The 57,671-nt window shown below is 66.8% G+C and carries 42 protein-coding genes and 2 pseudogenes (2 of these 44 cut by a window edge); 18 read left to right on the top strand and 26 right to left on the bottom strand.

Annotated features, from left to right (window positions below):
• The 8 genes in view from dpdD to dpdE are tightly spaced (each overlapping or abutting the next) and all read right to left on the bottom strand, a layout consistent with a single transcriptional unit that may run on beyond the window.
• On the bottom strand, nt 1–1,914 hold the 5' portion of the coding sequence (gene dpdD / locus PV734_RS32235; protein WP_319293176.1) for a protein DpdD. Its footprint begins 135 nt before the window's first position; 1,914 of the gene's 2,049 nt are visible here — the first part of the coding sequence; the start codon lies at nt 1,912–1,914; its stop codon lies off the left edge, out of view.
• Nucleotides 1,911–2,432: a phospholipase D-like domain-containing protein DpdK gene (dpdK, locus tag PV734_RS32230; protein ID WP_233443719.1), complete on the bottom strand. Its 522-nt coding sequence runs from the start codon at nt 2,430–2,432 to the stop codon at nt 1,911–1,913. Before dpdK ends, dpdD begins: the two co-directional genes overlap by 4 nt.
• Nucleotides 2,429–6,931 (bottom strand): protein DpdJ, encoded by a 4,503-nt coding sequence (dpdJ, locus tag PV734_RS32225; protein ID WP_319293174.1) that lies wholly within the window; start codon nt 6,929–6,931, stop codon nt 2,429–2,431. Before dpdJ ends, dpdK begins: the two co-directional genes overlap by 4 nt.
• A complete protein-coding gene (locus PV734_RS32220; RefSeq protein WP_319293172.1) occupies nt 6,928–7,614 on the bottom strand; it encodes a hypothetical protein in 687 nt (228 codons plus the stop codon). The genes dpdJ and PV734_RS32220 overlap by 4 nt, the downstream gene beginning before the upstream one ends.
• Complete coding sequence (gene dpdH, locus PV734_RS32215; protein ID WP_319293170.1) at nt 7,611–10,748, bottom strand: protein DpdH; 3,138 nt, start codon at nt 10,746–10,748, stop codon at nt 7,611–7,613. Before dpdH ends, PV734_RS32220 begins: the two co-directional genes overlap by 4 nt.
• Complete coding sequence (gene dpdG / locus PV734_RS32210) at nt 10,741–11,649, bottom strand: protein DpdG (RefSeq protein ID WP_319293168.1); 909 nt, start codon at nt 11,647–11,649, stop codon at nt 10,741–10,743. Before dpdG ends, dpdH begins: the two co-directional genes overlap by 8 nt.
• Nucleotides 11,649–14,288 (bottom strand): protein DpdF, encoded by a 2,640-nt coding sequence (gene dpdF / locus PV734_RS32205; protein ID WP_319293166.1) that lies wholly within the window; start codon nt 14,286–14,288, stop codon nt 11,649–11,651. Before dpdF ends, dpdG begins: the two co-directional genes overlap by 1 nt.
• Entirely contained in the window at nt 14,278–17,589 is a 3,312-nt protein-coding gene (gene dpdE, locus PV734_RS32200; protein WP_319293164.1) for a protein DpdE, read from the bottom strand. Before dpdE ends, dpdF begins: the two co-directional genes overlap by 11 nt.
• A 554-nt stretch (nt 17,590–18,143) precedes the next feature.
• On the opposite strand from dpdE, the gene PV734_RS32195 reads away from it, so the two are divergent.
• From PV734_RS32195 to PV734_RS32185, 3 genes are all read left to right on the top strand, one after another.
• Nucleotides 18,144–18,659 (top strand): VUT family protein, encoded by a 516-nt coding sequence (locus PV734_RS32195; RefSeq protein WP_046914108.1) that lies wholly within the window; start codon nt 18,144–18,146, stop codon nt 18,657–18,659.
• A gap of 562 nt (nt 18,660–19,221) precedes the next feature.
• Nucleotides 19,222–19,800, top strand: a complete 579-nt coding sequence (locus PV734_RS32190) for a sigma-70 family RNA polymerase sigma factor (RefSeq protein WP_319293162.1) — start codon at nt 19,222–19,224, stop codon at nt 19,798–19,800.
• On the top strand, nt 19,793–22,030 hold the full coding sequence (locus tag PV734_RS32185) for a hypothetical protein (protein ID WP_319293160.1): 2,238 nt from the start codon (nt 19,793–19,795) through the stop codon (nt 22,028–22,030). Before PV734_RS32190 ends, PV734_RS32185 begins: the two co-directional genes overlap by 8 nt.
• Nucleotides 22,031–22,776: 746 nt before the next feature.
• Here PV734_RS32185 and PV734_RS32180 read toward each other — a convergent pair.
• Nucleotides 22,777–23,400, bottom strand: coding sequence for a DUF5655 domain-containing protein (locus PV734_RS32180; RefSeq protein ID WP_415924303.1), 624 nt, complete (start codon nt 23,398–23,400; stop codon nt 22,777–22,779).
• 54 nt (nt 23,401–23,454) lie between these two features.
• Nucleotides 23,455–23,916: a hypothetical protein gene (locus tag PV734_RS32175; protein ID WP_319293156.1), complete on the bottom strand. Its 462-nt coding sequence runs from the start codon at nt 23,914–23,916 to the stop codon at nt 23,455–23,457.
• A gap of 125 nt (nt 23,917–24,041) precedes the next feature.
• Between PV734_RS32175 and PV734_RS32170 the strand changes: the two genes are divergently transcribed.
• A complete protein-coding gene (locus tag PV734_RS32170) occupies nt 24,042–24,425 on the top strand; it encodes a hypothetical protein (protein WP_319293155.1) in 384 nt (127 codons plus the stop codon).
• 34 nt (nt 24,426–24,459) lie between these two features.
• On the opposite strand, the gene PV734_RS32165 is transcribed toward PV734_RS32170, so the two are convergent.
• The 10 genes and pseudogenes from PV734_RS32165 to ychF form a co-directional block, all read right to left on the bottom strand.
• Nucleotides 24,460–25,068 carry a hypothetical protein gene (locus tag PV734_RS32165; protein ID WP_319124076.1) on the bottom strand — a complete coding sequence of 203 codons (609 nt, stop codon included), beginning with the start codon at nt 25,066–25,068 and terminating at the stop codon, nt 24,460–24,462.
• Nucleotides 25,065–25,718 (bottom strand): hypothetical protein, encoded by a 654-nt coding sequence (locus PV734_RS32160; RefSeq protein ID WP_319124075.1) that lies wholly within the window; start codon nt 25,716–25,718, stop codon nt 25,065–25,067. The genes PV734_RS32165 and PV734_RS32160 overlap by 4 nt, the downstream gene beginning before the upstream one ends.
• A complete protein-coding gene (locus PV734_RS32155; RefSeq protein ID WP_319124074.1) occupies nt 25,715–28,129 on the bottom strand; it encodes a site-specific integrase in 2,415 nt (804 codons plus the stop codon). The genes PV734_RS32160 and PV734_RS32155 overlap by 4 nt, the downstream gene beginning before the upstream one ends.
• Nucleotides 28,126–28,470 carry a helix-turn-helix transcriptional regulator gene (locus PV734_RS32150; RefSeq protein ID WP_319124073.1) on the bottom strand — a complete coding sequence of 115 codons (345 nt, stop codon included), beginning with the start codon at nt 28,468–28,470 and terminating at the stop codon, nt 28,126–28,128. The genes PV734_RS32155 and PV734_RS32150 overlap by 4 nt, the downstream gene beginning before the upstream one ends.
• A 17-nt stretch (nt 28,471–28,487) precedes the next feature.
• Nucleotides 28,488–29,588 carry a tyrosine-type recombinase/integrase gene (locus PV734_RS32145; RefSeq protein WP_319124072.1) on the bottom strand — a complete coding sequence of 367 codons (1,101 nt, stop codon included), beginning with the start codon at nt 29,586–29,588 and terminating at the stop codon, nt 28,488–28,490.
• Nucleotides 29,589–29,656: 68 nt separating this feature from the next.
• A complete protein-coding gene (locus PV734_RS32140; protein ID WP_319293150.1) occupies nt 29,657–31,777 on the bottom strand; it encodes a site-specific integrase in 2,121 nt (706 codons plus the stop codon).
• Nucleotides 31,774–32,613, bottom strand: coding sequence for a site-specific integrase (locus PV734_RS32135; RefSeq protein WP_319293148.1), 840 nt, complete (start codon nt 32,611–32,613; stop codon nt 31,774–31,776). Before PV734_RS32135 ends, PV734_RS32140 begins: the two co-directional genes overlap by 4 nt.
• A gap of 84 nt (nt 32,614–32,697) precedes the next feature.
• A pseudogene (locus PV734_RS45920) lies at nt 32,698–32,925 on the bottom strand (site-specific integrase); the annotation flags it as partial.
• A 119-nt stretch (nt 32,926–33,044) separates the two neighbouring features.
• Nucleotides 33,045–33,302: pseudogene (locus tag PV734_RS32130) on the bottom strand (transporter); the annotation flags it as partial.
• A 605-nt stretch (nt 33,303–33,907) separates the two neighbouring features.
• Entirely contained in the window at nt 33,908–34,996 is a 1,089-nt protein-coding gene (ychF, locus tag PV734_RS32125; protein WP_319293146.1) for a redox-regulated ATPase YchF, read from the bottom strand.
• Between the two features lie 177 nt (nt 34,997–35,173).
• On the opposite strand from ychF, the gene PV734_RS32120 reads away from it, so the two are divergent.
• The gene (locus tag PV734_RS32120; RefSeq protein WP_319092215.1) at nt 35,174–35,746 is read left to right on the top strand and encodes a DUF6542 domain-containing protein; all 573 of its coding nucleotides are present in this window, start codon (nt 35,174–35,176) and stop codon (nt 35,744–35,746) included.
• A 56-nt stretch (nt 35,747–35,802) separates the two neighbouring features.
• On the opposite strand, the gene ppgK is transcribed toward PV734_RS32120, so the two are convergent.
• Nucleotides 35,803–36,549, bottom strand: coding sequence for a polyphosphate--glucose phosphotransferase (gene ppgK, locus PV734_RS32115; protein ID WP_319092216.1), 747 nt, complete (start codon nt 36,547–36,549; stop codon nt 35,803–35,805).
• Between the two features lie 29 nt (nt 36,550–36,578).
• Nucleotides 36,579–37,613 (bottom strand): 4-hydroxy-3-methylbut-2-enyl diphosphate reductase, encoded by a 1,035-nt coding sequence (locus PV734_RS32110; protein ID WP_319092217.1) that lies wholly within the window; start codon nt 37,611–37,613, stop codon nt 36,579–36,581.
• Nucleotides 37,614–37,788: 175 nt separating this feature from the next.
• Between PV734_RS32110 and xseA the strand changes: the two genes are divergently transcribed.
• The 3 genes from xseA to PV734_RS32095 all read left to right on the top strand — a co-directional run bounded on the left by xseA (nt 37,789) and on the right by PV734_RS32095 (nt 40,030).
• Nucleotides 37,789–39,015: an exodeoxyribonuclease VII large subunit gene (xseA, locus tag PV734_RS32105; RefSeq protein WP_319092218.1), complete on the top strand. Its 1,227-nt coding sequence runs from the start codon at nt 37,789–37,791 to the stop codon at nt 39,013–39,015.
• 9 nt (nt 39,016–39,024) lie between these two features.
• Nucleotides 39,025–39,288 carry an exodeoxyribonuclease VII small subunit gene (locus PV734_RS32100; RefSeq protein WP_319293144.1) on the top strand — a complete coding sequence of 88 codons (264 nt, stop codon included), beginning with the start codon at nt 39,025–39,027 and terminating at the stop codon, nt 39,286–39,288.
• 151 nt (nt 39,289–39,439) lie between these two features.
• Complete coding sequence (locus PV734_RS32095; protein WP_319092220.1) at nt 39,440–40,030, top strand: malonic semialdehyde reductase; 591 nt, start codon at nt 39,440–39,442, stop codon at nt 40,028–40,030.
• A 118-nt stretch (nt 40,031–40,148) separates the two neighbouring features.
• Here PV734_RS32095 and PV734_RS32090 read toward each other — a convergent pair whose 3' ends face one another.
• Nucleotides 40,149–40,679 carry a DUF4245 domain-containing protein gene (locus PV734_RS32090; protein WP_319092221.1) on the bottom strand — a complete coding sequence of 177 codons (531 nt, stop codon included), beginning with the start codon at nt 40,677–40,679 and terminating at the stop codon, nt 40,149–40,151.
• Between the two features lie 128 nt (nt 40,680–40,807).
• Here PV734_RS32090 and glpX point away from each other — a divergent pair, with 128 nt between their 5' ends.
• Nucleotides 40,808–41,842 carry a class II fructose-bisphosphatase gene (gene glpX, locus PV734_RS32085; RefSeq protein ID WP_319092222.1) on the top strand — a complete coding sequence of 345 codons (1,035 nt, stop codon included), beginning with the start codon at nt 40,808–40,810 and terminating at the stop codon, nt 41,840–41,842.
• A 59-nt stretch (nt 41,843–41,901) separates the two neighbouring features.
• Here glpX and PV734_RS32080 read toward each other — a convergent pair whose 3' ends face one another.
• Both PV734_RS32080 and PV734_RS32075 read right to left on the bottom strand, forming a co-directional pair.
• A complete protein-coding gene (locus PV734_RS32080) occupies nt 41,902–42,273 on the bottom strand; it encodes a WhiB family transcriptional regulator (protein ID WP_059072941.1) in 372 nt (123 codons plus the stop codon).
• A gap of 288 nt (nt 42,274–42,561) precedes the next feature.
• Nucleotides 42,562–43,269 (bottom strand): DUF1707 domain-containing protein, encoded by a 708-nt coding sequence (locus PV734_RS32075; protein WP_319293142.1) that lies wholly within the window; start codon nt 43,267–43,269, stop codon nt 42,562–42,564.
• A gap of 203 nt (nt 43,270–43,472) precedes the next feature.
• Here PV734_RS32075 and PV734_RS32070 point away from each other — a divergent pair, with 203 nt between their 5' ends.
• The 4 genes from PV734_RS32070 to PV734_RS32055 all read left to right on the top strand — a co-directional run bounded on the left by PV734_RS32070 (nt 43,473) and on the right by PV734_RS32055 (nt 50,131).
• A complete protein-coding gene (locus PV734_RS32070) occupies nt 43,473–45,140 on the top strand; it encodes a fumarate hydratase (protein ID WP_319092224.1) in 1,668 nt (555 codons plus the stop codon).
• Between the two features lie 186 nt (nt 45,141–45,326).
• Nucleotides 45,327–46,739: a class II fumarate hydratase gene (locus PV734_RS32065; protein WP_319092225.1), complete on the top strand. Its 1,413-nt coding sequence runs from the start codon at nt 45,327–45,329 to the stop codon at nt 46,737–46,739.
• Nucleotides 46,740–46,812: 73 nt separating this feature from the next.
• The gene (locus PV734_RS32060; RefSeq protein ID WP_319092226.1) at nt 46,813–47,505 is read left to right on the top strand and encodes a DUF402 domain-containing protein; all 693 of its coding nucleotides are present in this window, start codon (nt 46,813–46,815) and stop codon (nt 47,503–47,505) included.
• 565 nt (nt 47,506–48,070) lie between these two features.
• A complete protein-coding gene (locus PV734_RS32055) occupies nt 48,071–50,131 on the top strand; it encodes a SpoIIE family protein phosphatase (protein ID WP_415924302.1) in 2,061 nt (686 codons plus the stop codon).
• A gap of 67 nt (nt 50,132–50,198) precedes the next feature.
• Here the strand turns inward: PV734_RS32055 and PV734_RS32050 are convergent, their stop codons facing one another.
• Entirely contained in the window at nt 50,199–52,634 is a 2,436-nt protein-coding gene (locus tag PV734_RS32050; RefSeq protein WP_319092228.1) for a transglycosylase domain-containing protein, read from the bottom strand.
• Between the two features lie 262 nt (nt 52,635–52,896).
• On the opposite strand from PV734_RS32050, the gene PV734_RS32045 reads away from it, so the two are divergent.
• From PV734_RS32045 to PV734_RS32025, 5 genes are all read left to right on the top strand, one after another.
• On the top strand, nt 52,897–53,844 hold the full coding sequence (locus tag PV734_RS32045; RefSeq protein ID WP_319293140.1) for an SPFH domain-containing protein: 948 nt from the start codon (nt 52,897–52,899) through the stop codon (nt 53,842–53,844).
• Complete coding sequence (locus PV734_RS32040) at nt 53,841–54,119, top strand: hypothetical protein (RefSeq protein WP_319092230.1); 279 nt, start codon at nt 53,841–53,843, stop codon at nt 54,117–54,119. Before PV734_RS32045 ends, PV734_RS32040 begins: the two co-directional genes overlap by 4 nt.
• A gap of 194 nt (nt 54,120–54,313) precedes the next feature.
• Nucleotides 54,314–54,841: a PadR family transcriptional regulator gene (locus PV734_RS32035; RefSeq protein WP_006381989.1), complete on the top strand. Its 528-nt coding sequence runs from the start codon at nt 54,314–54,316 to the stop codon at nt 54,839–54,841.
• Entirely contained in the window at nt 54,838–55,539 is a 702-nt protein-coding gene (locus PV734_RS32030; RefSeq protein WP_319092232.1) for an ABC transporter ATP-binding protein, read from the top strand. Before PV734_RS32035 ends, PV734_RS32030 begins: the two co-directional genes overlap by 4 nt.
• Nucleotides 55,536–57,671: the 5' portion of an ABC transporter permease gene (locus PV734_RS32025; RefSeq protein WP_319293138.1), read on the top strand. The gene runs 195 nt beyond the window's last position; the window shows 2,136 of its 2,331 coding nt (coding positions 1–2,136); it begins with the start codon at nt 55,536–55,538; its stop codon lies off the right edge, out of view. The genes PV734_RS32030 and PV734_RS32025 overlap by 4 nt, the downstream gene beginning before the upstream one ends.

Genomic DNA, 57,671 nt, shown 5'->3' with positions numbered 1-57,671 from the left:
GCAGCGCGTGGCCAGAACAATCGCGTCAGCCGTGCGGGCCTTCTGGCGCAGTTGCGGCGTGCCGACACGGTCGGAGGCCGTCGTTACCTTCACGGCCGGCGCGAGTCGCTCAACCTCTTCCCGACAGCGGGCGAGTACTGCTTCATCCAGGGAATACAGCAGCAGTGTCAGGGGCGGGATTTCAGACGGCGAATCGCCCTCACTGCCTTCCCTGGAGGGAGGCTCCCACTCGAAGTCGATGCCGAGTTCTTGCGAAAGGCGCTGGGCAAAAGACAAGTCCGCCTCGTTGAGGCGCTGTTGATGCAGCCAGAGCGGTTCCAGGAGTGCGTACGCCAGGTTACTGCGAGCCTCGTTACTGGGGCACCCGGCAAGGAACAGGCGATCGACGAAGTCGAGCGCGACCGCAGCCCGTTCAGCAGCGACCCACCGGCTCCGCTCCGATCCGATCTCCTCAAGGAGTTCCCTGTACTCCGTCTCCGCCGGGGCTGCCCGGAGGGCAATCTCCGTCAGCGCCTGCAGGACAGCAAGATCGCCTGGACCGAATCGGTCGAAGGTCAGCGCGTTCCGGATGAACGCGTGAGCCGTCTGACCCGCTGGCGCGTCGTATCCCACGGCATCGATGAAGGCTCCGACTGCGCTCCATACCCTGTCCGCCTCGTGATCCTGCAAGCCATCCAGGAACTCGGCAAGCGCCGCATCGTCGGTGGCCGGGCTCTGCCAGACCATCCATGTACGGTCCTCCAACGCCGCCTTGCCGTCAGCGTGGCCTGCGGCAATCGAACTCAGCAGACTGCTCCAGGACGTAACTGGCTCATGGCGCCCCGCCGATGCCACTGCTGTACGTTCAGCCAGGATTTCTTGTGGCTCGGGAACCGGAGCGGCTGTGACTTCTGTCGGCTGGACCGTCGGCAGCAACTCCGTGACGTGATCCCATACGAGAGACGGGATCTCATCCACCCGACCGCTTGCCTCGACTGATGTCGCGAGGCGTTGCAGGGTAGTGAAGTCCTGACGGATTCCAACCGCCAGCAGCAGTACGGTCATTGCCTGCGGCCCGTACGCACTGGCGTCGCTGGGGATCAGATCAGGGACAACCCTCCCTGATTCGACCAGCTTGCTCTTTGCAGCGGTGAGGTCGTTTTCCGTGAGCGGCTGCTCCAGCGCCACTGAATAGACGGCATTGAGGATCGCTTCCCGTACTGGCGCCGGAGGGTTCTGGCGAACGATGTCCAGCAGTCCGGGGAAGGCCAGGACATCCGCGCTCCGCCCCAACCGGTCCAGCCTCTTGATATGCAGGTTAGCCAGGTTGGTTGCCGTGATGCCGCCACCTGCGGCCAACTGCTCAAGCGCATCGAGCGAAGCGGAGTCTCCGCCGGCCGACAGGGAGGCATCGAACTCGGCCAGGAGCCGTCCCATTGGCTTGGCGAGTCGCCACAATCTGGGGGGCCGGCTTGCGACGGTCCGCTGCATGAGTTGCAGCGCCTCAGCGAGGTTCGTGCGGTGCTGGCGTGTCTTGCCGGTGTCGAGTCGAAACGTGACGCGAGGACCGAAGAAGTCCAGGATCGCCTTCTCGACCGGATCATCAGGGGCGAGTGGAGCCGGGCGGAGTCCCCGTAGCGGGTCAAACGCGATGTACGTCGGGCCCGCGAACGAACGGATCAAGTCGGCCGTCTTCGCTGTGTCCGCAGTATCTCTCGCGATGACGTACATCACGAACCAGTCCCGGTCGGGGTAGGTACGAGGCAGCACGATAGGAGCGTCGTCCCCACGGCGGAAGGCTTCCACGAACGGAAGGGTCCGGCCAGCGTGCTGGTAGGCAGGATCGAGGTTCGGCCAGACACGGTTTCCTGTTCCGAAGAATCGTTGCAAGAACTCCTCGGTCTGCTCCCGCGTGCGCTGTTGGCTCTGATTCACGCGCCAACCCCCCACCGCTGCCTGAGGTCCAGCCGCGCCTGGCCCGCGTCCGGGCCGCCGACCTTGTACGTGACTGATTCGTCGTTCACCGCCATGCCGCGGATCGTGTAATTCATCGACCCGGTCAGAATCCAGTCCTCCCCGCAGAGCGTCTTCTCATGGACATCTGGACTCTGCACGATGCGGATGTAGTCCCGTTCCGGGGCCGATTCCAGATGCTGCAGAAAGGCCGCATTATGCGGGGCAGGGCGTGTGACCACGTGTACACGTGCCTCAGGGCTCGCGATACGGGTCAGGGCCTCCGAAAGCCGCCAGCCCAGTGGCGGAACATCTCCGAAGAACGAGTCGTAGGCGCCGTGGCTGTTGTCCAGTACTTGGACGTCGGTAATCCACGGTGAGACCAACCAGAGTTCACTGCTCGGGTTCACCGCCTCAGCGATCAAGGCAGCCGACAGCATCGAATCGACCCGAAGACCAGTGCGCGCTCCGATGCGGACGGTGCGTTCCAGGACGCTCACTGTGCTGCCTCCCGTAGTTCCACTCGCACTTGCAGTTGATCTCTGTGGCGCCCGAACCCGCGAACTTCGCCGAACACCTTCAGGAAGTCCCGGTCGATGGGCAGCGCCGGCACGCGTACGAGGGCCTGCGCCATTGCCGTGCTTTCCCTGGCTGGACATACAAGCTGTACAGCAGCGCCTTCCGACATTGCCGTCTGGTAGGCCAGCGTCCAGGCGGTGCCTGTGACGTCGATCTGCGCGATGTTGTCGTCGTGTGCAGCCTGTACGAGGAGCCGGTCCAGCACAGGGGGCCCGACATAGGGCTGGTAGTGCTGGAGATCTTGGGTTCTGGCCTGTCGCCCGCGCGGCCAGAGCAGACTGAACGCCTGGTCCGCGGTCACTTCCCGCGAGCTGCTCACCGTGAGGCGTCCGGCGCCGGCGGCGTAAGCCAGGACGCGTGCGTCTATTTCGATGCCGAGGCGCTGTTCCAACTCGCTCCATGCATCGACAAGTCCCAGCGCTACCGCGTCTGTGTCGGGGCTGGAACCGGGGCGGAGGAGTCGAGTCGACATGGCTGACACTGCAGTACGCCGAGGAGGGCCATCCAGACGCTCCCAGGCCGCCCGAAGCCCTCGGAGGGCGGTGCCCGCCGCCGTGGAGTCCTCTGCGCTGCGCAGAGCATTCATCATCTGCGCGGCCTCACCGCCGGGCTCCTGAATGAGGTGTCGAAGGAGACGGGTCAGCGTCGCATCGACATACTCGTAGTCGCTGGGGGCAAGTGCACTGGCTACGAGTCCCCAGAACCGGCGCGGGTCTTCGCTGTAGTACTGCACAAGACGCTCGATGACCCCCAATCCTCCGATGGACGTCTCGCTCAACCACACGGTGGCCGGGTCGCCCAGGCCGTCTCCGGGCAGCACGTCGACGATTAGGTCGCCGTCCTGCGCATCGCGACAGGCCCGCTGAGCCGCCGTGGATATCGCAGCGGCCAGGGTGTCGCGATATGCGCGTTGCGCTAGCTCTTCGGTGTGCGCGGCGACGTCGGGCGCGACCAGGAGTTCCGCTGCTCCGTCGAGTGCTGAGATAACGCGGCTGTCGTGGGACAACTCCAGGAGTGCGGCCACCAGGCGGTCCCCGTCTACGGGCTGCTCGGACTCACTGTTGTCCCGGTAGAGAACCTTGAAGATTTCAGCGAGGTTTTGGCTCCACGATCCGTCGGCGAGTGAGGCCCTCACCTGCTCACCGGTGCGCGTGCCGTCCAGGCCGGCCAGGGCGAATGCAGTCAGATACACCTGAGTCAGCCACTCGCGCTGGAACTTGTTGGTGATCTCGGCAAGCGTCGGATCCTCGGCGACGGCGTGGGAGAACGCGAGAGAGCGCCATTGTGGAGAATCCAGATAGTCCCGTACGGCGGGCTCGGTGAGATCCAGCGGCATGAGCCTGACGCGGAAGGCGTCAACCTCAAGCCGGAAGCCGAGGGCAGCCGGTTGACCCTGCACTTCGTATCGGACAGTTCGCTTCTCACTGTCCCCGCGCTTACGAGCGATCTCGCAGTCTGCCCCCATCGTCATGCGCCGAACCTCGATGGGGTTGCCAGCGGCGTGGGTTGCAAAGTTGACCGAGGCGATGCGCTGCGACCACAACGAAGGCTCTGGAACGTCCGCCGAGCTCAGGGACGCATCCTCTGGAACGACGATCTGCGTGCCCCAGCGAGGGATGCCCTGCGACCGGGTGTCGATCTCCTGAGGGGGTTGATCGAGGATGAGCTGCTGCGGGCGGAACACCTGAAATCCTGAAGGGCCGTGCCCGTGGGGAAACCACATTCCTTCAGGATCGCCACTCCGGACGATGTCAGTGAGCGGCAGCACATCCGTGTCGTCGGGAGGCATCGGAAGCCAGGTGCGGTGCTCGTCACGGCGGTGTCCGTAGCGGCGGCTGACTCGCCCCGGTACCGCTTCGCGCAGAGCCCGAGCGATGGGAAGTTGCTCGATGCTGTCCCCCTCAGAGAAGGGCAGCAGCAGGTCCACCTCTGGCAGGTTCAATGGTGCGAACAACGACTGGGTGACGAACTCGGGAAGCATCGCGCCGTCCCGGGCCCCCGAGTCGTCGCGCAGCGGCCGCCACTGGCTGCGCAGCCGGCGGAGGGCTGTCGGCACTACGGCCAGGAGGAGCGAGCGGGGCTGCTCCCAGAGCAATGCTTGAGCCTCGTCGGCGCTGATACGGAGAGCCCGCACCAGATGGTTGGCGAGTTCATCCTGGAGACCGGAATTGTCCAGGAGCGCCTGGAGCAACTCGGCGAGCATCTCGCTTGCCGCCTGATCCTCCTGGCGCACGACGCCGCCGCGGGGCGCCTTGAGCAGCTTGCGCGGGTCCGCCCACTGACGTCTGCTGCGGAGCTTGCGGCCAGTCCAGTCCAGGAGGGCCTGAGTGCCTTGAATTTTCAGCACAAACCGGTTGCCGATGGGCAACGTTCGGGCCGGTACCTCCGGGGCGAACAGCGTCTCGTACGCCTGGTAGGCAAGACGGTCTCGACCATAGTCCGAAAGTGTGACCACGGTGATCGGACGGGTTCCGCGCTGACGCCCGGCGCGACCGCGGCGCTGGATGAAGGCGGCGGCGTCGCGGGGTGCTTTGTGCTGCAGGACCAACCCGACCCGAGGATCGTTGAAGCCGACTTCAAGAGAGGCCGTGGCCACCGTGAGATCCGCGTTGTGGTCGACGCCCACATCCTGTGACGAGGTCCGGCCGATCCGTAGGTGGTGGAGGCGAAGGCCAGGATCGAGATCGTGCCCGATCTTCTCGACCATGTCCCAGGACTGACCATCCCGGTAGCGGGCATCGTGCTCGTCCCGATCTGGGGAGCGAAGGCCAGCCAGCACAGGCTTCCAGCCACTGCGACCGCCGGACCGGTACTGACCTCCCTCCGCATCACGGAGATCGTCGTAGAAACGGTTGGTTACGTCGAGGTCGTCGGTGAACAGAAAACCCGTTGAGCCGTAAAGGAAGCGGTCACTTTCTTGGTCCAGCGTGCGTCCGAAGAGCATCGCGGTCTGGATCGATGTGGACAGCAGGCTGGCGCCGGCGACGGGGTCGCCACGTAGTGCGAGCGCGTATTCGCGGCCTTCGGTCTCCATGGCGTCCTCAGCCGGTTCGATCGGCTCGACGTCGCCCGGATGCAGCCCGATCAGTTGGGCGAAGAAGTGTCTGGCGTCTCGCAGCGTGGCGCTCAGACCGACGAATGTGACGGGCCGGCCAACCGCTTCACGCCAACGACGGAGAAGGAGGGCGACCTGTGCCCCGTGTACGCCGGTGTACGTGTGAACCTCGTCAAGGAGGACAAGGGCGGGGCCAGGGTTGCCTCCGCGCCACCCGAGCAGGCGCTCGAGGTAGCTGTCAGCACTGGCGCGGTTGAGGGTCTCGGTGGTGGTGAAGAGTAGATCTGGCTCGTTGGCCTTGAGCGACTCGCGCGTGAGTGCGAGGCGCCCATCCTTGATGGTGTGGCCGCACTTCACGCAGGTCAACTGCTCGCGCCCCTGGAGCCGATCGCTGTCGGACCACACCAAGTCACCGGTCCCACATTCGGGATTTGGGCACGGGAGGTACGGGCAAATGGCCCCCTCAGAGGTTCGCGCCCACGCTCCGGCCACCCTGCCACCCGGTTCCAATTTCAGGTCCCGCGCGTTCCAAGGGGTGTTGCCATAGAGCGCGCCGATACGCAGAGCACGACGTCCCTGCGCACGCAGGGCTCCCTCGATGCCGTCGGCCCCACGAATTGCTTCCCGGAGTTGATCTCGTAGGAGCTCCAGGCGGGGATAGAGGGCAAGGGTGTGTACCCGGGACGTTGTACCAGGACGGGCGTGCTCCGCCATCGCCGCGAATGCCGGCAGATAGAACGCGAGGGTCTTACCGCTACCCGTACCCGCGCCGACAATGATTCCCGTTGATCGCGGACCACCGAGCGCCTTGAACACGGTGCGCGTGGCGTCCAACTGGAAGCGAGCCAGCTTGTAGTCCCGCACGTGGGCTGCCGCGACGTGCTGCTGCAGGTCACGCCACTGGTCAAGGCGGGCCAGCTCCGCCAGGGCATCCTCTGCGGGGATGTCACGGCGGGGGTAGCGGCGCGGCGCGACGTGGAGTCGGTAGTCGGCGACCAGACGCTTCTGCTGCCGCCACCAGCCCCGGTCGGGTTGGCTGGCCCATCCGCCTCGCGCAAAGAGTTGTCGTAGCCCGGTAGTCAGCCTCAGGGTCTCGGCCAGCCGGGTGCGGTACCGCGGAGGCGAGACAACGGGGACGGGCACTTCGAACAGCAGGGCGCGATCGAGGCACTCCTCTAGCACCTCGTCGGTCGAGGCCCCGGCCGGTGCGTCCTGTCGGGTGACAAGGAGTTCGTCGATGGTCTCCAAAACCTCAGCTTCAGAGAGGGCGCTCTCCGTCACTCCCCAGGAGAGCAGGGGGAGTTCGCGGTCTTCCAGCCGGTTGAGAAGCGCATTGGCGAACCCTTGGTTGATAAGCTGTGTCACGCGCCCTTCCTTGTCAGTGCGACTTGGCCATCCATTGCGAATTCACGCAAGAGGGCAATTTCCTGGTTCGTGATGTCGAATAGAGTTGGAGCCGGGCGACGGTCGAGTCGTTCAAGAAGCGCGAGGAGTTCCGCTGGCGGCTCCTTCGCATCACGCAGTGCTTCTGCGAGTGCTTCGCATTTGGTCACGAATAGGGTGATGTCCCCGGCGGTAACGGCCTTGGCTGACGCGGTACGTTCAAGATCAGTACGTCGCGATCGAGCCAATACTTGCTCCTGCGGAGGCAGCATCGGAATCCGTGCCAGAGGAAGCGAAGCCAACTGGCGACCTGACCACTCGGTCCATGCTGCGAGGTTCTCTTCTCGGATGGCGTCGGCTGCCGCCTGGACCTTCCGCCTGGCCGTGTTGAAAGCCTGATCGCCAGGCCACCCGTTCTGAGCCCTCCGCGCGAACGCCTCAAGCCCGTCGCTGGCCGCCAAGAGGCCGGGGCCCGTTGTTGCGCCCTGGTTCTTCAAGGCGAGCGCCACTGTGACTTCCTTCCGGAGATCCGCCAGGCGTGCACTCAGTTCGTTGATACGCGACGAAACCCGGGCTGCCTCCTTCGCGCCCGCCTCGCCCTCAGCCAACTGCCGGGCTCGATCCTGCAGTTGCAGCGCCATCTCATACACAGGTCTCTGTGTCACTCGGCGTCTCCTTCCAGCGTGGCGGAGGCTTCGGCTGACCTCGATGCATCAGAGGCCAATCGTGCTACCTCATTCCATTCACCGAGCACGGTCTGCATAGCGAGAGAGACGCTGTCGACTGCACTGCTGCCCGTTCGCGCGTCAGCCCTCCTGAGCGCAGCTTCCAGCCACGATTCGCTCTCGGAGAGCAAGAAATGGATGTCCTGGATGGCTGTTCCACGGTCCTGCGCTGCAGCAGCAATGCGAGCGGCCTGTCGAGCTCGGTCAGTCCGGTTTTCATCCGATGCTCGGGCGAGGTCGTCTTCCAGTTCGGACACCGCGGTCCATTCGACCTGCTTGCCCCGCTCAAGGAGCGACTCGAAGCGGAGTGTTTGGTCCGTTCCGAGTGGCATCAGCCCGCCGACCTCCTGGGCCGTGGTGAGGGCGCCCTCGATCGCGGTGAGCGTGTGTGCGCTGTTGGTGCCGCGAGGGTGCCGCTGCCGGATCTCCCCCAACTGGTTCTCAAGCAGGTTCAGTTGCTCGTCCACCAGGACAGACAGTGCGGAGAAGCCGGTGACCGCCTTCTGCACCCACGATGGGACCTGTGTCCTGTCGAGCGTCCATTCCCACTGAGATGTCGTCCGCTTGAGTAGCGGCAACATGCGGGCAGCGTCAATCATCCGCACGGCCCCGTTCACGCCCTGCGCGACACCTACGGCTTCCCTGAGCCGCTCAACGAGAACAGGACGCGCATCCAGGTGACGCTTCAAGATGTCGTTCCACTGCTTTGTCCTCAACGCAACGTCCGCCCGCTCCCATCCCTGACCTTCGTCCAGGACAGCGGTGAGTAGCGCGGCGGCTTCCATCCCCGGGTACGCCTGGCCGGCGAGCATCGCGCCGAGTAGAGAAGCACGTAGGCCAAGTACCAACTGCTCGTCGGAGATCTCCAGGTGACGTTGAACGCGTGACGTGAGGGCTGGCGCGTACTGGTCGGCGTAGGTTGCGAGACGCCGTATGTCCTGGCTTCTGACCTGTCCCTTGCCCGACTCGGCGCACAGCAGGCTTTCGAAGAAGTAGCTGTCCTTGGCTGTGCGTCCGAAGCGGATGGGCGCGTCAGCAGCGCCGGCCAGGCGCTCGTCCGCCCCAGCTACTGAAACCACTGTTGCGTTATTGGGCCAAGCCCCTCCTACTCCTACCATCACTCGCTTGCCTTGCTCGTGCATCAGCGGTGATTCCCAGCGGTATCGCTGCAGCACGGCCGTCGCGATGATAGTGCGGACGTTAAGTGCGGTGGAATTGTCTAGGACTTCTTCGTCGGTAAGCCAAACATTGACCGTTTCCAGCTTCTTCTTGAGAGATCGAGGAATGTTGTCCGTGTCGGAAGCAGGCTCGGTTTCCCTGTCGAGGGATTCGTCGAGAAGCCTCTGCATCGAAGGTGGACGTGCCCCTGTCGGGATCCGCCGCGATTGGCCGTCCAAGGGAGGCAGAGAGAACGCTTCCAGGATCGTGCCATCGATCGCATTGGCGTCCGCGGGAGCGTCTCCCCAAAACAAAAGAAGGGACTTTCGTCGCTCAGGGTCGACGCGATCGTTCTCGTCAATGAAGGCATGCGCCTCTCGGCTCAACACTTTATCGATGTCAGCCCTCGAGAACCGGCGTCGAAATTCAGAGTCTGGGAATTCACCTCGCCGGATAGATTCGGCGTGATCGATCAGCAACGGTCGCACGACACTGCCGAGAACGGTTCGAGGAACGAAAGACCATGGCTTCTTCGGGTCTGCGGTTGAGTGGACGGTTCTGACGAGAGCAGACGAGTTGAAGGGATACAGGCCGTACCCTTCTGGCGTGACACCGAAGGCGTCGTGGCATCGTTCCTGGAGAGGACAACCTTCACACGCGTTGGGTGTTTCGCCGTCGCGAGCGCGCTCCAGCGCGTCCCGGCCTACGCGGGCTGCGTTGAGATAGCGTCCGACGAACGAAGAGATTTCCTGGCTTCCGGTGTCGGTCGCACTGAAGGGGACATCCAGGTTGTAGACGTACCCAGCGGTAGCCCGGATTCGGGTGAGCGCCGTCTCCGGAATCTGTTCCAGGTAGCCCGGCGTGACAGCCATGAGCGTGCGGATGGGGGCGAGCGACGTGCTTCCGTCCCGATTTGCTGCCTCGATCACAGCGTCCAAGAGATCTTGCTGGACTCCCTGAATGAGAGCAAAGTCCTCGATGAGGAGGATGATTTCCTTTCCGCGTCGCTGATACTCCTCGCGGACTTGCATCATCGCGTCCAAGAGACGCCCCGCGCCAAGGTTGGCCGCATTCTTAACAGCAGATTCCAAATGTTTGTTGAGTAGGTCCACGGCGGTGGCCTGGAGGTCGTCTCGCGTGGCGATCTGGTTAAGCAGGCGAGCGACCATATCTGAAGCGGCGTTGTCGTAGTCGACATCCAGAGGCAAGTCTTCAAAAGTGAAGGTCTCAGGACGCTCGTCCTGCCCACTGCGGCGATCCCTGAGAAGCTGAGCCGCAAGCCGCGGAACAAATTTTCCTTCCGACAACATGTGCTGTCGAATGAACGGGTCGTGCAGCATCGCTGCCAGCCTCCCTGGGCCGGCAAGTACCCGTCCTGGTCCCGGGATATCCTTCGGCACTGTCGCGGATAGAAGCTCACTCAATTCATTGAGGATGCGACGGCCGAGCGACTCTTGATCGATGTCGGCAGTGAACCTGTCGACATCTTCCTTGAGTTGCGCTAGTTCACTGCTGTCCGCCTTGGCGATGAGAGCCTTGACCACGGCCTTGAGGCTGGTCATGGAGCGTTCGAGGTAGATGACCTCGTGGGTGTCCGAATCTGGAACAAACGTTGGAATATTCTCGCGCGCCCATCGGATTAGATGGGACTTACCGGATCCTGAGTCTCCCAGGACCAGCATGAGGAGGGCGCCTGAGTCGGACTTCTTGGTGAGGAAGTCGTTGACTACAGACCGTTCATTGATCAGATCGCCGATCGGCTGCACCTGCTTGTCCTCTGAGACCAAGGCACGCTTGATGCGCAAAGGTGCATGCGTGGCAAGGAAGACGGACCGGTGGGGGCTGATGGCCTCGGTGTTGATCGTTGCAGATGCGGTCGGCTGGTCCCAGCAGAGCATGCCGCGGAAGTCAGCCATTGATGGCCTCCAGGATGGTGATGGCACTGACCGGTCGCGCAGATGACCTGTCCGGGTCGTGAACCTGGAGCACGTGCTGTGCGTCATCGTCGTGCTCAAGGCGCAACCACTTCTCGTCTTCGCCACGCAGCAGCGCGAAGGAGAGAGCCGCGCCGGCCGTAGTGTCACCTGGAGAACGGAGTCCCACAGCCCGTGAGTGTGCGCCGCCCGGCAGCACGGGAAGCCTCTCACGAAGGATTCGCAGCACTTCTACAGCGTTCATCCTCACCTCGGTCTGCTGCAGTTCAGCCGCCGTTTGTCGGACCGCAGTCGTGCAATCGGGTACAAGTCTGTTTGCGCTTCCTTCGACTTGGAAGAGCGGGGGTGCGGCCAACCCCAAAGCGGGGGCCCAGTAGTTGAAGTGGTTCCACCGAGTTTCGTTGGAGAATACGGGACCTGCCTCCGGCCGCAACGCTTCTCGCTGGTCGTTCTGCACCCTGTACCAGTCCATCGGATCTGTCGGATCCAGCGAGAGCAGCCAGGCCAGTGCGCGGGTAAGGTCGCGAGGTCCGGTCTGGTCGGCAGAATCGCCGAGCGAAGTGTTCTTGGCCTGATCGAGAACCGCCTGGCGGAGTACGGAGTTGAACGCGGATACGTCCTGCCCGTCAAGTGTCGTAGCGGCACCAGCCAGAGAGAGATGCTGATCTTCGCCCTCGATCCGAATCAGGCCCAACTCGTCGAGAGTGCTGATTGCCTTGTCGAAGGGCGGCTTGTCCTTCGTCTTCTCGCCGCGAATTGACGGCGGGGACAGCAGAGAACGTGCCTCCTCCAACGATACTGCCTTCTCCAAATAGGCGAGCAACCGCACGACTGCCCATGCTTGAGTGGGCAAGGCTGCGCCGCGGGGATTTAGGAGCGTCATCAGATTTCCTCCAAGGCGCGGAAGACCGGAAGCTTGGCGCGGTGGATATCGATCAGCGGATCGTTGGTCCGATCCGGGTGTCGAGTGTGGCGTGGGTGAAGGAGGTACGTGATGTCCTCTGAACTGAACCGTGCTGCGGTGTCATAGTCCAGTGAGGGCGAGTCGTCCAGGATCCACACCACAGGGCCAGCCCATGACTTCAGCAACTCGGCATCCTCATCGAACACAACAGGGTATGTACGGGCTGCCTTACGGAGTACATCCCGGCACCGTGTCGTAACACCAGGGCCGCCTACGACGGCGATCCCGCGGCGCACCAGTCGCTCCAGGAGGCGGGGTACATGGAGACGTTGCTCCTGCTCGCCCTCCCACCACAAGCTCAAGCAGGCCAGACCGTCACGGTAGCGGGCCAGTGGATCGTTGGGAGGAGGTACCGGGAAGCGCAACCACGGACGAGGCTCCCCGGCGAGCCTGTAGAAGCCGGACTTGTCTGGGCGCCCGGTCGCCCTACAGTTCGGGCAACCACGGCAGGTGACACGGGTAGGCAGGGAAGTTCGGCCTCGTCGCAGGCGGTAGTACTCTCCGAGTACGTCACCGATGCACTGACTTCCACCGAGTGCCTCTTCCAGACCCGTGAGGGATTTCTTCTGGTGATCCAGAAGCTTCTGCCGCTCCGCCTCGAAGCGAGATATGAATCGCTCCGCAGTGTTGACTTGAGGGTCTTTGATGGTGACTTCAGCCCGTGTCCCCACATTTTTCCTGAACTCGTCTACACGCTCTGCCCATACGGATTCGAGCTCTCCCTCTTCGCGTTGGGGCGGTTGAGGTACGTGGAGTTCGATCAGCTTGGCGCGAACCATAAGGTTGAGGACGCGAACGTTCCAGGACCTGTTGGTTTCGGAGTCCTCACTGACGTGGCTGGGGCGGGAATCCAGATCGAGACGATAACGGCTGCCGCCGAGTTGCTGTTCACGCCGGAACATGGCGTCCCAACGCTTCAGCGCCTTTTCAGAGGTGATGACTGGTTCGCTGCCGAGAACCTCGGCAATGTCTCGGTCCCCGGGTGCCGTCACCATGTAGGCGACAGACGGGTTTCCGTCTCGCCCACCACGGCCGATCTCTTGGTAGTACCGGTCGACTGTCTCGGGCAGGCATGCGTGAAGCACAGTTCGCACGTCCGACAGGTCTACGCCCAGACCGAAAGCTGAAGTGCCTACGACAACGTCAAAGCGGGTAGAGAATCTGCTGTCGTCTTCGGTTGATTTTCCTCCCCAGCCCTCAACGGCATCGCGGCGGTCCTGGTCACTTGAGTCACCGGTCACTTGAGTTACGCGGAAAAACCCAGAGGCCCGGAGGCGCTCCCCCCATTCCTTTGCGTCTCTCACTGTGGAGACGTACAAGGCCAGGGGTTTAGGCAGGAGCGACACGGCCTCAAGGACCGAATCCTGTCGACTTTGAAGCGTTTCGGATGCGCTGATGTAGTAGGTAGGCTCGTGGCGGAGTTGTGAAGCCCAGACAACCTGAGCTTCGTCTGGTCCGGCGAAGAGCTCCTCGAGCGTACCGACCTGTTGAGTAGTGAGGGTGGCACTCATGGCCACAGTGACAGGGGCCAGGCCGTCGGGAGCCTTGCTAAGCCAGGTGCGGCGGTGGCTGGACATCGTCTGGAACTCGGGTCGGAAGCCGTTGCCCCACTGCTCGACGAGATGAGCTTCGTCGATAACGAAGTACTTGAGCAGACCGGCTTCCGCGGCTTCTTCGAGTGGCTTGCGCAGTCCCCTGACGAGTGCCTCGGGCGAAGCGAATACCAGGCGCTGCTGGCCGGTGCGGATATCCTCACGGAGCTGCCGCTTGACGTCTTCGGGCAAGCCACCGACGTATGCATAGCGTCCTGTGGGGCTTGGGCATCCCTGCGCTTCCATCAGCGGCCGGGTACGGCGTTCCATGTCGAGGGCAAGAACGACGGTGGGAACAACGACGACGGAGACGCCGGCGCTCCGGCTCGCCAGGATGGCCGGGGCCTGGATGACATCGGTCTTCCCATGGCCCGTGGGCAAGCAAATGATCACGGTACTGCCCGGCTGCGCGAGCGCAACCGCGCGCGCGGCCTGCCGCTGCCCGATCGACAAGTACCGGTCGCGAGCGGGGCCGAGGGCTTCCCTCCAGAATGGATCGCCAGGGTAGGGCTCAAGGTGGCGGCGGTGCTCTGCGTCTCGCCCAAGATGTACCTGTCGAAGATCCACCCGAGCCACCGCTGCAGCGTCGCTCTCAGGCACAGGCGGATGCCACGGCTTTGCGGTGATGTACAAGCCGCGTTCGTTCGGCATCGCATCGCAGTGGATCTCGGACCACTGCTCGTGAGAGGGAAGCAGAGGGTGGCTGGGCACGACGAGGCCTGTGTTGTTTCCGCGTGCCTGCGCTTCAAGCAGGACCTGGCGCAGGAGGGCCGCCACATCCCTCCATCCGGATGTTCCGCTCTCCAGGCCGGCGAGGGCGTCGCGGAGCCGCCGTAGTGTGCCCCGGCTGTCGTCGTTCAGCGGCGGGACCGAAGGCCAGGCACGAAGCAGTTCGCGGGCTCCTGTCCAACTGTCGACGTTCAGGTCACCTTGCCGGAGGAAGGCGTTGCGTGCGTCACGAGTCATGCCGGACTCTCCTGTAGCCGCTCTTTACGATGCACGTGGCCGCGACGAGCCTCACGTTCGGCCGCGTCAGCCCTTCGACGAGGGCATCCGCGACGGACACGTCCAACAGGTAGCTCTCGGTGTCTCCCAGGAGGTGTCCGGCCGCCTGACGAGACTGGGCTTGGGCCTTGGCCACGGCGAGACGACGACGAGCCGACTGCTGCGCGCGGGCGCAGTGGGCTGCAAGGTCCGTCACTCGCTCAAGTTCATCAAGGGCGACTCCGTTGGCCGACCTTGCTGCTTTCTCGTAGTAGTTCCAGCCACCAAAGAGATCGATCAGTTCACGGATCAGCTTGGAGTTGTAGTTGTGGTCCTTGCTGTTGTCGTACGGCTTTTCAAGCCACCTGAGCGTCTGTTCGTCGGTGACCGCTTTCGTGCTGCCTGCGGGAACCCACACCTTGAGCGTGAAGGGTGGGAGGATCCGATCTGCCTGCCGCTGCAGCGCGGGGCGTGCCTTCTGCTCGTTGTCGACCAGCGCCAGGGCGCTTGTGATGTCGGCTTCCACCACGAGGTCGAAGCCGAAGTACGGCTCCAGTTCTCCCCGGTGGAGTGGATCAAGTCGCCAGAAGGCAGTGGCCTGACCGCGGTCGTCGGTGTAGATCACCGACGCCAGCATGTCGACCAGAGGATTGCCGATGCGGTACAAGCGCGTGCCTGGGGCGCGGAGCGCAGCGGCCCTCATGAACGCTGCTTCGGCGGCTTCAGAGGGCACCTTGGCTTTCAACGCCTGGTAGAGGTGTGGCGAGACCAGGGGCTGCGAAGCGAGGTTGAACTTGTGGCGCTCGCAGCCGCGTTCGATGCGGGTCCAGTGGCGCAGCTTGATGCCGGAGGCTTCGTCGCCCGCATACATCAGGAGAGCGTCTTGCGTCTTGCGCCACGGTTGCTCGAACTTACCGAGGGTAGCGGCGATATCCGTCTCGTAAGCAGAGGACTCGTGGACGGATTCGAGCCTGTCGAATTTCGCGATGGCGGCCCGAGCAGCTCCGAGTTGGGCCGAGATCTCCTGTGTGGAGTTCGCCAGCCCTTCTGGTCCCTGCACGAGTGCTTTGGACCACACACCAGAGAGGTTCACTGCGATGGGGTCCTGCAAGGTGGACACAGACTCGGTGAAAATTTGATAGCCGTCCTGCAGCAGGGTCAGCCAGGCGCCGTTGAACTCCTCGGTGTCGGCAAGGACGAACTGGTCGGCAGGATCGTGTCCGGTCGCCTCGAAGTCGGGGTATCGGTCGATGCGGCCGAGACGCTGCTCAAGACGATTCGGCGACCAGGGAAGGCGCAAGTGCACTGCCGTGTCCGCGCTCTGCAGGTTCAGACCGTCGTCGGCTGAGTCGTCCACGACGAGAATGCGGGGCGGATTCTCCGTGCTCCTCGTGGCCCGAGTGTTCTTCCTACGTTGCGCCCGCCACGCGTCTACGGCCTGGTTCGATGCCTCAGAGCCGGCACGCCGAGTGTGCTCGGCGATAGAGGTGCCGGGAAGGCGACGGCTCAATTCTGCCGTGAGCTCCGACGCGAGTGAGCCGGGTCCCGCGAAGATCACGGTTCTGGCGGCCTTCGAGATCAGAGGCAGCAGCGCGTGAACGAGTTCGTCCATCTCGTCCTTCAGACCACCCTGGTCAAGCATTGCTTCGAGCCGCTCCACGAGCGCGACCTCGTGCGCGAACTGAGGCGCGCCTACAAGCAGTTCACGCTCCTGATCAGTGAGGCCAGCGCGAGTTGCCGCCTGTGTGTCTCGGCGTACACGCCACCGCATCGCGTCAAGGAAGTCCGTTGAAGGGCCACCGAGTCGCGAGGTGAGGATGCCGAGGAGGAGACCGTACTCGGTCTGCCGGTCATCGAGGCTCTCATCGAGGAGGTGATCCCACGTGTACCGCCGCCAGGTGCGGAGGGTCTCCGAGGCCAAGGAGTGCAGCGATCCCTCGCCGAGGACTTGGGGGCGAACCCGACCGCGGACTACGTAGGGGAGCAGGTCGGATTCTTCGTCGTCGCGAAGAATGCGAGCTCGGCGATGCCGAATTACCCGGCGGTCCAGTCGATATGTCTCGCTGATGTGAGCGCGGAGCGCTTCCACGCGCAGGGCGAGTTCGGGAGCGTCCGCGTCGTCGGCGAGTTCGTCGTATTCGTCGAGGAGATCGAGTACTTGGGGTGCCAAGGCCTCGAAGAGCGGGTCCTCGGGGATGACGTCCCTGATGCGGTCGATCGTGGATGGCAGGAGAGGAGGCAGCTTGTCATCGAGCCCGGAGACGCGGTCCGCGAGTATCTCGCGCAGTGCGTGACGGCGCTCGAACGCGTCCCGGTTCTCCCAGCCGTACAGGGCAGGGTCGAGCAGATGCAGAAGCGCGAGATGGGCTGTCGGGCCTGCCGTGACTGGAGTGGCGGACAGGAGTAGGAGCTTGGGCGCGGTGTGGGCCAGCGCGCACAGTTCGCGGTATCTCGGGTCGTCGTTGTCCACGTCATGAACCAAGTCGTGGGCCTCGTCTACCACGACGAGTTCACTGTCGTGGTATTGGGCCCACTTTTCCGGCGTCTCGTGGGATGTGAACCGTACGCGGGCGTCTACGAAGTCGTCGATGAAGAACTTCTCGCACATTTCGCTTCGCCACTGGCGCCGCAAGACCTCGGGAGTAAGTACGGTCACCCGGGCGCGCGGGTTGTCGATCAAGGTCTGCCGGATGACGTAGCCAGCTTGGATGGTCTTGCCAAGTCCGACCTCATCGGCGAGAAGGTACCGCTGAACAGGGTCGGACAACACGGTCAGTGCGGCATGGATCTGGTGGGGGTAGATCTCCACCGCGGACGACAGTAGGGCGGGAGTGCTCGCGCTGGCTGCGCGTTGACCGACGAGGTTGTGAAGCAGGGGGAGCCGCGTGTTGTGGAAGTAACCGGACTCATTGCCACCGGAGACCAGCACCTGGAGAGGGTCGCGCACGGGCTTGTCCCACCGGACGCGAAGCTCGGCCTCCGGCACTGGAAGATCGGCTTCTGTATTGGGGAAGTGTACGAAGTACATGGGGCGTTGAGCCATTTGGACGCGTCCGGCCAGCCAGGCGCCCGTGTTCGGATTGCGCCAGAAGACGCGAGTCTCCCGCTGGAGTACGGCGTGCCGGCATGCAGTTGCTGGCACCGTGCGTGACTCGACTTCCGGCTCGGCGACAGACTCGAAGAAGTCGATGCGGAGAGTGTGACCGTTGACCGCTCCTACACGGCCGATTCCAGGCGCCCCTTTGAACTCGACAAGGTGCCCGACTGCGAAGCCCGAAGGCATCTTTCTACTCGCCCCCCACCTGCTGGTTTAACGACTGACATGAGCTTAGGGGCAGCCACTGACAACGCGGTTGACGGAGTAATGCGAAAATTCGTATACACATTCGAAAGGGGGGTGCAATTGCGCTGCCGGTGACGCAAGGTCGACGCGACAAGTAACGCAAATCATCAGTAAATGGTCATTCAGGTCGGCATCGCGAGGTGCAACGCGCCACAAAATACGTCCGAAACGGAGCCTTGCGCTGAGGTTGCATGCACCAAGCATGAAGTGTGCACGTCAACGCCGGCCTGCGCTGTCGCGCAGAGTTGATGGCTATATGACCTGCCCCAGTTCACGCAAGGTGGCTCCCCTTGCTGCTTCTCGGCGCACTAGCCTCGCGACACCGGAAGATGCATATGCCTCCGGCAGTGCACTCAATCTCGGCCAGAGTCTCGACGTCTGGACTCGGCACTGGTGTCAGTGGCGTGGGTTGTACTGTCTGCGCGCTCACCCCGCCGCCCGTCCCCGGCGTGGCATCGGCGCATCGACCACTTCACCGAGACAGAAAGAAGACTGTGAACGTCCCCGCACCAGCCGGTATCACGACCCTCGTCGCCTACGTCGCCACCATCCCCGCGGCCAACCTCGCCGTCACCCATTTCGGAGCCGTCCCCGTCGGCTTCGGCTACGCCGCCCCAGCCGGGGTATACCTGGTCGGCCTCGCACTCGTCCTTCGCGACCTCGCCCGAGAATCAACCGGCCGCGTAGCCGTCCTCGCGGCCATAGCCGTCGGCACCATCCTTTCGTACTTCCTCGCCGATCCGGCGCTCGCCGTTGCTTCGGCAGCCGCCTTCGGGGTCGCTGAAACCATGGACTTCGCCGTCTACGAACCTCTGCGGCAGCGTGGCCTGTTGATCGCGATGCTCGCCTCCAACGCGATCGGCCTGCTCTCGGACAGCCTCCTGTTCCTTAAGCTGGCCTTCGGCTCGTTCGAGTACCTGCCAGGACAGATCCTCGGCAAAGCGTGGATGACCCTTACAGCAGTCGCCGTCCTGGCTCTACTTCGCCGACGGAAGCAAGCGACCGCCTGAGCCCGTTGCGCATCCGGTGCACCGGCTGAGGAGTGGTGCACCTTCACCGGCTCCCCGTCCCCGTGCCGTCCGTCCGCCTGGCGACAGTTCACCGAGACGTTGTGTGTGGGGGGACTCCCTCGCGGTCCCGTCGTTGGCGGACCGTGCGGGCGAGCGTCGGCCCGCACGCTGTCCGCCCCCATCGCCGATTCTGCTGCCAGCCCGCGTTGAACGCGGGCTGGCAGCAGAATCGGAAAAGATCTCGAAGAAGGCTGTTAAGGCAAGACCCCTCTGCCGCGTATGGGATGTGAGGGCGCATGTGCGCCCCATGGGCTTCGATCCGAGGGAAGCATCCTGTGACTCTTATGGAGTTTGCCGACTACGTCACGTCCGGCACCGCCTTGGTGGCGGCGCTGGGCACTGTCGTACGCCGTCTATGGGTGCAGCGGCTCTCCGGCAGAGATCCGCGGGCTCCCGACGCGCGAGCCGGATGCGACCCTTCCGTGATCGCCACGGTCCTGCAGCACGTGCCCGACGGCGCGGTTGTGCGCTACCAGTCGGGTGATGGAAGCACTCTGACGGCATGGAAGGTGCCGCCGCAGTCCGCGCCTCCAAGGCAGGGGAAAATCCGCCCGTGGTGAGCAGCCCTGAGGACCGCCCTGATCCGAAGGCCCACCGAGAGCGGGTCCTGCACAAAGCGTATAGGGAGCACAACACCCTGATCATCGCCAGATTACGAAAGGCTGGTCTGATGGACCTGGCTGGGGACATCGCTCACGAGGCATGGATCCGAGCCCTGCGGGACGAGCGCTTCGACCCCAACAGAGATCCGCTGCCGTATATCTGGACGATCGCCCGGAATCTGGCGAAGGACCTTCTACGGCGCCGCGGGCGGGAGGTCCCGTTGGAGGTGCTCGGTGATGCCGCCACTCCGGAGGACGACACCTTGCTGCTGTGGCGTGAGGAGATCGACCCGGCGATCGCCACAGTCCGCTCCGCGCAGGGCCGCCAAGTGCTCATGATGCAGCGCGACGGTCGTGAGGACGATGAAATCGCTTCGCATCTGGGTGTGTCGAAGAACCAGGTGAGTGTGCAGAGACACCGGGCCCTGCGAGAAGTGAGACGGCATGTCGGGCTCGGCGAAGGGTCAAGTGGTGAGTGACGTGAATCCCAACGATTCCCAGCTCCCACCGAGCTGGACACAGGTGCTGGCCGACTCCCAGTCCCAGACCGACTTCTGGGACCGCCCGTCAGGCGACTGGGGCAATTCGTCAACGGCTGTCGGCGCCACCCACGCCTCCGGGTACGGCGATCGGCGTCGCGACGCCAACAGCGCCTACCGCCTCGGTACGAAGGCATTGCGCCGCGAGGACTTGCCAACGGCCCGCCTTTGGTTCGAAATCGCCTCGGAGCAGGAACATCCGGGAGCAGCCTTCCGCCTGACGGCTGTTCACCTGCGGGAGCACAGGCAGACCCCCCAGGATGCCCAGCTCTTGGTCATCAGCGCGCCCATGGGGGGAGGAAAGACCACCGCTTTCATGGCGGTCGAGTGGCTCTTTCGCGCTGCCCGCTGGGGCCATGGTGACGCGGCGCGCCTGACTGTCGTAGCAGAGCGTCTGCGTACGGCGGGGCTGGGTCGCGGGCGGGCGGAGGAGGCGTTCCTCGCGGAGACCCGTCTGGAGGATGCCGGGCAGGACGCCGTTCCGGGGGCCGGGGGCACAGAATCCGGCCGCGGCCACGCCCAGGAGGACACGGAGTTCTACGACGAGGTCCGCGAGCACATCTTCCTGCCTCTGGTGGCCTCCCTGGGAAGGGAGCGGCTCGAGCCCCAGAGATCCACATCGCCGGTCCCTCCACGAGCTGACCTTGCCCTCAGCAGACGGCTCACCAGCATCGGCGACGGCATCGCGGCATCGCTGGCCCGTTCCGAGGAAGCAGAGGAAGTACTGCGCGAGGTTGCGGGTGCCGGCTCCGCGCCTAGACCGCGTCCTGCCTTCCGTGCGGCCATGGCGGCCACTGGCACCGATGCGTACGCCGCGATTCAGCAGTTGGTGCAGTACGCAAATTCATCGGCCGGCACCTCGCTGGAGGACCGCGACCTCTACGGTGTCGCGTTCATCGGCACCTCTGCAGCCCCGCCCTCGGACATCACGAAAGACGGCACCGCCCCGGGGCGTCGCAAAGGGACCGCCAGGTTGCATGTGGTGCGCCAGCCCGATCGGACCGCCCCCGGACCGAGCACCTATGCCGAAGGACTGGAGGGCGATAAGCGCCTCGCGTCCTTGGGGCGCTTCACCCTGCCCGAAGACAGCATCCGTGAACTCCTGATGGGCACGCAGCTGTACCAGGACAGCGGATTGGCGGTCCGCGAGCTGTACCAGAACGCACTCGATGCCTGCCGGTACCGCTCTGCGCGGCGCGAGTACCTAAGCCGGACAAACGGTCTCAGCGATCTCTGGCAGGGGAGGATTGAATTCACCCAAGGCGTTGACGAGCAGGGCCGTGCCTTCCTGGACTGTGTCGACAACGGGATCGGCATGGGGGAGGAGGAGCTAAGGACATCCTTCTCCCGAGTCGGGCTGCGATTCCCCGAACTGCCGGAGTTCCGGGAGGAGAAGGCCCAGTGGGAAGCGTGTGAACCACCGGTGCAGATGTACCCCAACAGTCGCTTCGGCATCGGCGTGATGAGTTACTTCATGCTTGCCGATGAGATCGACGTAACGACATGCCGCATAGACCCGCAGGGTTTTCCCGGCCCAGAGCTGAAGATGACCGTGCCCAGCCCAGGGCAGCCAGCCAGGATCACCCGGGTGCGTGCTCAGGGCACCATCCCGGGTACCCGGGTACGCCTCTTTCTCAGGGACGAACGGAATGCCCCCTCCTGCGTTGACGTGTTGGAGAAGGTCCTCGGTATCGCCGAGTACACGACCACGGCCCGACACGGCGACCGATCCGCATCATGGCAACCGCACGAACTGTGGCCCAGAAAGAAGGCACCGCGTCACCACGACGTCATCGACGTTCGTGGCCGGGTGGTCCACACGCTTGCGGGCCAAGTGGTCTGGTGCGAATCCGGAGGAGCGCTCCTGGCCGACGGGCTGCTCGTACAGCCTTCCGTCCGCCATGGGGTGTTCGCCGACTCCCGGCGCCGGAACGCCCTGCACGGAGTCGTGATCAACCTGACCGGCTCCCCCACGCCCCCGGCCCTTTCCGTGGACCGCAAGCAGATCGTTGGGGACGTCTCTCACGAGGCCGAATCCCTCGTGACGAGGGCCTCCAGAGAACTCGTAACCACCCAGCGGGATTTCGTGACGCACCACTGGCTGGAGTCCATGGCCCGACAAAGTCCCAGACTTGCCGAGATCGTCGCCCGGGCGGTCTCAGAGGTGTAGCGAGGGAAACCGTGCGGGTTCGCAGATCCCTACGGCGCAAGGACGGGAGCCAACTGTAAGTCGTGAGCTGCCACGATGGGCAGCCGAGTTCTGGTGATGGTGGCTCATGTAAGGCACCTGCCATGAGCCACCATCAATCCTCGGTCGCCCCGGAGGGCAACCGCCACCTGGGTCACGTGCTGGCCCGCCGTACTCGACGCACGCTTGCGACCCTCGATCGCCCTGGAAGGCGACCGCCGCTGGGGTGCGGCTCGAGCTTCGCGTCACAGGTGCAGGTGTTGCGATCCTCGGTCGCCCTGGAGGGCCGCCGCCGGCATGTTCTGCAGTCTCGCCCCTCGCCCTTCATATTGTGATCCTCAGTCGCACCGAGGGGGGCGATCACCACTCCCAGATCTGCTGCACCACCACCGGGTCGAAGTCCGGGTTGCGATCCTCAGTCGCCACGCCGATGTGGCGGCCGGCTTTTGGGGCGACCGGCGGTCGCAACTGTAAGAGCGCTCGCGTCAGGGCAAATAACCATGGGCGACAGGGCTTCTCACGCCCAGGCTGGGAAACTGCACCTTCAGTAGTGACGTTAGAAATCGGCGATGCCTTATAGCACCGGATCCCCGGTTAGCGAAACCGGGGATCCCCCGCACCCTTAGTAATCCACCGCCATTCACCTGACCACCACGTCGAAAGGCAGCGCCACGACGAAGCCCCACAACCGCATAACCCGCCCTGCCGTCCATCGGGACGAGAAGCCACTACGCCGCGGCGTAGCTGAGGCGGAACAGGTCCTGGGCGCGCTCCAGGTCCCGGTCCGTGCGCAGTTGCACCTCCAGGTCGCCGGTTCCGTGGTGCCCAAGCCCCGTCACGTCCCGGGTGAATCCGGGGACGAGGTCGACCTCCTTGGGGTCGGCCTTGAGGTAGACGAGCAGCTTGGTCTTCTGCGGCGGGCAGACGCAGGCGAAGTTCCGCAGCCGCTGGTACGCCCGGTAGGTCCTGTTCTCGACCCTGGTGATGTCGTCACCGAGTCCGAGCAGCACCTCGTCAACCGCGGCAGCCAGCTCCACCATCGCCCCGTCCGTACGACGGTCGCGCGGCACCTCCGCCCTGCGGCGACGGCAGACTGCCCTGGAGGCGGGGGTCTGGCCGGCGATGGAGGCGACCGTCTCAAGGCCGATGTGCTCGTTGCCGAAGAACCGATAACGGACCAGGTCGATCGAGCGGCGGTGCTCGCGCACGGCATGAACGTCGTAGCGAGTGAAGTCGCCGGCCACGCAGATCAGCCTCGGTGCGCTCCACAGCACCTGGGCCGCGACCGCAGCCCCGAGCCGGTCGCGGACCAGGTGCCGGAATGCGTCCTTGTGGTCCATCAGCCACGCCATGTAGAAGAGGCCCTGATGGATCACGCCTTCTCTGAACTCAGCGGTGTGGCCTTGTCATTGCCTGACCTTCCGCTTCCAGAGTTCCCGAGCCCACTGCTCTCCGGCTTTCCGCGGGCTTTCCTTCTTCGCTTCCCAGCCGACGACCAGCGGTGCCGTGCCCGTGCAGGCGCGATGCCACTCGATCAAGCGTCGTTCCAACAGCAGGGCGTCTGCGTGGTCCGGGGTCGTGACCCATTGCACCGTTGCGTTGTAGATCTTCAGCATGTGAATGACAGTCACCTCCCACTGCTCATCGGGCTCGTGGCCCGCTATCCACCACTTCTCATCGCCCACTCTCTTGGCCAGGGATGCGGCCGATCCGACGTAAAGCACCCTGCCGTCAGTCGACCAGACGTAGACGCCGGGAAGCTCCGAGAGAGGATTCGTGATGAAGGCGGACTCCGAGCCGAAGTGTTCCGCCACCGCAGGCAGCAGCTCGTCGACCGTTAGGACCTGAACACTGATCGTTGCTGTCATGGCCGACACACTATGGCTGCCTACTGACATCGATGTTCGGATCGCGGCGAGGCAGGTGGGCGGGCGGGAGCCTGGTCGGTTGGGGCACCGGTCATGGGGATTCCAAGGTCAACCGTGGTGCGATCGTGGCGACGGCGGTCGACCTGGGCGAGTTTGTCTTCGGCACCGGCGAGGCTGACCCGCAGCCCTTCGACCTCGCCGAGCCATCCTTCGCGTTCGGCCTCGGCGACGCGGGCGAGGAGGTTGTCTCGGATCTCGACGAGCCGGTCACGCTGAGCGGGGTCGGGCCAGAGCATCGGGCAGCGGACGCAGGCGTGTTCGTGGATGCAGGGGGTGCCGAAAGCGCGGCCGCATGCACCGATGGAGACCTTGCGCCGCTCGAAGTGGCCGAGGAATTCCTGCCATTCATCGTCAGTGGGGACGCGGTATTCCTCGCTTGGGCGAAGGGACCGGCGGCGGGCGAGGAAGGCCATGTGCGCTTGGATCGCCTCCTCGGGGTAGACGGCTAATGGTGGAGTTGGGTATTGGAACTGTCCGAATGCCTCAGCCATTGCGGACCCATGAGGTGAACTCGTCGGCGAGGCCGGGCGGGTTGGCGGCCTCGGTCTGCCGGGCGATCGCCTCGTAGTACTCCAGCTCGTGGACGATCACCGGCACGGTTCGGCCGACAGATCTTTCGATGACGCCGGTCGTGTGGAGGGTTCGGGCGAGCTGGCAGCAGGTCTGGTTGAAGCGGGCCTCGATCTGCGCGGCGAGTGGCCCGATGACTGAATCCCAGTCGGCGAGGTCGGTCGGCTCGTCGTACCAAAGTCCGAGTTCGGTGATCCACTCCTGGCGAGCTGTGGCCCCGGCGGGGTCGCTGGTCAGGTCGCCGACCACAGTCAGCTCGTTCTGGATCCAGAAAGCATAGTTCCAGCGGGCTTCTGCCTGGTCAGAGGCGTCCTGGATGCTGCGTCGGGCCTGCGTTTCAGTGTTGTAGCCGATCGTCAAGGTCGGCTGACGAGGGTCGTCGTCCTCGTTGTCGATGAGGAAGGAGACAGCGTAGATGTCGCCGGCGTCGGCGGCCGGGATGGCTGCGAGGGCCCTCACGACGAGATGCTGGAGGTGATCGTTGAACGTCATGGTCGGCGGGGTCCTGTCGGTCAGGGTCATGAGTCCCACTGGTCGCAGTACTCGATGTGGATCTCGCGCGCGTCGCCGAGAATGCCGTCGTTGGAGTGGAGCTCGGTGCAGAAGTGCGGGTAGCTCGGATGGACGGGGACGTATCCGGGGCCTTTTCGGGCGACGTCGAAGAAGTGCCGGGCGGTGTCCCTGAACACCTTCGCGCTGCCGGTCATGAACAGAGTCTCGGCGTGGAGGTGCTGGTGGAAAAGATCCCGGTTCTCCTGGTAGTGCCGTGCCTCGTGATCAATCACGGCTTCGTCGGTGTGTCCTGGGCCGGGCAGCGTCACGGTCTGCGGCCGCCCTGGGCCGAGCCGTCCTCGTATTTCCTTCCAGCGTGAGGGTGCGAACTGGAGCGAGTGGTGCAGCAGCACGAGATCAAGCTGCCGTGTGCCGTCTTCTGGCAGCTCGCGGGAGGGGCCACGGTTCCCCCGCATCGGCAGGTGGACCAGCGAGCGCGGTGAAGAGGCGGCGAGCTTCCATAGCCCACCGATTCGCTGGGCGGCGTCCTGATCGAGGTAGGTGTCCAGGTGCCGATCGTGGTCAATGAGCACTGCGTGGACCAGGGGCCGGGCGGGTCGGATGACCTTGAACTCCGTGGATCCGAGCCGTGCTTGGTGGATGGTGATGGGCAGTTTCATTGGTTCTCCGGGACACGGCTGCTGACATCGGCGGCGTAAGAGGCCCAGTCGCCGGCTGATGCCTTCTGCCATTGGACGGCGACTTGGATGTGGACGCCGAGTACCCGGGCGAGGATGGCGGCGGGCAGTTCGGCGGCGAGGGTGAACAGTGCGGTGGAGCGATCCTGCCGGGGGCGGATCCCGATCTTGTGGAGACGTTGGCCGATCCGGTCATCGCCGAGGGGGTGTCCTGGGCGGCCGCCGGGAAACAACCAGGGGACGTCGTCGGGGGTTCCGATCTTGGCTTTGCCTCGGCGGGTCGCGACGAGTTCGCGGACGAGTGCGGCCAGCGGCTCGGGCAGGACGACTGGCGAGGTGCCGAACGTGATCGCGACGGTGTCGTTGTCGAGGTGGACGTCGTCGACAGTGAGCCGGCTGATGGTGGCGATCTTCTGCGCGTAGAGGACCAGCAGCAGTCCGGCGACGCGGTCCGGGGTGGGCAGGGCGTCGTCGTGGAGGAGCCGTCGGGCATCTGACCAGCGTTTCTCGCTGTCGATGGTGCTGAGGGGGCCCGTCCAGCGGGTGGTGCCGTAGGTGAGGCCGCGGGCGTGGTGGTGCTGTACTGACCAGCGGACGAAGTGGCCGGTCTCGTCCCGGTAGCTGGCATCGGCGTCTGAGGTCCATCGCTCCAGGTCAGGCTGGGTGCAGTCGCTGAGCGTCAGGCCGTTGCCGGTCAGCCAGTCGAGGAAGTTGGCCGCTGCGGTGACGTGGCAGCGGACGTTCAGGGCTTGGAGATGGGTGGTGTGTTCCTTGCCGAGGCGTCGTCGAAGCCGCCGCAGGTGATGCCAGCTTGCGTATCCGTGCAGGATCCGGCGTTCGGTGGGGTCGGTGCGGGCATGAACTGCCACGGTGATCCAGCTCTCCAGCGCGACGAGGCGTTCGTCGCGGGCCGGCAGTGCTCCGATGGCGACCATGACGCTGCGGAGATGCGCGAGAACCTTGCTCGCGGGCAGCTCGTCGAGCGTTTCGTGCGTGACGGGTCGTTCGTCGCGGCCGATCTGCTGGAGCAGGATGCTGACCTTCGAGCCCGAGAGCCAGAACATGGTGCTGGTGGGGCGTTCGGCTCCGGACAGTGCCTCGTAGAGGGCGACGAGGTCCTGCCGGACTGTGCCGGTGTTGCCGCCAAGGAGGTCGCGTACCAACTGGTCGAGCGTGCATCGCTGGCAGGGGCGGGTGCTGAGCTGCCATGTGGTGCGGCAGACCGGGCAGCGGCCCCAGAAGTCCGGATCCGGGTTGGTGCACTTCGCGCACAAAGGCGCGTCCCAGGTGCCGCCGCGGACGTGGTCGACGGTGCCGCAGCTGCTGCATGGTGTCCACCGCAGCTGGCACCGGTTGCACCAGGGTTCGTCCGTGACCCGGGAAATCTCACAGACCGCTGTCCGTCCGCAGATGCCGCACCGGGTGGCGGTTCTTGGCCGGCAGTTGGCGCAACGGGGTCCGTCGGGAAGGCGGACGGCGACTTTCTGTCGGCGCCCGCAGCCGCAGCATTCCTCCAGGTTGACGGGGTCGCTGACGAGGCAGTTGGGGCAGAGCGGGTGCCCTTCGCCATCCCGGGTGGCGGGTTCGCGGATGGCTCCGCAGCGGATACAGGGCACGGCCGAGTTGCGGGCGAAGCAGTTGCGGCAGACCCGTTTGCCGTCCAGCAGCTTCGACAGTGCCTTGACCTCCTGGCAGCGGAAGCAGGCCGGGTTGACCACCGTCGTGGCCCCGGCTTGGACGAGTTCGCTGATGAACCTCAGGACGGCGGGGGTCGGGGCGTCGTAGCCGGCGCCGGTCAGCAGGTCGGGCTGGGCGATGACTGCCCAGGCCAGGCGGCGCTGGCCAGCCGTTCGGACGGTGGCGCGTTCGAGGGCTGATCGAACAGTGTCGGCGGTCAACACGGGATCGACGGCGGTGACGAGTCTGGTGAGTTCGGCGAGTGGATCGCCGTTCATGTCCGGGCACTTCGCGCAACGAGGGTCGCCGTGGCGGTCCCGGCTGACGACACGCCGCTGCCGGCGGCAGCCCGCGCAGACGGCCGGCTTGTCGAAGCAGGGCGAGCATCCCCACCGGCCGCCGGTGCGGCTGCCCACGTAGGGGCGTCCGCGGCCGCACTCACCACAGCGGGGAAGCGCGATGTCCTGGGCTCCGGCTTCACGAAGAGCTATCAGCAACCGCGCGACGCAGAAAGGGGCCGGAGGCCGTCCGGTCCGCAGCAGCGACGGATCGTCATGCAGGGCCTGGGCGAGGCGCCGACGACCGGCTCGTTCACGCATCACCGTGCAGACGATCTCGCGAACGCGGTCGGCATCCAGGTGACGCTCGACGTTCCCGACCAGCCGCACGACCACGCCGACCGGGTCGGCCAGAACCTCCTCCGCGTACCCGTTCAACGGTCCACCGGTGCGATCCGGGCCCGCTTGGGCCGCAGGTCACCGACTCCGTCGGCGGCGGGCGCCCCGCCTGCCGCCGCCTTCTTCGGCTTCTTCACGGCGCCGGCCGTTGCGATCGGCTCGATGAGGTCGTCCATCGTGCAGTCCAGGATGTCCAGCAAGGCCATGAGGATCTTCAAGCTGAGCCGCTCGGGCCGATCCACGACGAGCCGGTAGACCTGGCTGGAGGACAGTGTGATGCCGCGTTCCTCCAGCGGAGCGATCAGGTCGGTCGTGGAGAACATCCCGCGGTCCGCCATGATCTTGCGCAGGTGCCACTGGTAGTCGAGCTTGGCGGCCATCGTCGGGTCCTTCCTCGTCACGTTCCGGCGAACGCCGGGGCAAGTGCCTTGCTCAGGGCAGTGTTCATGAAGTCGTCGCTGACGTGGGTGTAGATGGCGGTGGAGCTGTCACACTCGTGGCCGACTTGCTGCTGGATGAACCGACGGTCAACCCCGTCCTCGGTCAGATGCGTGACGTACGAGTGGCGAATTGAGTGGGGGACGAGCTCCTTCGGGAGCTTCAACGCGTCCCGGTAGGCCACGAATCGGGCGTTGATCTCGGAGGGCTTGACTCGTCCTCCCCGCTCAGTCACCCACAACGCCGGGTGGTCCTCACAGCCGAACCGCGGCCGCACGTTCTCCACATAGTCCTGGACCGCGTCCACCGCCCAGTCCATCACCGACAGCACGTTCCGGCGCCGTGGCGGCTGGCCCTTCTTCGCCTTGCCGTAGCGGACGTTGAGCGTGCCGTACCGGCCGAACTGTCGCGCCTTCGCGTTGCGGCCGAAGTCGACGACATCCAGCTTCGAAGTCTCCGTCCGACGCAGACCCCACCCGTAGATGACCTTGAACAGTGTGGCGTCGCGGTAGGCAGCAAGGGCGCCCTTGCGCTTGGACTTCACCGCGCGTTCGACCTGATCGTCGGCGTAGTCGAGAAACCGCTGCAGCTCTTCCCGGGTGAACGGCCTGGCCTCCGGGTCGCCCTCGTAGTCGTTGAGATGGGCGATGGTGTTCCACTCGTGGCAGATCGCCACTGGATGGGTGCCGAAGGCGTCCTCGCAGGCCGGCCCCCAGCCGTAGCGGCCGTCGACGAGGAACTCTGTGAACTGCCGAACGTCGCCTTGGTAGCTTCGGATCGTGGAAGGTGCCAGGTGCTTCTCGCCCGTCAGCGAGGCCGACCACTCGTCCATGTGGCCCGGCAGCCACGACCACGGGTACTCGTTGGTGAATTCATGGAAGCGCCGGATCAGCCGTTCCCGCCCGGCGATCGTGCCTTCCTTCAACCCCCGGGACATCTGCTGGGCCCGCCAGCCCCGCAGCATCGCATCGACCATCGCGTCCTCCGGACGCAGCTGGATCACCCCGGAGACAAGCTCCAGACGAGCTGCACCGGCCAGGGCCACCCTTCGCTCTTGCACCACTCCAGACCATCCCTTCTGGAGGGCAAATCCTGCATCAGATGGGTTCCATCTGGCAAACTTCCTGATCAGGAGGCCGCTTCGTAGTAGCGTTGGAGTCCATCAGGCCCTCGCCCCGAGCTGGCGACCTGCGACTTCTCGCCCGTCTGATGCAATTCCCGAGCCTTCTTGTAGCCGAGAGTCACGTTGATGTCCTGGTGGCCTGCGATCACCTGGGCGATGTGCGGCGGTAGCCCGTTGAGGATGGCATCGGTGATGAACAGCCGTCGGAAGTCGTGTGGTGTGTAGCGGAGTGGTTCGCCGGTGGCGTCGGTCAGTCCGGTGTCGATGAGGGCCTGGTCCAGCATGGTGCGGACGGTTTCGTCGGTGAACGCGCGGTCCTCGCCGCAGATGCGCCGTTGGAACAGCAGTGGGGCGGGCTCCTGCCACTTGCATTCGCCGCGGTCGTAGGAGCGGACCCGGGGAACGGCGCCGGTAGTGTCCCGGACTCGGCAGATGATCGCGCTGAGAACGTCGGCGAGCTCGGGGCTGACCAGCAGGAGCCGCTCGGTGTCCGTCTTGGACGGAACGATCTGCAGAAGAGGGACGAGTTCACCGGTGGTGGGCAGCCGGTATTGGACCAGGCTGTGGTGGCTGAGTTCCAACAGTTCCTCGATGCGAATGCCGGTGGCCCGCAGGACCTCGACTACGGCCCAGGTCCAGAAGGCGCGCTCGTCCTCGAGTCCCAGATCGCGGCGCCTTCCGGCGTGTGGGTCCTCTGCCCAGATACGGCCGGCCGTTCCATGCGGAACCACGGCGCGTACGAGTTGCTGACCGGCTGCGGTGAACACCTCGCCGGGATCGGCATGCCGGGCTGCTTCCAGTACCGCGGCGGCGTCCCTGCGGCGCTGGTCGACCGAGCGCACGAGGATGGGCAGGACCGGCAGGCGCTCGCGGGTACGGGCGTCCATCCTGGCCTTGCGCCGTCGTTGTACTTTGCGGTTCTCCAACTCGTCGGCCCTCACCGGGCTCGGTGCCACCCAAGGGCCCCAGCGGCCGGGGTCTTCCAGGGCCCACTGGGCGAGATCGAGGTAGAAGGCCCGCACCTGGGTGAGCGTGTCCCGTTGGTTGAGCCGCTCGACCTTGGTGCTCGTGCGGCGGCCATCGGGGGTGGTGACGGTCTTGTCCTTGGTGCGGATCCTCTGCTTCCACTGCCCGATGACGTCCGGGGCGAGGCGGAGGCTGTCGGCGTCGGGGTGGTGGTGCTCGATGTCCTGCCAGAAGCGTTTGCCCAGGTGGTAGGAGAGGGACTTCAAGCTGTTGTAGTCCAGCGCGGGCTGACGTTCACGGAGATAGTCCACCAGCAGGTCACGGACAGCATGGCAGCGCAGGCCGTAGCGGTCGATCAGCTCCTCCGGGGTCCGTTGTCCCAGGTAGCGGACCTCGCGCAGATTCCGCGGGGCATCCTCTCCGAAGGCTCCGAACTGGTGAAGCAGGCGGTAGAACACCTCAGTCCCCACCATCGCCCGCTTGAGCACCACGGCTTGGGTCTCAAGAAGTTCCAGGACGTCGCCGACGGTGATGTCGGCGATCGTGCCGCCCTTCGCCGCGAGAATGAGGGCGCTGCGGCAGAGCGTTGTAGTGACGGCGCCCGGCCGCACGCCCTGGGCTTGGGCGCCCAGCTCTCGCAGGCGCTCGAATCCGTCTGGGTCTCGGCTGTGTGCCATGGAGCGGACCAGCACTCCTTGGCGGCTGGCCCCGGCGGCCAGCCAGTCCACCGAAGGCCGCAGCAGCTCAGCACTGATCACCGTCGTCAGGGCCCGGCCCACCACCGGCATACGCCAGGCTGCTTTCAGGCCGCGTTCGTGAAGCCATTGCTTGATCACCGGCCGCCAGGCGGCACCGGCCTGCTCGATGCCGCTGGCGTTCCACCGCTCCTGCCAGGTCTGCCCGGGCTGATCTTCCAGCCAGTCCAGCACCATGCCGATGCCGTGCTTGTGGTGCAGTTCGCTGCCGGCGTTCTCCAGCGTGTAGGGCGGACGGGACAGCAAACGGGCCGTCTCGGTGCGGGAGCGCTCGGTGCCCGGCCAGTTGTTGGGAACACTGCGGGCGGGGAAGCGCTGCCGGGCGACCATCGCGCGGGTGAGTTGAGGCTCCAGTCCAGCAGCCGGTGTGCGGCGGCTGGCGCTCGGCGACGAGGTGATGGTCATCGGGCACCGGTTCCGAACAGCACATCGAGACTTTCCGGCCGGTAGTCGGCTGCCGGAGGTGGAGCGATGCGGGCGGCTGCCTGCCGTGTCTGCTCAGCATGGTGGGCCAGCAGCCGCCTGATCACCACCTCCTTGCGAGGCGTGAGGTAAAGCTGTGTCGTGGTCAACTGCGCGTGACCGAGGACGAATTGGACATCGGTGAGGGGGAGGCTCGGGTCCTCGGCCATCCGGTAGGCGGCGGTGTGCCGCAGCGCGTGCAGCGTCGCGGACGTCCCCGCTTGGGCGTTCGCCCGCTCGAACATGCGATGAACCGCGTGGTAGGTCAGCGGCCTCGACGGGGAACGCAGGGTCCACCACAGCGGCAGGCGTCGCCCACGCGGGATCGTGTCGTCCACCTCCAGCTGGTAAAGCCGCAGCCAGACGAACGCATCGGTTGAGGCAGGTAGTTCTTGGACCTCGCCGGTGCCCTTGCGGATCACCGAGATCAGCTGACGCCCCGGATCGGCGCCGGCCTGCCATGTGCTGAGCAGTTCGCTGGCACGCGCGCCGGTGGAGACGTAGAAAGCGACCAGGGCCCGGTCGCGGTGCGACGGGAGCCGGGCGAAGATCTCGTTGAACTCCTCGTCGGGGACGCTGCGGGGCACTCGCTTGGGCACTCTCGGTCGGTAGAGCCCGGTGCGCTCGTTGCGGGGTGGGTCCATCGGGTTGTGGTGGGCGTGGGCCCGCCGGCCGCGACGTGCTCGGTCCAGCGGGAACGGGTTGAGGACCGGTCCGGTGCCGATGTCGCGGTGGAAGTCGTAGAAACTCCTCAGCACTGTCTCACTGTGCGCTCGCACCGACGGTGCGTACGGCTTGCCACCCGGCGCCCATCGGCCCGCCTCGGTCGGGCGTCGCCAGTGCGGGCGCCTCGGCTGGCCGGCGACTTGAAGCCAGCGGGAGAAGTCCCTCGCCTCGAGCCGGCTCGCTCGGGCCCACGGCACCTCGACAGCCCAGAGGAAGCGGAACCAGCGCAGCAGGTCCATCCCGTAGGAACGGGCCGTCGCCGCCGAGCGACCAGCTCCTTGCAAGTCCCGCAGGAATGCGCGCGCTCCTTCAACCGGATCCCCGGCGGGGTCGATGAGCCTATAGGGATCCCACGGATCATCCATGGCCACCAGTTCCCCGACCAGAGGGACAGACAGGGCCGCCAGGTCTCGCGATGCCTCCATGGCCGAATCAACGACGCTTCCGCCATCAGGTCACTGACCTGCGGAAACTCCGCTACTAGTTCAGTCAACAGGTCTGCGTCAGTACCACGCTTGTATTCCACGATCGCGGGCGCGTTGTTCTCGTCAATGCCCAGCGAATCGATGCGCCCGCCATGGACGGGGCCAGTGCTGTACTCGCTCGCCAGGAACCGCACCCCGAGCATGGTCTCCATGTTCGCCTCGATGAGGTCCTGCACATCGGCCTCTTCCTCGGCCAGACGCGGCATTACCTCGGTCACGCCGTCCTTCGTCGTGTGGAACAGCTTCAGGCCCGACACCTTCCCCTCCTCGGCTCGGAGATCACAAACGCCGAGCGGGGCTGGATTGTTTCCACGAAGGGCTTCGGTCCTGTGGAGATGGCGTGAGAAGCTACGTACGGCTTATCCGGGCGCTTGCGTCCCCCCGCCGCCAGGGATCTACGGTTCCCCCATGTGTCCCCCGCGTTGCCGGGGACGGCGCTAGAAGGTCGGGTTTACGCAGGTCAGGGCCCATGGTCGGGTGGATACTCACACAGCGGAGCACTACCAGGGACAGTCGCGCCATCAAATGCATGGGAACCCGTCACCGGTGACGGCGCGTGGAGCGGGCACGGAGAACGAGGTCCCCTGCCAGTGCAGGCGCTTCCCTTGCCGCGCGCGCAGTCTTCGCTTCCGGCTGCGCTGTCGTACGCGGGTCTTCCTGACCACATCCGCCTTCCCATGCGGAGCTACAGCCCATGGGTCAGCACAGAACCAGCACGGGAGGGGTGATGAGGGGTGAAGAGGGGTGCTCGCAGGTCAGCACCAAGTCAGCACGGGAACAGAAAAGGGGCCTGCCCTTGAGAAGACAGACCCCATCTCACCTGCAGGTTTGCAAGATCAGTTAAGCCATGCTAAGTGACCCGCTACACGTTGAACCGGAACTCGACAACGTCCCCGTCCTGCATCACGTACTCCTTGCCCTCCATACGGGCCTTGCCCTTGGCGCGGGCCTCGGCGACCGAGCCCGTTTCCACCAGGTCGTCGAAGGAGATGACCTCCGCCTTGATGAAGCCCTTCTGGAAGTCGGTGTGGATGACTCCGGCGGCCTCGGGGGCGGTGGCGCCCTTCTTGATGGTCCAGGCGCGGGATTCCTTCGGGCCGGCCGTCAGATAGGTCTGCAGGCCCAGGGTGTCGAAGCCGACGCGGGCCAGGGTCGCCATGCCGGGCTCCTCGACGCCGACCGACTCCAGGAGCTCCATGGCCTCCGCCTCGTCGAGCTCGGCGAGGTCCGCCTCCAGCTTGGCGTTGAGGAAGATCGCCTCGGCGGGGGCGACCAGGGCGCGCTGCTCGGCCTTGAAAGCCTCGTCGACCAGTTCGTCCTCGTCGACGTTGAAGACGTAGAGGAAGGGCTTGGTGGTGAGGAGGTGCAGGTCGTGGAGGAGTTCCTCGTTGCCGGAGCCCTGGACGATGCCCTGCGAGAAGAGCGTGTCGCCCTTCTCCAGGATCTCCTTCGCCGCCTCGACCGCGGCGACCTTCGGTCCGATGTCCTTCTTGATGCGCGACTCCCGCTGGAGGCGCGGCAGGACCTTCTCGATCGTCTGGAGGTCCGCGAGGATCAGCTCGGTGTTGATCGTCTCGATGTCGTCCTTCGGCGAGACCTTGCCGTCGACGTGTACGACGTTCTCGTCCTGGAAGGCGCGGATGACCTGGCAGATCGCGTCCGACTCGCGGATGTTCGCGAGGAACTTGTTGCCCAGACCCTCGCCCTCCGAGGCGCCCTTCACGATGCCCGCGATGTCGACGAAGTCGACGGTCGCCGGAAGGATCTTCTGGGAGGAGAAGATCTCGGCCAGTTTCGTCAGGCGCGCGTCCGGGACGCCGACCACGCCGACGTTCGGTTCGATCGTGGCGAACGGGTAGTTGGCCGCCAGCACGTCGTTCTTGGTCAGGGCGTTGAACATGGTCGACTTGCCGACATTCGGCAGACCGACGATTCCGATCGTGAGCGACACGTTGCGACTTCCCGTACGAGAGGAGGGTGAGGAGGGTGGAGACGATCCCTCAGTCTACGGGCTGACGCACCCCCCACCCGGCGCCGTATCGAACGCTTGGACAAGGTCTGTCCGAGACTCTCCGTGTCGGCGTGTCTGAGGGGCTGTTCCGTGTACGGGCCGACCTAGGTTGGTCCAGTGGAGCAACACAGGATCCGACACCGTCCCCCGCACTCCGGCCCCGCCCGGCCCGGCCCCGGCGCCTCGGCGGCCCCGCGCGGCGGTCGTGTCGGCGGGCAGGCGGCGGCCGGATCCCGGCGTCCGCCGGACACCGCGCGGTGCTCCGCCCCGCCGGTCGTGCGGGCCCTGCGCCGGATGCCCGACCCCCGGCTCACCGGGCTCGGCGGCGGGCTGTTCTGTACCGCGGTGATGTTCGCGCTCGGCTGTCTCGACCAGTTGCTGTTCGGGGCGTCCCTGACGGCGTACGGAGTGCTGTTCCTGCCGGTGTGCGCGCTGACCGCGGCCTGGGTACGGGGCGCCGACCTGGTGCTCGCGCCGGTCGTCGTCCCCATCGCCTTCACCGTGGGCCTGCTGCCCGTGGCCGACGGCGACGGCGGGCTCTTCTCCCACCTCATGGGCATCGTCACCGCGCTCGCCACCGAGGCCGGCTGGCTGTACGGGGGGACGCTCGTCGCGGGTGTCATCGCGACCGTTCGGAAGATCCGCCTGATGAACCGGCGACCGGGACGGACGCCCCGTACGCCGGTGTGAGTCGCCCCCCTCGGTTCCCTGGCCTGCCGGGGACCAAGAGGGGCCAAAACTCTCGCTTAAGACTCCTTGGCCGCCCGCATCGCCGCGCCCACGATCCCGGCGTTGTTCTGCAGCTCGGCGGGGACGATCTCCGCCCTGATGCCCTCGATCAGCGGCAGGAATTTCTGCGACTTGCGGCTGACGCCGCCGCCGATGATGAAGAGCTCGGGTGAGAACAGCATCTCCACATGGGCCAGGTACTTCTGGACGCGGTGGGCCCAGTGCTCCCAGGTCAGTTCGTTGTCGTCCTTGGCCTTGGTGGACGCCCGGGTCTCCGCGTCGTGGCCGTGCAGTTCGAGGTGGCCCAGTTCCGTGTTCGGGACCAGGACGCCCTCGACGAAGAGGGCGCTGCCGATGCCCGTGCCGAAGGTGAGGAGGGCGACCGTGCCTCTGCGGTCGCGGCCCGCGCCGAACTGCATCTCGGCGACGCCCGCCGCGTCCGCGTCGTTGAGCACCGTCACCGGGAGGCCGCCCAGGCGGTCGCTCAGCAACGCGCGCGCGTCCGTGTCGATCCAGTTCTTGTCGACGTTCGCCGCCGTACGGATCGTCGAGCCGCCCGTGACCACACCCGGGAACGTGATCCCGACCGGGCCCGTCCACCCGAAGTGGTCGACGACCTCCTTCACGCCGTCCGCCACCGCGTCGGGGGTGGCCGGGTGCGGGGTCAGCACCTTGAAGCGCTCCTCCGCGAGGTCGCCCCTGTCCAGGTCCACAGGGGCGCCCTTGATCCCTGACCCACCGATGTCCACGCCGAAGATGTGCATGGCTCTACGTTACGGCGTGGGACTGACAGTCACTCACCCGAGGGGGTGATCACGGCAGCGGGGGCCTCGCCCTTGCGCTGGGCGACCAGGGCCGCCGCCTCCGCGCGCAGGTCGCGGCGCAGCTCCTTCGGCAGCGAGAACGTGATGGACTCCTCGGCCGCCTTGACGAGCTCCACGTCCTCGAAGCCGCGCTGCGACAGCCACTCCAGGACCTGCTCGACGAGGATCTCGGGAACCGACGCGCCCGAGGTGACGCCGACCGTCGACACGCCGTCCAGCCAGGCCTCGTCGATCTCGTCGGCGAAGTCCACGAGGTACGCCTCGCGGGAGCCGGCGAGCTTCGCGACCTCGACCAGCCGGACCGAGTTCGAGGAGTTCTTGGAGCCGACGACGATCACCAGTTCCGCCTCCTCGCCCATCTGCTTCACCGCGAGCTGGCGGTTCTGGGTGGCGTAGCAGATGTCGTCGCTGGGCGGGGAGATGAGCTGTGGGAACTTCTCCTTGAGGGCGTCGACGGTCTCCATCGTCTCGTCCACGGAGAGAGTTGTCTGGGACAGCCAGACGACCCTCGACGGGTCGCGGACCTCGACCTTGGCGACGTCCTTCGGTCCGTCGACCAGCGTGATGTGGTCGGGGGCCTCGCCGGAGGTGCCGATGACCTCCTCGTGGCCCTCGTGCCCGATCAGGAGGATGTCGTAGTCCTCGCTCGCGAAGCGGACGGCTTCCTTGTGGACCTTGGTGACGAGGGGGCAGGTCGCGTCGATGGTCGCGAGCCTGCCGGCGGCGGCCTCGTCGTGGACGACGGGGGCGACACCGTGCGCGGAGAACATGACGATGGACCCCTCGGGGACCTCCGCGGTCCGCTCGACGAAGATCGCGCCCTTCTTCTCGAGGGTCTGTACGACGTATTTGTTGTGCACGATCTCGTGCCGGACGTAGATGGGGGCCCCGTACTGTTCGAGGGCCTTCTCGACGGCGATCACGGCGCGGTCCACGCCGGCGCAGTAGCCCCGGGGGGCGGCGAGCAGGACACGGCGGCCAGGCGAAGCGGTCATGTGAACCATCGTAAGGCCGCGCTCCGCGCGGCAACGATCGTGCACCTGGGGGCTACGCCCCCGGACCCCCTTTCGCGCTGGACGCGCTCGCCCTCAATCGCCGGACGGGCTGCCGGGGCGGGCCCGCGCTGAATGGAAAAGGAGCCTGCCCGGCGATGTCAGTGGTCGCCGATAGTCTCGGCGTATGGCTCTCAACACGTCCGCTGACGCTCCGCTGCCCGTCGGCGAGGTGTCGCGGCTCATCGGGGGGTGGATCGACCGGCTCGGCGCCGTGTGGGTCGAGGGGCAGATCACCCAGTTGTCGCGGCGGCCGGGCGCCGGCGTGGTGTTTCTGACGCTGCGTGACCCCTCGCACGACATCTCCGTGGCCGTCACCTGCTATCGGCAGGTGTTCGACAGCATCGCCGACGTGGTGAGCGAGGGGGCCCGTGTCGTCGTCCTCGCCAAGCCCGAGTGGTATGCGCCGCGAGGGCAGTTGTCGCTGCGGGCCACCGAGATACGGCCGGTCGGGGTCGGGGAACTGCTCGTCCGGCTGGAGCAGTTGAAGAAGGCCCTGGGCAACGAGGGGCTGTTCGCCGCCGACCGGAAGAAGGCGCTGCCCTTTCTGCCCCACCTCGTCGGGCTCGTGTGCGGGCGCGCCTCCGCCGCCGAGCGGGACGTCCTGGAGAACGCCCGCCGGCGCTGGCCCGCCGTCCGTTTCGAGGTGCGCAACGTCGCCGTGCAGGGCGTGCACGCCGTATCGCAGGTCGTCCAGGCCGTGAAGGAGCTGGACGATCTCGACGAGGTGGATGTGATCGTCGTGGCGCGGGGCGGCGGAAGCGTGGAGGACCTGCTGCCCTTCTCCGACGAGCAGCTCGTACGGGCGGTCGCCGCCTGTCGTACGCCCGTCGTCTCCGCCATCGGACACGAACCGGACCATCCGCTCCTCGACTACGTGGCGGATCTGCGGGCCTCCACTCCCACGGACGCCGCCAAGAAGGTCGTGCCCGACGTGGGCGAGGAGTACGAGCGGGTGCGGTTGCTGCTCGACCGGGCCCGGCGTTCCGTCCACACCTTCGTCGAGCGGGAGGAGCGCGGGCTGGCGCACGCCCTGGCCCGGCCCGCCATGGAGGATCCGCACCGGATGATCGACGAGCGGGCCGACCACGTCGCCTCCCTCACCGAACGGGCGCGGCGCACCCTCGGCCATCTCCTCGACCGCGCCGATTCCGAGCTGTCGCACACCCACGCGCGCGTGGTGGGCCTCTCCCCCGCCGCGACCCTGCGGCGCGGGTACGCGGTGCTGCAACAGGCCGACGGGCACGTGGTCCGGGATCCGGGTGAGGTGGCGGCCGACGAGCCTTTGCGGGCACGGGTCGCCGAGGGTGAGTTCACTGTTCGAGTCGATGTTGCCGATGTTGTCGATGTTTAGGGTGTGCCCATGACCAGCAACGTGAGTGAGGCGCTCGGCTACGAGCAGGCGCGGGACGAGCTGATCGAGGTCGTACGGCGGCTGGAGGTGGGCGGTACGACGCTGGAGGAGTCCCTCGCCCTCTGGGAGCGCGGCGAGGAGCTGGCCAAGGTGTGCCGGCAGTGGCTGGAGGGCGCGCGCAAGCGGCTCGACGCCGCGCTGGCCGAGGGCTCGACGGCGGGGGACGGCGAGGAGGACGGCTCCGGCTCCGGCTCCGGCTCCGGCTCCGAGTGATCCGCTGGTGGTCCCGTCTCGTTTTCTGTGAAGAGGATCACCATCCACCGCCCTTTGTTGAACCTTGAACTTCTTTTTTGTACTGTCGGTGTCGTCAGCCGATCCCACCGGATCCGACGCACGTCTACAGCACGTCTACAGAAGGTCTGCCATGTCTCTCGTTCTTGACCCCGCCGCCCAGGACCTCCTGTTCCGCGAGGCCCGTACCGCGAACACCTTCACCGACGAGCCGGTGTCGGACGAGCAGATGCAGGCGATCTACGACCTGGTCAAGTACGGCCCGACCGCGTTCAACCAGACCCCGCTGCGCATCACCCTGGTCCGCTCCGCCGAGGCCCGCGAGCGCCTCGTGCAGCACATGGCCGAGGGCAACCAGGCGAAGACCGCCACGGCGCCGCTGGTCGCGATCCTCTCCGCGGACAACGAGTTCCACGAGGAGCTGCCGGCCCTCCTCCCGGCCTTCCCCCAGGCCAAGGACCTCTTCTTCAGCGAGCGTTCCGCCCGTGAGGGTGCCGCCGGGCTCAACGCCGCCCTGCAGGCCGCGTACTTCATCATCGGCGTGCGTGCCGCCGGCCTCGCCGCCGGCCCGATGACCGGTCTCGACTTCGCGGGCGTCCAGAAGGAGTTCCTGGACGGCGACCACACCCCGCTGATGGTCGTCAACATCGGCAAGCCGGGCCCCGACGCCTGGTACCCGCGCTCCCCCCGCCTGGCATACGACGAGGTCATCACGACCGTCTGACGTCCTGACGTCCGACAAGGACGCACCGGCGCACAACGACGCGTCCATGACCGAGGCCCCCGGCTCAAGCCGGGGGCCTCGGTCATACCTGCCACACCTGTCACACCTGCCCGGTCCGCTACGTCGTCTTCAGCGCCTGGGCCATCTTCGTCAGGCGGTCGAACGGCGCCGTGCCCGCCACCACCGTGGTGGAGCCCTTCTCGCGCAGCACCAGCGCGTCGTACTTCTCGCCCTCGTACCGCGTCCACGTCGCGTCACCGATGCGCTGGGTGACCTTTGTCTCCCTGGCCTTCTGGGTGGCTTCGTCGATGAAGACGGACGGCTTCTGAGCGGACTGCTCCACCGCCACGTACTCACCCTCGGAGTCGTGGAAACCCAGGTGCCACGCGTCGAAGTTGTCGCCGGAGAAACGCACCGACGTCGCCTTCCAGTCGGCCGGCAGGCCCTGGGGCGCGGCCACCGGGTAACTCGCCGCGCGGCGGGCCGTCAACAACTCGACGCGGTAGTCGACCCTTTTGAGGTCGGGAGCGGAGTCGTCGTGCGGGACGAAGACATAGATCACTCCCGCCGCGAGACTGATGAGGCCCAGGGAAAGAATCATGTCCCGGGCCGACTTCTGCTTGCCGGTCTTGCCGTTCGAACCTGCCACGCCCCCCATCGTCGCAGGTGCACCCGCCCGCTCATCCGTGGGGCCCCCTGCTCATTTTGTCTGCCTGGAGATAGAGTCGGGACCCACACCCTCATCCGGCCGTCGCCGTATCAGAAAGGTGCGTCTCGATGACCGAGCATCATCATCTGCCGTCCGAACTCGAAGTCCCCTCCGAGGCCCCCGACCGCAACCTCGCCCTGGAACTCGTCCGCGTGACCGAGGCCGCCGCGATGGCAGCGGGCCGCTGGGTCGGCCGCGGTGACAAGAACGGCGCCGATGGTGCCGCGGTACGCGCCATGCGGACCCTCGTCTCGACCGTCTCGATGAACGGCGTCGTCGTCATCGGAGAGGGCGAGAAGGACGAGGCGCCCATGCTGTTCAACGGCGAGCAGGTCGGCGACGGGACCGGGCCCGAGTGCGACATCGCCGTCGACCCGATCGACGGTACGACCCTGACCGCCAACGGCATGACCAACGCCATCGCGGTCCTCGCGGCGGCCGACCGCGGGTCGATGTTCGACCCGTCCGCGGTCTTCTACATGGACAAGCTGGTCACCGGGCCGGACGCCGCCGACTTCGTCGACATCAACGCGCCCGTCTCCGTGAACATCCGCCGGGTCGCCAAGGCCAAGCGGGTCACGCCCGAGGACGTCACCGTCGTCATCCTCGACCGGCCGCGCCATGTCGGCATCATCAAGGAGATCCGGGAGACCGGCGCTCGTATGAAGCTGATCTCGGACGGCGATGTCGCCGGTTCGATCCTCGCCCTGCGCGAGGGCACCGGCGTCGATCTGCTGCTGGGCATCGGCGGTACGCCCGAGGGCATCATCTCGGCCTGTGCCGTGAAGTGCCTCGGCGGCACCATCCAGGGCAAGCTGTGGCCGAAGGACGACCAGGAGCGGCAGCGGGCGGTGGACGCGGGGCACGATCTCGACCGCGTGCTGACGACCGACGACCTGGTCTCCGGCGAGAACGTCTTCTTCGTCGCCACCGGGATCACCGACGGTGAGTTGCTGCGAGGGGTTCGCTATCGGTCGGAGACGGCGACGACGGAGTCGATCGTGATGCGGTCGAAGTCCGGGACGGTGCGGCAGATCTCGTCCGAGCACCGGCTCAGCAAGCTGAGGGCGTACAGCGCGATCGACTTCGATCGCGCCAAGTAACCATCGCGCGGAGGGCGCCCTTTGTGCGGAGGGGCGCCCTCGGCCATGACCGGGTGAGGTCAGCCGGCTGCGGCTATCGGGCCGCGTGCGGCCTTGTTGAGTTCCATTTCGCGGCGGCGGCGCCTGGCCAGGACCACGCGGCGCTCGGCGGCGGTGAGGCCGCCCCAGACGCCGTACGGCTCGGGTTGCAGCAGTGCGTGTTCTCGGCACTCGACCATGACCGGACAGCCACCGCACACCCGCTTGGCCGCCTGCTCCCGGGAGAGCCGGGCCGCGGTCGGTTCCTTGGACGGGGCGAAGAAGAGACCCGCCTCGTCGCGCCGGCACACCGCCTCGGTGTGCCACGGGGCGTCCTGGTCCCTCTCCCGCACTGGCACCCGCTGGGGCGGAACGGCGGCGACCTGCAGGGACGAATGCGGCGGTTGCAGCACGGTCTACTCCTGACGACGGCTTCTTCGCGAGCTGGAGGGAGCCGTGGGGCCCACGTGGGCCGGGGCGACGGGTCCGGAACGTCCGGTGCGTGCGATCGCAAGGCGCGCGCATGCCGGGCGTACCGGGTTCCGCGTGAAGCCCACGGCACCCTCCAAGAGACGATGCAGCAAGCCCTACCCGCTGTGCGCGCGCCTATGCACTGAGTTCTCGACCGCTGAGACTCCAGCGCACTGCCGAGGTGTCGCGACCTGACCGAATCCCTTCGGGTGCGACCGAATTCACAACCGTCAATGACCCAGGTGTTTGCGCAAACCCTTGTCGACCTTGCGCGAGACCCGGTCGAGGATGTCCTCGATCATCTTGCCGCGCTTGGGCTTCGCCTCGACGTTGCCGAGTATGGCCAGCCCGTCCACGAAGACCACGGGCGCGTCGGGATCACCCGAATCCAGCGTGCTCACCTCGAAGTTGCCGAGGACACCGCCGCCCGTGCCGCGCAGCGAGACGTTCTCCGGGACGCGGATCTCGACGTTGCCGAAGACCGAGATCGCCTTGATCACCACCTGCTGGTGCTCGAACATCGCCTCGCTGAGGTCGATCTCGACGCTGCCGAAGATCGCGTACGCGTGCATACGGCGGCCCGCGCGCCAGCGGCCCTTGCGGACGGCGCTGCTGAAGACCGCCACCACGTTGTCGTCCGGGTCGAGCGGGATCGCGCCCGGGGTGGGGTGGTTGGGGGCCGGGGCGTATCCCCACCCGGTGGCCCGGGGCGCGTGGGACGGGTGGGGCTGGTGGCCGGCGGGGAGGTCCCGTACGAAGACCTCCAGTTCGCCGACCGTCTTGGCGCTCAGGACGCCCTCGACGCGCTCGGCGTGCTCGTCTGGCGTGAGACGGCCCTCGGCCAGCGCCTCGCGCAGCAGGTCCGCGATGCGGTCACGGTCGGCGTCCGACGCGCGGAGTTCGTCGACGCGCGGTTCGGTGTGCTTCTGAAGGTCCACGGAAGCAGCGTACCCAAACGCGATAGATCGCGACTAGGGGTGTGGATGGATATGACAGACCAACGGCGGACGGTCTCGTTCGAGCCGACCCCCTCTCAAGTGAGTCTTACCTAACAAGCTGTTCCCGTCCGGCAGGTCATACCCTGGTGGGCGCCCGCCGATGAAGGCAGGCCGCTGTCTTCGTCGAGTGAGGAATGGGCGAGATGCCTGAGTTCGCGTACACCGATCTGCTCCCCATGGGAGAGGACACCACCCCGTACCGGCTGGTGACCTCCGAGGGTGTCTCCACCTTCGAGGCCGACGGGCGGACGTTCCTCAAGGTCGAGCCGGAGGCGCTGCGCAAGCTCGCCGCCGAGGCCATCCACGACATCCAGCACTATCTGCGGCCCGCCCACCTGGCGCAGCTGCGGCGCATCATCGACGACCCCGAGGCGTCGAGCAACGACAAGTTCGTGGCGCTGGACCTGCTGAAGAACGCCAACATCGCGGCGGCCGGCGTGCTCCCCATGTGCCAGGACACCGGTACGGCCATCGTCATGGGCAAGCGTGGGCAGAACGTCCTCACGACGGGCGGTGACGAGGCAGCTCTGTCCCAGGGCATCTACGACGCCTACCTGAACCTGAACCTGCGCTACTCGCAGATGGCTCCCCTCACCATGTGGGAGGAGAAGAACACCGGCTCCAACCTGCCCGCCCAGATCGAGCTGTACGCCACAGACGGCGGCGCCTACAAGTTCCTCTTCATGGCCAAGGGCGGCGGTTCGGCCAACAAGTCGTTCCTCTACCAGGAGACGAAGGCCGTTCTGAACGAGGCCTCCATGATGAAGTTCCTGGAGGAGAAGATCCGTTCGCTGGGCACGGCCGCCTGTCCGCCGTACCACCTGGCGATCGTGGTCGGCGGCACGAGCGCCGAGTACGCGCTGAAGACCGCGAAGTACGCCTCCGCGCACTACCTGGACGAGATCCCGGCCGAGGGTTCGCCGCTCGGGCACGGTTTCCGGGACAAGGAGCTGGAGGAGAAGGTCTTCGAGCTGACGCAGAAGATCGGGATCGGCGCGCAGTTCGGCGGCAAGTACTTCTGCCACGACGTGCGCGTGGTGCGGCTGCCGAGGCATGGCGCCTCCTGCCCCGTCGCCATCGCCGTGTCCTGCTCCGCCGACCGTCAGGCCGTCGCGAAGATCACGGCCGAGGGTGTCTTCCTGGAGCAGTTGGAGACCGACCCGGCGCGGTTCCTGCCGGAGACGACGGACGAGCACCTCGACGAGGCGGCGGACGTGGTCCGCATCGACCTCAACCAGCCGATGGACGACATCCTCGCCGAGCTGACCAAGTACCCGGTGAAGACGCGGCTGTCGTTGTCCGGCCCGCTGGTCGTGGCGCGGGACATCGCGCACGCCAAGATCAAGGAGCGGCTGGACGCGGGCGAGGAGATGCCGCAGTACCTGAAGGACCACCCGGTGTACTACGCCGGGCCGGCGAAGACGCCCGAGGGGTACGCCTCCGGGTCGTTCGGGCCGACCACGGCCGGGCGTATGGACTCCTACGTCGAGCAGTTCCAGGCGGCGGGCGGGTCCAAGGTGATGCTGGCGAAGGGGAACCGGTCGGCGCAGGTCACCAGCGCGTGTGACGCGCACGGTGGGTTCTATCTCGGGTCGATCGGGGGGCCGGCCGCGCGGCTCGCCCAGGACTGCATCAAGAAGGTCGAGGTCGTCGAGTACGAGGAGCTCGGGATGGAGGCGGTGTGGAAGATCGAGGTCGAGGACTTCCCGGCGTTCATCGTGGTTGACGACAAGGGCAACGACTTCTTCCAGGATCCCGCGCCGGCGCCGGTGTTCACGAGCATTCCCGTGCGGGGGCCTGGGCTGGGGTAGTTTTTTTCGCCCCCGCCGCCCCTACCCGTCCCATCCTGAACCTGGGGGCTGCGCCCCCAGACCCCCCTCCGGCCCTGAACGGGCCTCGTCCTCAATCGCCGGACAGGCTGAGGGTGTGGGCCTGGGCTGGAAAGTTGCGGGAATACGTCCCTCCGGAGTCACGCTGTGCCTTTCGGAGGTACGACGATGACTACGCCCGACCAGCCTCAGCATCCGCAGCAGTACCGCATCGAGCACGACTCCATGGGGGAGGTCCGCGTTCCCGTCCACGCCAGGTGGCGGGCCCAGACCCAGCGTGCTGTCGAGAACTTTCCTGTTTCCGGGCAACGTATCGAGCGGGCCCACATCGAGGCGCTCGCCCGGATCAAGGGTGCCGCCGCGAAGGTCAACGCCCAGCTCGGTGTGGTCGACAAGGACATCGCCGACGCCATTCAGGAGGCCGCGGACGAGGTCGCCGAGGGGCATTGGGACGAGCACTTTCCCGTCGACGTGTTCCAGACCGGCTCCGGGACCTCGTCCAACATGAACGCCAACGAGGTCATCGCGAGCCTCGCCAGTGAGCGGCTCGGCAGGGACGTACACCCCAATGACCACGTCAACGCCTCGCAGTCGTCCAACGACGTGTTCCCCTCCTCCATCCACATCGCCGCCACCGCCGCCGTCACCCGTGAGCTGATCCCCGCCCTCGACCACCTCGCGGACGCCCTCACCCGCAAGTCGGAGGAGTTCGCCGACGTCGTGAAGTCGGGGCGTACGCATCTCATGGACGCCACGCCCGTCACCCTCGGGCAGGAGTTCGGTGGGTACGCGGCTCAGGTGCGGTACGGCGTGGAACGGCTGCGTGCCTCGCTGCCCCGGCTCGCCGAGCTGCCGCTCGGTGGCACCGCCGTCGGGACCGGGATCAACACGCCTCCCGGGTTCTCCGCCGCCGTGATCGAGGAAGTCGCCCGCGCCACCGGGCTGCCCCTCACCGAGGCCCGCGACCACTTCGAGGCGCAGGGCGCGCGGGACGGGATCGTCGAGACCAGTGGACAGCTGCGGACGATCGCCGTCGGGCTGACCAAGATCGCCAACGATCTGCGGTGGATGGCCTCCGGACCGCGTACCGGGCTCGCCGAGATCAGCCTGCCCGATCTCCAGCCGGGGTCGTCGATCATGCCCGGCAAGGTCAACCCCGTGATCCCCGAGGCCGTGCTGATGGTCTCCGCGCAGGTCATCGGCAACGACCTCACCGTCACCACCGCCGGTGCGGCCGGCAACTTCGAGCTCAATGTCATGCTGCCGGTGATCGCGAAGAACGTTCTCGAGTCCGTACGGCTGCTCGCCAACGTCTCGCGGCTGCTCGCCGATCGGACCGTCGACGGGATCGTCGCCCACCGGGAGCGGGCGCGCGAGTACGCCGAGTCCTCGCCGTCCGTCGTCACGCCGCTCAACAAGTACATCGGGTACGAGGAAGCGGCCAAGGTCGCCAAGAAGTCGCTGGCCGAGAAGAAGACGATTCGCCAAGTCGTCCTGGAAGGCGGGTACGTGGAGCGTGGTGATCTCTCCGTCGAACAGCTCGACAGCGCGCTGGATGTCCTGCGGATGACGCGCCCGTAACGTCATCCGGCCACCGGCGTGAACCGTGACACGCACTGCGGCGTCGTATGCCTGTGGCACCTAATATCTCTTCATGGCAGACGACGGAGCGTTGAGACGAGTGGAAGCGGGCGGATCAGCGGCGTACTGGTCCCCCGGGAGTCAGATCCTGTGGCGATACCGTGAGAACTCCGGGGACCGCTTCCACATCGTGCGCCCCGTCACCGTCGTACGGGACGATTCCGACCTTCTCGCGGTGTGGATGGCACCGGGCACCGAGTGCGTCAAGCCCGTACTGGCGGACGGCACACCCGTGCATGTGGAGCCGCTGGAGTCGCGGTACACCAAGCCCCGGACCGTGCAGCGCGACCGCTGGTTCGGCACCGGGGTGCTGAAGCTGGCGCGACCCGCCGAGCCCTGGTCGGTGTGGCTTTTCTGGGAGCCGGGCTGGCAGTTCAAGAACTGGTACGTGAACCTGGAGGAGCCGCTTGCCCGTTGGGCCGGCGGGGTCGATTCCGAGGATCACTTTCTCGACATCACCGTGAATCCCGACCGGAGTTGGGAGTGGCGCGACGAGGACGAGTTCGCGCAGGCCCAGCAGGCCGGTCTGATGGACGCCCAACTCGCCGAAAGGGTACGGAAAGCGGGGCGTTCCGCGGTGGAGGTCATCCAGGCATGGGGGGCGCCGTTCGCGGATGGCTGGCAGCACTGGCGCCCGGATCCGTCGTGGGCTGTACCGTCACTGCCGGAGGACTGGGACCGTACGCCCGCGCACATGTCGTCATGAGACCCTTGATGCGCCCCCGGTACGCAACCGTAGGATCGTCCTCCGCAAGGGCGCACAACCGTAACTCCCGGAACATGCGCTGGGCCTGACCATACGTCACCGAGGGGCGGCAGGACGTGAGCGAGGGGTACGAGGGCAACACCGGTCGGAGTCGAACACGGCTCGCCGGTGCATCAGGAACAACCTCTGACCACGCCGGTTTTCCGTTCCTGGGGCACGTATTCCGGGTATCGGGAAGTCGGCGGGACCAACTGCGTGTACAACGCGCAGCCCCGGACGGATGGATTCGACACGCGTGACGGAGCAACCCACCTCGCACGAGCGCCCTCGGCCGGGCACCGGCCGGCCGGACATCCCCGCGGACACCCGCGGGGCGCTGCTGCGTTCCCCGGAGGCGGCGGCTCTGCCTCTGCCGAAGCAGACGACAGGGCAGAAAGGGGCCGCCGGTGCACCGGAGGCCGCGGTCTGCCCCGGGACAGGCTCCGAGAGCCCCGAGACCGTCGGCGGCGCCGCTACGACCGCGCACGACGCGGGAACATCGGGAACAGAGGCGGGAACAGGCGCGATGGCATCCAGCTCGGGTACGGGTACCGGTACGTCAGGCTCCAAGGGGCCCAACCCCGCCGGTCCCCCGGCCACCCCCGGGCCGGAGCACTCGCAGTCCGACCAGCCGTCCTCGACCGAACCCGACGCGCACCGCCCGCGTCCGGCGCCGGACGGCATCCCGGTCCAACCGGGCGCCGAGACGGGCCGCCCGGGCACGGAGAACCACACGACGGAGCATCACGCCACGGAGACCCACCCGAGCCCGAACGGCCCCGCCGAGGGCGACAGCGCCGACCCGGCCGCGAGCGACCTCGCGGGCAGGGAGCGGCGTTCCGGACAGGGCAGTACCGCCGGCACTCCCCTGCCGATGCGGCGGGACGGCGACCGGCTGCGGTTCGTCGGCGCGGCCACCCGGCGGATCGCACGCGGCATCGACCTCGACGAGATCGTGATGGGGCTGTGCCGGGCCACCGTGCCGACGTTCTCCGACACGATCCTCGTCTATCTGCGCGATCCGCTGCCCGTCGGCGACGAGCGGCCCACCGGCCCGCTGGTGCTGCGGCTGCGCCGCACCGACCGGCTGCCGCAGGAACGGGACACCGAGAACGGCTTTCTGGCCACCTCCGCCGTCCCGCAGCCGCTGCCCGAGCTGTCCCCGGTCAGCGCCGAACTGTGCGAGGTGCGTCCCGGCGGCGCGCTCGCCGAGGTGCTGCGGGGCGTACGGCCCGTTTTCGCGGACGCGCCCGCCGCCCGCGCGGCCCTGCCCGAACTGCTCGGCGAGAGCTGCGACCTGGAGGTCCCGGACGGCCAGCGCGCGATCCTCGCCCCGCTGCGCGGCAGGCGCCGCGTCATCGGGGCCGCGCTGTTCCTGCGCCGGCCGGACCGGATCCCGTTCGAGACGGACGATCTGCTGGTCGCCGCCCAGCTCGCCACCCACAGTGCCCTCGGCATCGACAAGGCGGTGCTGTACGGCCGTGAGGCCTACATCGCCGACGAGCTGCAGCGCACGATGCTGCCGGAGACCCTGCCGCGCCCGACCGGCGTACGGCTCGCGTCCCGTTATCTCCCGGCCGCCGAGACGGCCCGCGTCGGCGGTGACTGGTACGACGCCATCCCGCTGCCCGGCAGCCGGGTCGCGCTCGTCGTCGGCGACGTCATGGGGCACTCCATGACCAGCGCGGCCATCATGGGCCAGCTGCGGACGACCGCGCAGACCCTCGCCGGGCTCGACCTGCCCCCGCAGGAGGTCCTGCACCACCTGGACGAACAGGCCCAGCGGCTCGGCACGGACCGCATGGCGACCTGCCTCTACGCGGTGTACGACCCGGTCTCGCACCGGATCACCATCGCCAACGCCGGCCACCCGCCGCCCGTCCTGCTGCACCTGGGCGGCCGGGCCGAGGTGCTCAAGGTGCCGTCCGGCGCGCCCATCGGGGTCGGCGGTGTCGACTTCGAGGCCGTGGAACTGGACGCGCCCGCCGGCGCCACCCTGTTCCTCTACACGGACGGGCTCGTCGAGTCCCGGCTGCGGGACGTCTGGACCGGCATAGAGCAGTTGCGCGAGAAACTCGCCGCGACCGCCCAGCTGACCGGGCCGGACCATCCGCCGCCCCTCGAAGCGCTGTGCGACGAGGTGCTCGACATGCTCGGCCCGGGCGACCGGGACGACGACATCGCGCTGCTCGCCGCCCGCTTCGACGGCATCGCGCCGAGCGACGTCGCGTACTGGTACCTGGACCCGGAGGACGCGGCGCCCGGCCGAGCCCGCCGGCTCGCCCGGCGTGCCCTGTCCCGCTGGGGTCTGGAGGAGATGACGGACTCGGTGGAGCTGCTGGTCAGCGAGGTCGTGACCAACGCGGTGCGCTACGCGTCCCGGCCGATCACCCTCCGGCTGCTGCGGACCGACGTACTGCGCTGCGAGGTCGGCGACGACGTGCCGCAGCTGCCGCGGCTGCGGCAGGCGCGGGCCACGGACGAGGGCGGCCGGGGACTGTATCTGGTCAACCGGCTGGCCCGGCGCTGGGGCGCGACCCGGCTGAGCACGGGGAAGGTGGTCTGGTTCGAACTGGGCCGGACGTGAGCGGTCATGCGTACGAGAGAGGGCTCCCGGTGATCACCTGATCACCGGGAGCCCTCTCTCGTACCGCCTACTGACCGTCGCCCGGGTCCGGCGGCTCCAGGGTGATGCCCCCCGCCCCGCCCGTCGGGGTCGGCGTGGGAGTCGGCGTCGGCGTAGGAGTCGGCGTCGGAGTCGGGGTGGGAGTCGGCGTCGGCGTAGGAGTCGGCGTCGGAGTCGGGGTGGGAGTCGGCGTCGGAGTCGGCGTAGGTGTCGGTGACCCCGTGTCGGTCGGGGTCGGCGTCGGTGACGCCGTGGGCTTCACGCCCGCGCCGAACGAGGTGTCCAGGTCGAACTTGGTCACCTTGCCCATCGTGCCGAAGGTGTACGTCGCCCAGATCTTCGCCGGGTAGCCACCGCCGTTGATCCGGCCACCGCCCGCGGGGATGAGACCCGTGGCGCCCTTCAGGCTGACCTGCTTTCTGGCCTTCGTGTCCTCGCCGAACAGGCCGACCGAGGTGGCCATGCCGGGCGTGTAGCCGGTGAACCAGGCCGACTTGTTCTCGTCGGACGTACCCGTCTTGCCGGCCACCTGCTGGCCCTTGCGGTTGTCCGCCTGCGCCACCGAGGCCCGGGCAGTACCGTCGTCGACCACGCCCGTCAGCACCGACGTGACGGCGTCGGCCGCCTCGGGGCTGATGACCTGGTTCCCGATCGGAGAGTCGAACTCGACGGTGCGGTCCTTGTGTTCGGCCGACTTCACGATGGCCGGGGTGACCTTGCGGCCGTGGTTGTCGAGGGTGGCGTAGACGCCGGCCATCTCCATCGGGCTCGCGCCCATCGTGCCCAGGGTCTGCGCGGGTACCGCCTGCAACCCGGTGGTGTCCAGGCCGAGTTCGTCCGCGACCTTCATGACCTCGGACATGCCGACGTCGACGCCCATCTGTGCGAACACCGAGTTGATCGACTTGTTCATCGCGGTCTGGACGGTGACGTCGCCGTAGTCCGCGTCGTCCTCGTTCGGCGGGCCGAAGCCGACCTTCTTGCCGTCGGAGACGACCTGCCGGCCGCTGGTGCCGTCGTAGACCGTGTCCGGGTTGATCACGTCGCCGTCCTGCGTACGTGCCTGCTCCTCCATGGCCGCCGCGAGGATGATCGGCTTGAAGGTGGACGCGGGCTGGTAGTCACGCCGGGTCGCGTTGCTGATGTAGTGCTTGAAGTAGTCGGTGCCGCCGTACAGCGCGAGCACCCGCCCGGTCTTCGGGTCGACGGACACCGCACCGGCCTGGACGTTGCCGTCCACCTTGCGCTTCTTCGGGTCGAGCTTGCTGGTGAGCTGGCCCTTGACTGCGCTCTCCAGCGCGGCCTGCTTCTTCCGGTCGATGTTGAGCGTGATCGTCCAACCGCCCTTGTCGACCAGTGCGTTCGCGCTGTCGATGTCGTCCGCCGAGCCCTGGGCGACGAGTTGTCTGGCCAGCTGGGCCTTGGCGGCGTCGACGAGGTACCCGGTCTGGCCCTCCAGACCCGGGGCGCCCTTCGGTTCCAGCGGCGTCGGGAACTTCATGGCGTCGCGCTCGGACTTCTTGAGCCAGCCCTCCCCGACCATGTTGTCGAGTACGTAGTTCCAGCGGGCGGTCACGAGCTTCTTGCTGGTGTCGGAGGCGACCGCCCAGTCGTACTGGCTCGGCGCCTGGAGCAGCGCGGCGAGGTACGCGCCCTGCGCGACGCTGAGGTCCTTGGCGTCGACGCGGTAGTAGGCCTGCGCGGCGGCCTGGATGCCGTAGGAGTCGCGGCCGTAGTAGTTGGTGTTGATGTAGCCCGCGAGGATGTAGTCCTTGGTCCTCTTCTGATCCACCTTCAGCGAGATGACCAGTTCCTTCAGCTTGCGCGTGATGGTCTGGTCCTGCTCCAGGTAGTAGTTCTTGACGTACTGCTGGGTGATCGTCGAACCACCCTGCTTGCCCTTGCCCGACAGCGTGTTGATCAGACCGCGGGCGGTGCCCTTGAAGTCGACGCCGGCGTCCTTGTAGAAGGACTTGTTCTCGGCGGCGACGAAGGTCAGCTGGACCTTCTTGGGGACCTCGTCCAGGTCCACGATCTCGCGGTTGACCGTGCCGGTGCGGGCGAGGACGTTGCCGTCGCTGTACTTGTAGATGTTGCTCTGCTTCTCCGCGGCGGCGTTGCCGACGGGCACCTCGATCATCAGATAGAGCACGACGAAGGCGCCCATACCGAGCAGCAGGAAGCCGAAGAACGCGCCGAGGATCTTCTTCCAGGTGAAGAGGCGGCGCAGGAGACTCTTACCCTCGTTGCCGTTCTTGCCCTTCTTGGCGCTCTTGCCGCGCGCCGCCGCCCTGCTTGCCGCCCGGCCCCCGGTCGCCGGCTCGGTCGCGGTCGCGACCCCGCCCTCGGTACCGGTTTCCGTTCCGGTCCCGGTGTCGGTCGAGGCATCCCTGGAGGAGCTCCTGGGCGCCGCGCGGCGGCCACCGCGATGCTGCCGCGCTCGTCTCTCGTCCGCTCGTCCCATGGGTCGCTTCGCTCCGCTTCCTACTTCGCACAGGTTCATGGCTCAGGTCAGCTCAGAAAACTAACACCGGCGGATAAGACGACGAGCTTTCGATCCCCCCTTTTCCGGACGTGACAATCAGCACCCGCCCCACTGGAACCGACTACCGGGGGGTGCGGAAGGTTGCCACACCGGCTAAAGTGATATCACTTAGATAAAACGCTGCTAGGTCGTCGGTGGCCAGACCCTGGCCACGACGGTCACGAAACGGGGGGCATCAACCATGACCGCACACGACTCCACTCCGACCGCCGATCCCGAGGTCGATCTGCCCGACATGCCCGATCCGCAGGTCCGCGAGTTCCCGGCCCGCAGCATCGGCGGCGGCGCCGCCCTGCTGCTGGGACTGCTCGGACTCGCGCTCGGCGTCGGCATGATCGTCGGCGCGACAGTCGTCTCCGGCGGCGGGGCCAAGGCCGCCCTGATCGTCCCGGGCGTCCTGATCAGCTTCTCCGCCTTCATCGCCATGTGCGGTCTGAACATGGTCGCGCCGGGCGAGGCCCGGGTGGTCCAGCTCTTCGGGCGGTACCGGGGGACGATCCGGCAGGACGGGCTGCGCTGGGTGAACCCGCTCACCTCGCGCTCGAAGATCTCGACTCGGGTACGCAACCACGAGACCCCCGTCCTCAAGGTGAACGACGCCTACGGCAACCCGATCGAACTCGCCGCCGTCGTGGTCTGGAAGGTCAGGGACACCGCGCAGGCCAGCTTCGAGGTCGACGACTTCCTGGAGTTCGTCGCCACCCAGACCGAGGCGGCCGTCCGGCACATCGCCATCGAGTACCCGTACGACGCCCACGACGAGGGCGGGCTCTCGCTGCGCGGCAACGCCGAGGAGATCACCGAGAAGCTGGCCGTAGAGCTGCACGCGCGCGTGCAGGCGGCCGGCGTCCAGATCATCGAGTCCCGCTTCACCCACCTCGCGTACGCTCCCGAGATCGCCTCGGCGATGCTCCAGCGGCAGCAGGCGGGGGCGGTCGTCGCGGCGCGGCGGCTCATCGTCGACGGCGCGGTGGGGATGGTCGAGGCCGCGCTCGCCCGGATCACCGAGCAGGACATCGTGGAGCTGGACCCGGAACGGAAGGCGGCGATGGTGTCGAACCTCCTGGTGGTGCTGTGCGGAGACCGCGCGGCGCAGCCGGTCGTGAACACGGGGTCCCTGTACCAGTGAGTGATCCCTCCGGGGGTTCCGCCGCCGAGAACCCCGAACACGCCGAGCGCCGGCCGCGGCAGCAGCGCAAGCAGGTGCTGCTGCGGCTGGACCCCGCCGTGTACGACGCGCTGGCCCGGTGGGCGGGGGACGAGTTGCGCTCGGCCAACGCGCAGATCGAGTTCCTGTTGCGGCGGGCTCTGGCGGAGGCGGGCAGGCTGCCCGGGGAGGCGGGCCCCATCCCGCGCCGCGGGCGGCCACCCGGGAGCTCCGCCCCCGGACCCCCGTCGGCCTGAAGGGCCCCACCCTCAGGTGCCGGACGAGCCGAACAGGCCCGTCCGGCACCTGACGCTCGCCGCACGCAAGCCTGGTGACAGAACCGTGACAACCGGCTCCCACCTGCGCATACACCGCCCTCGCTCAGCCGGTTCCATGATCTATACACAGTGGGTATACACAGCACGTATACCCCGTGCGTATAGTCCTTCTCATGTCCATCGGTCACACCCTTCTAGGGCTCCTGGAGTCCGGCCCCCGTCACGGCTACGACCTGAAGCGGGCCTTCGACGAGAAGTTCGGTCACGATCGCCCGCTGCACTACGGGCAGGTCTACTCGACGATGTCCCGGCTGCTGAAGCACGGGCTCGTCGAGGTCGACGGCATCGAGGCCGGCGACGGTCCCGAGCGAAAGCGGTACGCGATCACGGACGCCGGGATCACCGACGTACAGCGGTGGCTCGCGACGCCCGAGAAGCCCGAGCCGTATCTGCAGTCGACCCTCTACACGAAGGTCGTCCTCGCGCTGCTCACCCACCGCGACGCCGGTGACATCCTCGACACGCAGCGCGCCGAACACCTGCGGATGATGCGCATGCTGACCGAGCGCAAGCGCAAGGGCGACCTCGCGGACCAGCTCATCTGCGACCACGCCCTGTTCCACCTCGAAGCCGATCTGCGCTGGCTGGAACTGACCTCCGCGCGCCTCGACAAACTCGCTCTGGTGGTGACCTCCCGATGACCGCTCCCAATACCGCCCCTCCCGGTTCCCTGCTCGTCGCGAGCGAACTGCGCAAGGCCTACGGTCCGACCAACGCGCTCGACGGCGCCGAGTTCTCGATCCACCCCGGCGAGGTCGTCGCCGTGATGGGCCCGTCCGGGTCCGGCAAGTCGACCCTGCTGCACTGTCTCGCCGGGATCGTCCCGCCCGACTCCGGCTCGATCACGTACAACGGGCGGGAGATGGCCGGGATGAGCGACGCCCAGCGCAGTCAGCTGCGGCGCACCGAGTTCGGGTTCGTGTTCCAGTTCGGGCAGCTCGTGCCGGAGCTCACCTGCGTCGAGAACGTGGCGCTTCCCCTCCGCCTGGGCGGGACCTCCCGCAAGGTGGCCGAGCGGACCGCGCTGTCCTGGATGGAACGGCTGGAGGTCGACGACCTCAAGGGCAAGCGGCCCGGCGAGGTGTCCGGAGGGCAGGGGCAACGGGTGGCCGTGGCACGGTCGTTGGTCACCAGCCCCCGGGTGCTGTTCGCCGACGAGCCCACCGGCGCCCTCGACTCGCTCAACGGCGAGCGGGTGATGGAGCTGCTCACCGAGGCCGCCCGGTCGACCAACGCGGCCGTCGTGCTCGTCACCCACGAGGCACGGGTGGCCGCCTACTCGGACCGCGAGATCGTCGTACGGGACGGGAAGTCGCGGGACATGGAGCGCGTCGTATGAGCGTGCGGCAGTGGACACGGGACCTGGGCATGGGGGTCCGGTTCGCCTTCACGGGCGGGCGCGAGGGCTGGGGTCGGGTCCTGCTGACGGCCGTCGGGGTCGGGCTGGGGGTGGCACTGCTGCTGCTGACGACCGCCATCCCGACCGCGCTGGCGGCCCGGGGCGAGCGCGGCGACGCCCGCACGGACGTCGTGTTCGTCGACAAGCAGCCACCGAAGGCGGACGACACACTGATCGTCGCCGTGGTCGACACGACCTTCCGCACGGACGACGTGCGCGGGCGGGAGCTGCAACCCGAAGGGGTACGAGCGCCCCTGCCGCCGGGCATCGACAGGTTCCCCGCGGTCGGGGAGATGATCGTCTCCCCGGCTCTCGAACGGCTGCTGAAGTCCGCCGACGGCAAGCTGCTGCGGGAGCGGCTGCCGGAGCGGATCGTCGGCACCATCGCCGACACCGGGCTCGTCGGACCGGCCGAACTCTCCTTCTACCGAGGGGGCGAGGGGCTTGAACACCATTTCAGCGGTGGTTCGGTGGGGCGGATCGAACGGTTCGGGGATCTGCATCCGACGTCCGAGGCGATGGATCCCGTCCTGATCCTGCTCACCCTCGTCGTCTTCATCGTGCTGCTGATGCCGGTCGGCGTCTTCATCGCCACGGCCGTACGGTTCGGCGGTGAGCGGCGCGACCGACGGCTGGCCGCGCTGCGACTGGTCGGGGCCGACGGCATGATGACCCGCCGGATCGCCGCGGGCGAGGCGTTCGGCGGCGCAGCGGTCGGGCTCGTCTTCGGCACCCTCTTCTTCCTGATCGGCCGGCAGGCCGCGGGACACGTCGAACTCCTCGACGTGAGCGTGTTCCCCAGCGATCTGAATCCGGCGCCCGCGCTGGCTGTCCTGGTCGGGGTCGTCGTGCCGGTGGCCGCCGTACTGGTGACCCTGTTCGCGCTGCGCGGTGTGGTGATCGAACCGCTCGGTGTGGTGCGTACGGCCCGTCCCCCGCGCCGCCGGCTGTGGTGGCGGCTGCTGATGCCACTGGGCGGGATCGCGGCGCTCTCCCCGATGATCGGGCAGGGCAACGACTCCGGGCAGTTCAACGACCTTCTCGTCATCGCCGGTGTCTCGCTGCTGCTCATCGGGGTGACCGCGCTTCTGCCCTGGATCGTCGAGGCGGTGGTCGCCCGGCTCGGCTCCGGCGGGGTCGCCTGGCAACTGGCCGTCCGAAGGCTCCAGTTGGGCAGCGGTACGGCCGCCCGCATGGTGAACGGCATCGCGGTGGCGGTGGCCGGCGCCATCGCGCTGCAGATGTTCTTCTCGGGGGTCTCCGGCAGCTACACGAGAGCGTCGGACCAGGATGTCGACCGGGCCCAGATGGAGGTCGGCGTTCCCGACAGCGTCCCGCTTCTCACGGCGAGCCGACAGCTCGCGAGGACCGAGGGCGTACAGAAGGTCACCGTGCTGTCCTACGGTTCGGTGGGCGAGAAGGCCAGGTCTCCCAAGAAGTACGCCGAGGTGACCATCGGCGACTGCGCGGCGCTGCGTGAGGTGGGCCGGCTCCCCTCGTGCCGGGACGGCGACGTCTTCACCGTGCGGGGTGTCGAGTACGACCAGGACACCCCCACGCTGATCAAGCCGGGCCGGAAGGTTTGGGTCAGCCCGAGCTACTCGCAGAGCGAGAAACCGGCGGTCGCCTGGACGGTGCCGGCCGGTCTGCGGCAGGTCGACTCTCGCGAGGACCCGTCCGGGGTCGAGCGCGGTGGCGTCCTCGTCACACCGGGCGCTCTGCCCAGGACGGTCGTGGCGCAGGCCGCCGGACGGATCTTCGTCGCCCTCGACCCCAGGGTGGCGGACGCCCGCGAACTGGTCCGCAACGCGGCGGCGCGGATCGACCCCCTCACGGATCCCATGACCTACACGGCCACCAACCGCTCCAAGAAGTTCAACTCGATCCGCACCGGCCTGTTCGTCGGCTCCATCTGCGTCCTGCTGCTGATCGGGGTGAGCCTGCTGGTCTCCCAGCTGGAGCAGCTGCGCGAGCGCCGGAAGCTGCTGTCGTCCCTGGTCGCCTTCGGCACCCGGCGGCGCACGCTGACTCTGTCGGTGCTGTGGCAGACAGCGATCCCGATCGGGCTGGGG

This window comes from Streptomyces sp. AK08-02 (assembly GCF_033795085.1).
GTDB lineage: Bacteria > Actinomycetota > Actinomycetes > Streptomycetales > Streptomycetaceae > Streptomyces > Streptomyces echiniscabiei.
Note: the sequence above shows the minus strand (reverse complement) of the source record. Positions and strands in the feature narration are given on the sequence as shown.

Excerpts from the sequence above, each read along its gene's own strand:
- dpdH (WP_319293170.1), bottom strand. The coding sequence starts at position 10,748 with ATGGCTGACTTCCGCGGCATGCTCTGCTGGGACCAGCCGACCGCATCT.
- dpdG (WP_319293168.1), bottom strand. The coding sequence starts at position 11,649 with ATGACGCTCCTAAATCCCCGCGGCGCAGCCTTGCCCACTCAAGCATGG.
- dpdF (WP_319293166.1), bottom strand. The coding sequence starts at position 14,288 with ATGACTCGTGACGCACGCAACGCCTTCCTCCGGCAAGGTGACCTGAAC.
- dpdE (WP_319293164.1), bottom strand. The coding sequence starts at position 17,589 with ATGCCTTCGGGCTTCGCAGTCGGGCACCTTGTCGAGTTCAAAGGGGCG.
- PV734_RS32190 (WP_319293162.1), top strand. The coding sequence starts at position 19,222 with ATGGAAGGTGCCGCCGCAGTCCGCGCCTCCAAGGCAGGGGAAAATCCG.
- PV734_RS32180 (WP_415924303.1), bottom strand. The coding sequence starts at position 23,400 with ATGGCGTGGCTGATGGACCACAAGGACGCATTCCGGCACCTGGTCCGC.
- PV734_RS32175 (WP_319293156.1), bottom strand. The coding sequence starts at position 23,916 with ATGACAGCAACGATCAGTGTTCAGGTCCTAACGGTCGACGAGCTGCTG.
- PV734_RS32165 (WP_319124076.1), bottom strand. The coding sequence starts at position 25,068 with ATGACCCTGACCGACAGGACCCCGCCGACCATGACGTTCAACGATCAC.
- PV734_RS32160 (WP_319124075.1), bottom strand. The coding sequence starts at position 25,718 with ATGAAACTGCCCATCACCATCCACCAAGCACGGCTCGGATCCACGGAG.
- PV734_RS32150 (WP_319124073.1), bottom strand. The coding sequence starts at position 28,470 with ATGGCCGCCAAGCTCGACTACCAGTGGCACCTGCGCAAGATCATGGCG.
- PV734_RS32140 (WP_319293150.1), bottom strand. The coding sequence starts at position 31,777 with ATGACCATCACCTCGTCGCCGAGCGCCAGCCGCCGCACACCGGCTGCT.
- ppgK (WP_319092216.1), bottom strand. The coding sequence starts at position 36,549 with ATGCACATCTTCGGCGTGGACATCGGTGGGTCAGGGATCAAGGGCGCC.
- PV734_RS32110 (WP_319092217.1), bottom strand. The coding sequence starts at position 37,613 with ATGGTTCACATGACCGCTTCGCCTGGCCGCCGTGTCCTGCTCGCCGCC.
- xseA (WP_319092218.1), top strand. The coding sequence starts at position 37,789 with ATGGCTCTCAACACGTCCGCTGACGCTCCGCTGCCCGTCGGCGAGGTG.
- PV734_RS32100 (WP_319293144.1), top strand. The coding sequence starts at position 39,025 with ATGACCAGCAACGTGAGTGAGGCGCTCGGCTACGAGCAGGCGCGGGAC.
- PV734_RS32095 (WP_319092220.1), top strand. The coding sequence starts at position 39,440 with ATGTCTCTCGTTCTTGACCCCGCCGCCCAGGACCTCCTGTTCCGCGAG.
- glpX (WP_319092222.1), top strand. The coding sequence starts at position 40,808 with ATGACCGAGCATCATCATCTGCCGTCCGAACTCGAAGTCCCCTCCGAG.
- PV734_RS32070 (WP_319092224.1), top strand. The coding sequence starts at position 43,473 with ATGCCTGAGTTCGCGTACACCGATCTGCTCCCCATGGGAGAGGACACC.
- PV734_RS32065 (WP_319092225.1), top strand. The coding sequence starts at position 45,327 with ATGACTACGCCCGACCAGCCTCAGCATCCGCAGCAGTACCGCATCGAG.
- PV734_RS32060 (WP_319092226.1), top strand. The coding sequence starts at position 46,813 with ATGGCAGACGACGGAGCGTTGAGACGAGTGGAAGCGGGCGGATCAGCG.
- PV734_RS32055 (WP_415924302.1), top strand. The coding sequence starts at position 48,071 with ATGGCATCCAGCTCGGGTACGGGTACCGGTACGTCAGGCTCCAAGGGG.
- PV734_RS32050 (WP_319092228.1), bottom strand. The coding sequence starts at position 52,634 with ATGGGACGAGCGGACGAGAGACGAGCGCGGCAGCATCGCGGTGGCCGC.
- PV734_RS32045 (WP_319293140.1), top strand. The coding sequence starts at position 52,897 with ATGACCGCACACGACTCCACTCCGACCGCCGATCCCGAGGTCGATCTG.
- PV734_RS32035 (WP_006381989.1), top strand. The coding sequence starts at position 54,314 with ATGTCCATCGGTCACACCCTTCTAGGGCTCCTGGAGTCCGGCCCCCGT.
- PV734_RS32030 (WP_319092232.1), top strand. The coding sequence starts at position 54,838 with ATGACCGCTCCCAATACCGCCCCTCCCGGTTCCCTGCTCGTCGCGAGC.